Origin of the sequence: Nocardia sp. NPDC059228 (assembly GCF_042754245.1) — a bacterium.
Classification (GTDB): domain Bacteria; phylum Actinomycetota; class Actinomycetes; order Mycobacteriales; family Mycobacteriaceae; genus Nocardia.
Map to the genome: position 1 here is coordinate 172,360 of NZ_JBHZAL010000008.1, position 56,075 is coordinate 228,434.

57 protein-coding genes (2 of these 57 only partly in view) are annotated in these 56,075 nt (G+C 68.9%); 30 read left to right on the plus strand and 27 right to left on the minus strand.

The window, feature by feature from the left end; translation table 11 throughout:
- A protein-coding gene (gene kdpA / locus ACFXKA_RS15895; RefSeq protein ID WP_379427757.1) for a potassium-transporting ATPase subunit KdpA crosses the window boundary here: on the minus strand, window positions 1–105 show its beginning. The gene continues 1,572 nt to the left of window position 1, outside the view; only the first 105 of its 1,677 coding nucleotides appear in the window; the start codon lies at window positions 103–105; its stop codon lies off the left edge, out of view.
- 125 nt (window positions 106–230) lie between these two features.
- On the opposite strand from kdpA, the gene ACFXKA_RS15900 reads away from it, so the two are divergent.
- Window positions 231–1,484 (plus strand): RNA-guided endonuclease InsQ/TnpB family protein, encoded by a 1,254-nt coding sequence (locus ACFXKA_RS15900; protein WP_379427758.1) that lies wholly within the window; start codon window positions 231–233, stop codon window positions 1,482–1,484.
- On the opposite strand, the gene kdpF is transcribed toward ACFXKA_RS15900, so the two are convergent.
- The 3 genes from kdpF to ACFXKA_RS15915 all read right to left on the minus strand — a co-directional run bounded on the left by kdpF (window position 1,445) and on the right by ACFXKA_RS15915 (window position 4,682).
- Window positions 1,445–1,531 carry a K(+)-transporting ATPase subunit F gene (gene kdpF / locus ACFXKA_RS15905; RefSeq protein ID WP_364613994.1) on the minus strand — a complete coding sequence of 29 codons (87 nt, stop codon included), beginning with the start codon at window positions 1,529–1,531 and terminating at the stop codon, window positions 1,445–1,447. The two genes, ACFXKA_RS15900 and kdpF, sit on opposite strands and share 40 nt — an antisense overlap.
- A gap of 661 nt (window positions 1,532–2,192) precedes the next feature.
- Entirely contained in the window at window positions 2,193–3,938 is a 1,746-nt protein-coding gene (locus ACFXKA_RS15910) for a protein kinase (RefSeq protein WP_379427759.1), read from the minus strand.
- 78 nt (window positions 3,939–4,016) lie between these two features.
- Window positions 4,017–4,682 (minus strand): hypothetical protein, encoded by a 666-nt coding sequence (locus tag ACFXKA_RS15915; RefSeq protein WP_379427760.1) that lies wholly within the window; start codon window positions 4,680–4,682, stop codon window positions 4,017–4,019.
- A 445-nt stretch (window positions 4,683–5,127) separates the two neighbouring features.
- Between ACFXKA_RS15915 and ACFXKA_RS15920 the strand changes: the two genes are divergently transcribed.
- The 3 genes from ACFXKA_RS15920 to ACFXKA_RS15930 are packed head-to-tail and all read left to right on the plus strand — an operon-like array spanning window position 5,128 to window position 8,491.
- Window positions 5,128–5,280 carry a hypothetical protein gene (locus tag ACFXKA_RS15920; RefSeq protein WP_379427761.1) on the plus strand — a complete coding sequence of 51 codons (153 nt, stop codon included), beginning with the start codon at window positions 5,128–5,130 and terminating at the stop codon, window positions 5,278–5,280.
- Window positions 5,277–7,793, plus strand: a complete 2,517-nt coding sequence (locus ACFXKA_RS15925; RefSeq protein WP_379427762.1) for an ATP-binding protein — start codon at window positions 5,277–5,279, stop codon at window positions 7,791–7,793. The genes ACFXKA_RS15920 and ACFXKA_RS15925 overlap by 4 nt, the downstream gene beginning before the upstream one ends.
- A complete protein-coding gene (locus ACFXKA_RS15930) occupies window positions 7,790–8,491 on the plus strand; it encodes a response regulator (protein WP_354837780.1) in 702 nt (233 codons plus the stop codon). The genes ACFXKA_RS15925 and ACFXKA_RS15930 overlap by 4 nt, the downstream gene beginning before the upstream one ends.
- 88 nt (window positions 8,492–8,579) lie before the next feature.
- Here ACFXKA_RS15930 and ACFXKA_RS15935 read toward each other — a convergent pair whose 3' ends face one another.
- Together ACFXKA_RS15935 and ACFXKA_RS15940 are read right to left on the minus strand one after the other, a co-directional pair.
- Window positions 8,580–10,199 carry an alkaline phosphatase family protein gene (locus tag ACFXKA_RS15935; protein WP_379427763.1) on the minus strand — a complete coding sequence of 540 codons (1,620 nt, stop codon included), beginning with the start codon at window positions 10,197–10,199 and terminating at the stop codon, window positions 8,580–8,582.
- 105 nt (window positions 10,200–10,304) lie between these two features.
- Entirely contained in the window at window positions 10,305–11,498 is a 1,194-nt protein-coding gene (locus tag ACFXKA_RS15940; RefSeq protein ID WP_379427764.1) for a cytochrome P450, read from the minus strand.
- 163 nt (window positions 11,499–11,661) lie between these two features.
- On the opposite strand from ACFXKA_RS15940, the gene ACFXKA_RS15945 reads away from it, so the two are divergent.
- The 6 genes from ACFXKA_RS15945 (at window position 11,662) to ACFXKA_RS15970 (ending at window position 16,118) form a co-directional block, all read left to right on the plus strand.
- Entirely contained in the window at window positions 11,662–12,318 is a 657-nt protein-coding gene (locus ACFXKA_RS15945) for an HAD family hydrolase (protein ID WP_379427765.1), read from the plus strand.
- A 70-nt stretch (window positions 12,319–12,388) separates the two neighbouring features.
- On the plus strand, window positions 12,389–12,853 hold the full coding sequence (locus ACFXKA_RS15950) for an OsmC family protein (RefSeq protein WP_354837788.1): 465 nt from the start codon (window positions 12,389–12,391) through the stop codon (window positions 12,851–12,853).
- The gene (locus ACFXKA_RS15955; protein WP_354837790.1) at window positions 12,850–13,131 is read left to right on the plus strand and encodes an acylphosphatase; all 282 of its coding nucleotides are present in this window, start codon (window positions 12,850–12,852) and stop codon (window positions 13,129–13,131) included. Before ACFXKA_RS15950 ends, ACFXKA_RS15955 begins: the two co-directional genes overlap by 4 nt.
- Before the next feature lie 27 nt (window positions 13,132–13,158).
- Window positions 13,159–14,448, plus strand: coding sequence for a hypothetical protein (locus tag ACFXKA_RS15960; protein WP_379427766.1), 1,290 nt, complete (start codon window positions 13,159–13,161; stop codon window positions 14,446–14,448).
- Complete coding sequence (locus tag ACFXKA_RS15965; RefSeq protein WP_379427767.1) at window positions 14,448–15,611, plus strand: glutathionylspermidine synthase family protein; 1,164 nt, start codon at window positions 14,448–14,450, stop codon at window positions 15,609–15,611. The genes ACFXKA_RS15960 and ACFXKA_RS15965 overlap by 1 nt, the downstream gene beginning before the upstream one ends.
- Window positions 15,612–15,665: 54 nt before the next feature.
- The gene (locus ACFXKA_RS15970) at window positions 15,666–16,118 is read left to right on the plus strand and encodes a DUF350 domain-containing protein (RefSeq protein WP_379427768.1); all 453 of its coding nucleotides are present in this window, start codon (window positions 15,666–15,668) and stop codon (window positions 16,116–16,118) included.
- Window positions 16,119–16,125: 7 nt separating this feature from the next.
- On the opposite strand, the gene ACFXKA_RS15975 is transcribed toward ACFXKA_RS15970, so the two are convergent.
- Window positions 16,126–16,716, minus strand: coding sequence for a hypothetical protein (locus ACFXKA_RS15975; protein ID WP_379427769.1), 591 nt, complete (start codon window positions 16,714–16,716; stop codon window positions 16,126–16,128).
- A gap of 186 nt (window positions 16,717–16,902) precedes the next feature.
- Here ACFXKA_RS15975 and ACFXKA_RS15980 point away from each other — a divergent pair, with 186 nt between their 5' ends.
- A complete protein-coding gene (locus ACFXKA_RS15980) occupies window positions 16,903–18,291 on the plus strand; it encodes a sensor histidine kinase (protein ID WP_379427770.1) in 1,389 nt (462 codons plus the stop codon).
- Window positions 18,288–18,926, plus strand: a complete 639-nt coding sequence (locus ACFXKA_RS15985; protein WP_379427771.1) for a response regulator — start codon at window positions 18,288–18,290, stop codon at window positions 18,924–18,926. Before ACFXKA_RS15980 ends, ACFXKA_RS15985 begins: the two co-directional genes overlap by 4 nt.
- Window positions 18,927–18,932: 6 nt before the next feature.
- On the opposite strand, the gene ACFXKA_RS15990 is transcribed toward ACFXKA_RS15985, so the two are convergent.
- The 6 genes from ACFXKA_RS15990 to ACFXKA_RS16015 form a co-directional block, all read right to left on the minus strand.
- On the minus strand, window positions 18,933–19,514 hold the full coding sequence (locus ACFXKA_RS15990) for a dihydrofolate reductase family protein (RefSeq protein ID WP_354837804.1): 582 nt from the start codon (window positions 19,512–19,514) through the stop codon (window positions 18,933–18,935).
- Between the two features lie 117 nt (window positions 19,515–19,631).
- A complete protein-coding gene (gene mutM / locus ACFXKA_RS15995; RefSeq protein ID WP_379427772.1) occupies window positions 19,632–20,489 on the minus strand; it encodes a bifunctional DNA-formamidopyrimidine glycosylase/DNA-(apurinic or apyrimidinic site) lyase in 858 nt (285 codons plus the stop codon).
- Window positions 20,490–21,260: a ribonuclease III gene (gene rnc / locus ACFXKA_RS16000; protein WP_379427773.1), complete on the minus strand. Its 771-nt coding sequence runs from the start codon at window positions 21,258–21,260 to the stop codon at window positions 20,490–20,492.
- A 16-nt stretch (window positions 21,261–21,276) separates the two neighbouring features.
- Entirely contained in the window at window positions 21,277–21,459 is a 183-nt protein-coding gene (rpmF, locus tag ACFXKA_RS16005) for a 50S ribosomal protein L32 (protein WP_040859971.1), read from the minus strand.
- A 2-nt stretch (window positions 21,460–21,461) separates the two neighbouring features.
- Complete coding sequence (locus ACFXKA_RS16010; RefSeq protein ID WP_379427774.1) at window positions 21,462–22,142, minus strand: YceD family protein; 681 nt, start codon at window positions 22,140–22,142, stop codon at window positions 21,462–21,464.
- Window positions 22,143–22,247: 105 nt separating this feature from the next.
- Complete coding sequence (locus ACFXKA_RS16015) at window positions 22,248–22,994, minus strand: DivIVA domain-containing protein (protein ID WP_364613692.1); 747 nt, start codon at window positions 22,992–22,994, stop codon at window positions 22,248–22,250.
- A gap of 251 nt (window positions 22,995–23,245) precedes the next feature.
- Between ACFXKA_RS16015 and ACFXKA_RS16020 the strand changes: the two genes are divergently transcribed.
- Both ACFXKA_RS16020 and ACFXKA_RS16025 read left to right on the plus strand, forming a co-directional pair.
- Window positions 23,246–23,815: a GtrA family protein gene (locus ACFXKA_RS16020; RefSeq protein WP_379427775.1), complete on the plus strand. Its 570-nt coding sequence runs from the start codon at window positions 23,246–23,248 to the stop codon at window positions 23,813–23,815.
- Window positions 23,816–24,037: 222 nt separating this feature from the next.
- A complete protein-coding gene (locus ACFXKA_RS16025; RefSeq protein ID WP_379427776.1) occupies window positions 24,038–25,111 on the plus strand; it encodes a hypothetical protein in 1,074 nt (357 codons plus the stop codon).
- A gap of 74 nt (window positions 25,112–25,185) precedes the next feature.
- Here ACFXKA_RS16025 and coaD read toward each other — a convergent pair whose 3' ends face one another.
- Window positions 25,186–25,671 carry a pantetheine-phosphate adenylyltransferase gene (coaD, locus tag ACFXKA_RS16030; RefSeq protein WP_354837819.1) on the minus strand — a complete coding sequence of 162 codons (486 nt, stop codon included), beginning with the start codon at window positions 25,669–25,671 and terminating at the stop codon, window positions 25,186–25,188.
- A gap of 245 nt (window positions 25,672–25,916) precedes the next feature.
- On the opposite strand from coaD, the gene ACFXKA_RS16035 reads away from it, so the two are divergent.
- On the plus strand, window positions 25,917–27,080 hold the full coding sequence (locus ACFXKA_RS16035) for an alkaline phosphatase family protein (RefSeq protein WP_379427777.1): 1,164 nt from the start codon (window positions 25,917–25,919) through the stop codon (window positions 27,078–27,080).
- A 93-nt stretch (window positions 27,081–27,173) separates the two neighbouring features.
- On the opposite strand, the gene ACFXKA_RS16040 is transcribed toward ACFXKA_RS16035, so the two are convergent.
- The 4 genes from ACFXKA_RS16040 to ACFXKA_RS16055 all read right to left on the minus strand — a co-directional run bounded on the left by ACFXKA_RS16040 (window position 27,174) and on the right by ACFXKA_RS16055 (window position 33,141).
- Window positions 27,174–28,172 carry a sigma-70 family RNA polymerase sigma factor gene (locus ACFXKA_RS16040; protein ID WP_379427818.1) on the minus strand — a complete coding sequence of 333 codons (999 nt, stop codon included), beginning with the start codon at window positions 28,170–28,172 and terminating at the stop codon, window positions 27,174–27,176.
- Window positions 28,173–28,217: 45 nt separating this feature from the next.
- Entirely contained in the window at window positions 28,218–28,958 is a 741-nt protein-coding gene (locus ACFXKA_RS16045; protein ID WP_379427778.1) for an SDR family oxidoreductase, read from the minus strand.
- A 224-nt stretch (window positions 28,959–29,182) separates the two neighbouring features.
- On the minus strand, window positions 29,183–29,740 hold the full coding sequence (rsmD, locus tag ACFXKA_RS16050) for a 16S rRNA (guanine(966)-N(2))-methyltransferase RsmD (RefSeq protein ID WP_354837829.1): 558 nt from the start codon (window positions 29,738–29,740) through the stop codon (window positions 29,183–29,185).
- A complete protein-coding gene (locus tag ACFXKA_RS16055) occupies window positions 29,737–33,141 on the minus strand; it encodes a pyruvate carboxylase (RefSeq protein ID WP_379427779.1) in 3,405 nt (1,134 codons plus the stop codon). The genes rsmD and ACFXKA_RS16055 overlap by 4 nt, the downstream gene beginning before the upstream one ends.
- A gap of 320 nt (window positions 33,142–33,461) precedes the next feature.
- Between ACFXKA_RS16055 and ACFXKA_RS16060 the strand changes: the two genes are divergently transcribed.
- The 6 genes from ACFXKA_RS16060 to ACFXKA_RS16085 all read left to right on the plus strand — a co-directional run bounded on the left by ACFXKA_RS16060 (window position 33,462) and on the right by ACFXKA_RS16085 (window position 39,597).
- A complete protein-coding gene (locus ACFXKA_RS16060) occupies window positions 33,462–34,661 on the plus strand; it encodes a hypothetical protein (RefSeq protein WP_379427780.1) in 1,200 nt (399 codons plus the stop codon).
- Window positions 34,662–34,665: 4 nt separating this feature from the next.
- A complete protein-coding gene (locus tag ACFXKA_RS16065) occupies window positions 34,666–35,910 on the plus strand; it encodes a hypothetical protein (protein ID WP_379427781.1) in 1,245 nt (414 codons plus the stop codon).
- Window positions 35,907–37,106, plus strand: coding sequence for a hypothetical protein (locus tag ACFXKA_RS16070; protein ID WP_379427782.1), 1,200 nt, complete (start codon window positions 35,907–35,909; stop codon window positions 37,104–37,106). The genes ACFXKA_RS16065 and ACFXKA_RS16070 overlap by 4 nt, the downstream gene beginning before the upstream one ends.
- Before the next feature lie 74 nt (window positions 37,107–37,180).
- Window positions 37,181–38,713, plus strand: a complete 1,533-nt coding sequence (locus ACFXKA_RS16075; RefSeq protein WP_379427783.1) for a serine/threonine-protein kinase — start codon at window positions 37,181–37,183, stop codon at window positions 38,711–38,713.
- Between the two features lie 271 nt (window positions 38,714–38,984).
- Window positions 38,985–39,380: a hypothetical protein gene (locus ACFXKA_RS16080; protein ID WP_379427784.1), complete on the plus strand. Its 396-nt coding sequence runs from the start codon at window positions 38,985–38,987 to the stop codon at window positions 39,378–39,380.
- Between the two features lie 40 nt (window positions 39,381–39,420).
- Entirely contained in the window at window positions 39,421–39,597 is a 177-nt protein-coding gene (locus tag ACFXKA_RS16085; protein ID WP_354837843.1) for a DUF1737 domain-containing protein, read from the plus strand.
- On the opposite strand, the gene ACFXKA_RS16090 is transcribed toward ACFXKA_RS16085, so the two are convergent.
- Window positions 39,560–40,477, minus strand: a complete 918-nt coding sequence (locus ACFXKA_RS16090) for a helix-turn-helix domain-containing protein (protein ID WP_379427785.1) — start codon at window positions 40,475–40,477, stop codon at window positions 39,560–39,562. The two genes, ACFXKA_RS16085 and ACFXKA_RS16090, sit on opposite strands and share 38 nt — an antisense overlap.
- Before the next feature lie 98 nt (window positions 40,478–40,575).
- On the opposite strand from ACFXKA_RS16090, the gene ACFXKA_RS16095 reads away from it, so the two are divergent.
- The 5 genes from ACFXKA_RS16095 to ACFXKA_RS16115 all read left to right on the plus strand — a co-directional run bounded on the left by ACFXKA_RS16095 (window position 40,576) and on the right by ACFXKA_RS16115 (window position 45,080).
- Window positions 40,576–41,790, plus strand: a complete 1,215-nt coding sequence (locus tag ACFXKA_RS16095) for a DUF445 domain-containing protein (protein ID WP_379427786.1) — start codon at window positions 40,576–40,578, stop codon at window positions 41,788–41,790.
- 217 nt (window positions 41,791–42,007) lie between these two features.
- Window positions 42,008–43,429, plus strand: a complete 1,422-nt coding sequence (locus ACFXKA_RS16100; RefSeq protein WP_379386811.1) for a short-chain fatty acyl-CoA regulator family protein — start codon at window positions 42,008–42,010, stop codon at window positions 43,427–43,429.
- Window positions 43,430–43,577: 148 nt separating this feature from the next.
- Window positions 43,578–43,712 (plus strand): hypothetical protein, encoded by a 135-nt coding sequence (locus ACFXKA_RS16105; protein WP_379427787.1) that lies wholly within the window; start codon window positions 43,578–43,580, stop codon window positions 43,710–43,712.
- A gap of 323 nt (window positions 43,713–44,035) precedes the next feature.
- On the plus strand, window positions 44,036–44,257 hold the full coding sequence (locus ACFXKA_RS16110; protein WP_354837851.1) for a DUF397 domain-containing protein: 222 nt from the start codon (window positions 44,036–44,038) through the stop codon (window positions 44,255–44,257).
- 97 nt (window positions 44,258–44,354) lie between these two features.
- A complete protein-coding gene (locus ACFXKA_RS16115; RefSeq protein ID WP_379427788.1) occupies window positions 44,355–45,080 on the plus strand; it encodes a hypothetical protein in 726 nt (241 codons plus the stop codon).
- A gap of 4 nt (window positions 45,081–45,084) precedes the next feature.
- Here ACFXKA_RS16115 and recG read toward each other — a convergent pair whose 3' ends face one another.
- Complete coding sequence (gene recG / locus ACFXKA_RS16120; RefSeq protein ID WP_379427789.1) at window positions 45,085–47,355, minus strand: ATP-dependent DNA helicase RecG; 2,271 nt, start codon at window positions 47,353–47,355, stop codon at window positions 45,085–45,087.
- Window positions 47,356–49,134 (minus strand): DAK2 domain-containing protein, encoded by a 1,779-nt coding sequence (locus ACFXKA_RS16125; protein ID WP_379427819.1) that lies wholly within the window; start codon window positions 49,132–49,134, stop codon window positions 47,356–47,358.
- A gap of 340 nt (window positions 49,135–49,474) precedes the next feature.
- On the opposite strand from ACFXKA_RS16125, the gene rpmB reads away from it, so the two are divergent.
- Entirely contained in the window at window positions 49,475–49,666 is a 192-nt protein-coding gene (rpmB, locus tag ACFXKA_RS16130; RefSeq protein ID WP_011210730.1) for a 50S ribosomal protein L28, read from the plus strand.
- Window positions 49,667–49,739: 73 nt separating this feature from the next.
- On the plus strand, window positions 49,740–50,276 hold the full coding sequence (locus ACFXKA_RS16135) for a GNAT family N-acetyltransferase (protein WP_354837862.1): 537 nt from the start codon (window positions 49,740–49,742) through the stop codon (window positions 50,274–50,276).
- Here ACFXKA_RS16135 and ACFXKA_RS16140 read toward each other — a convergent pair.
- Genes ACFXKA_RS16140 through ACFXKA_RS16150 form a run of 3 tightly spaced genes read right to left on the minus strand, consistent with a single transcriptional unit; the run spans window position 50,260 to window position 52,214 of the window.
- Window positions 50,260–50,520, minus strand: a complete 261-nt coding sequence (locus ACFXKA_RS16140; RefSeq protein ID WP_354837864.1) for a hypothetical protein — start codon at window positions 50,518–50,520, stop codon at window positions 50,260–50,262. The genes ACFXKA_RS16135 and ACFXKA_RS16140 overlap by 17 nt on opposite strands.
- A gap of 33 nt (window positions 50,521–50,553) precedes the next feature.
- Window positions 50,554–51,231: a uracil-DNA glycosylase gene (locus tag ACFXKA_RS16145; RefSeq protein WP_354837984.1), complete on the minus strand. Its 678-nt coding sequence runs from the start codon at window positions 51,229–51,231 to the stop codon at window positions 50,554–50,556.
- Window positions 51,232–51,278: 47 nt separating this feature from the next.
- The gene (locus ACFXKA_RS16150) at window positions 51,279–52,214 is read right to left on the minus strand and encodes a thiamine-phosphate kinase (protein WP_379427790.1); all 936 of its coding nucleotides are present in this window, start codon (window positions 52,212–52,214) and stop codon (window positions 51,279–51,281) included.
- Between the two features lie 171 nt (window positions 52,215–52,385).
- Between ACFXKA_RS16150 and ACFXKA_RS16155 the strand changes: the two genes are divergently transcribed.
- The gene (locus ACFXKA_RS16155; RefSeq protein ID WP_379427791.1) at window positions 52,386–53,177 is read left to right on the plus strand and encodes a DUF3515 domain-containing protein; all 792 of its coding nucleotides are present in this window, start codon (window positions 52,386–52,388) and stop codon (window positions 53,175–53,177) included.
- A 46-nt stretch (window positions 53,178–53,223) separates the two neighbouring features.
- Here ACFXKA_RS16155 and ACFXKA_RS16160 read toward each other — a convergent pair whose 3' ends face one another.
- From ACFXKA_RS16160 to ACFXKA_RS16170, 3 genes are all read right to left on the minus strand, one after another.
- On the minus strand, window positions 53,224–53,523 hold the full coding sequence (locus ACFXKA_RS16160; protein ID WP_354837870.1) for a DUF6191 domain-containing protein: 300 nt from the start codon (window positions 53,521–53,523) through the stop codon (window positions 53,224–53,226).
- Between the two features lie 107 nt (window positions 53,524–53,630).
- Complete coding sequence (locus ACFXKA_RS16165; protein WP_354837872.1) at window positions 53,631–54,728, minus strand: D-alanine--D-alanine ligase family protein; 1,098 nt, start codon at window positions 54,726–54,728, stop codon at window positions 53,631–53,633.
- 64 nt (window positions 54,729–54,792) lie between these two features.
- Window positions 54,793–55,788 carry an NAD(P)H-dependent glycerol-3-phosphate dehydrogenase gene (locus ACFXKA_RS16170; protein WP_379427792.1) on the minus strand — a complete coding sequence of 332 codons (996 nt, stop codon included), beginning with the start codon at window positions 55,786–55,788 and terminating at the stop codon, window positions 54,793–54,795.
- Window positions 55,789–55,923: 135 nt separating this feature from the next.
- Between ACFXKA_RS16170 and cofC the strand changes: the two genes are divergently transcribed.
- Window positions 55,924–56,075, plus strand: the 5' portion of a protein-coding gene (gene cofC, locus ACFXKA_RS16175; protein WP_354837876.1) for a 2-phospho-L-lactate guanylyltransferase. 550 nt of this gene lie beyond the right edge of the window; the window shows 152 of its 702 coding nt (coding positions 1–152); its start codon is at window positions 55,924–55,926; its stop codon lies beyond the right edge, outside the window.

The following is a 56,075-nucleotide window of genomic DNA, read 5'->3' on the forward strand; positions in this document are numbered from 1 at the left end:
GCTGCTGTAAACCCGATACATGTAGTCGCCCAAGGGCACATGCACCGCGGCCAGCGCGATGATCAGGGATATGACGAAGAGCAGCCCTGCGGTCGTCGTGCTCACTCGGCAGCCCTCGGGGCACTCGGAACCTCGGACACGAATGAGATTTGGCGTGTCGCCACTGCGGCACGCGGACAAATTGGATTATTGCCTGTCACAGGCATGCCTTTCGAAATAGACTTGCGATCGTGCGTACGGCCTACCGATGCCGGGCTTATCCGACCGACGAACAGGCGGCAAACCTCAGCCGCACGTTCGGCTGCGCGCGCAAAGTATGGAACCTTGTTTTGGACTGGCGTACCGAGCGATACAGGATGAGCAAAATCCAGACGAACTACGCCGAATCCGACAGATATCTCACAGAACTGAAGAAGCAGCCAGAATTCGCATACTTGAATGAAGTATCCTCGGTTCCACTGCAACAAGTCTTGCGCCATCAGCACCGGGCGCTGACGAGCTTCTTCGCCCGTCGTACCAAGTACCCGCGTTTCAAATCGCGCACTACTAGACAGAGCATCAATTACACCAAGAGCGCATTCCGCTGGCGAGGAGGGAGTTTGATCCTCGCCAAACAAACCGCGCCGATTGAATATGTCTGGTCCTGGCCCGAAATCGGCCCTGCGAGCCTGGATCCGTCCCTCATAACCGTCAGCAGGGAAGCGGATGGCAGCTGGTATCTGACCATTCAACTGGAGGCTGATAGACCACCTCCACTGCCCTTGACAGGGGTATCGACCGGTCTTGATATCGGGATCAGCTCCTTTGTATCGACCAGCGACGGAGACAAAGTCGACAACCCACGCCACCTGGCCCGCAAGGCTGCCAGGCTTGCCCGCTACCAGCGACGGATGGCCCGCTGCCAGCAAGGCTCGAAGAACCGGAAGAAGGCTGCTCTCAGGGTTGCCCGAGCCCACGGAAGAATCCGGCGCGCTCGCGAGAACTTCCTCCACGTCACCAGCACCCGACTGGTTCGCCAGTACGACATCATTGCGATTGAGGATCTCAACGTTCGCGGCATGCTTCGCAACCGCAAGCTCGCAGGTGCGATCAGCGACTGCGGGTGGTCGAGCTTCCGAAACATGCTCGCCTACAAGTGCGACAAGTGGGGAAGACAACTCGTAGTCGTCGGTCGCTACTTTCCCAGCAGCAAGATCTGCTCCGCATGCGGATACCAGCTGCCCGAGCTGCGCCTCGAGATTCGGACGTGGCAATGCCCGTCCTGCCGCACCCGCCACGATCGGGATGTGAACGCGGCCAAGAACATTCTGGCCGAAGGACTTTCGGCGACGGCCTGTGGAGCTGACGTAAGACTGCAAAGGGCATCCTTTCAGCAGTCGGCGACGAAACAGGAAGCCCCGCTCGTGAGGGCGGGATCTCCTCCCACTTGGGAGGGGGAAGTCAATCAGAACCTCTCCGGAAACAGCAGTGCAGCAATCAGATAAATGGCGATGCCGATGGCCAGGAGCAGACCGATGATGTTCTGCGTCACAGCCGTTCCGCCCCGCGCTGGATCAAGCCGAACAGGGCGAAGATCGCCACCGTCAGCACCGTGAACACGACGACGAGCATGTCTCGAAACCTCTCTGCTTACGGGCGCGCCCCAAGACGCGCCGGAGTGAGTCAAGCGCCCGAAAAGCCCAACTTCGAGGTCCTTTACGCCTTCTTAGCGTCCCAGAGAGCCTCATTGACGCTCCGCTTACAGCGTCGCCCCGTGTGTCGCACGAATGTCGTCGACATCCTGCCAAAATCCATCAAGGAACCATCAGGACCGGGTATTTCAAGGAAACACGGACGCAGCAAAGCCCTGGAGAGCGATGCTCGCCAGGGCCTTGGCAAACTGGAGCGGCCAGCCCGGGCGTCCGCCGTCTCCTGCGTCAGGCCGCCTTCCACCAGGGTCTGACAGGTCTGACCCTGGATTCTCTTCGGGCCGACCGGAATTCGACCGCGCCACCCTCGACACCATCTCCATCACGGCCGAGGACGAGGCCGACGATCGGGACGAGAACGGGTGCCGCATGTGCGGGACCCGCGTTTCGCGGTCGGGGATCGGGTGGCGGGCTCGCTACTGCGCCCCGGGCTGTCGCCAGAAGGCGCATCGGGAACGGAACCGGGTGGCCGGGCCGGCCTCGACCGTGGCCTGAACGGCGGGGTTACTTGCGGGGGTAGGTCCTGACGATGGTGCCGTCGAGGCCGGCTGCCAGGTAGGCGCCGCCGTAGTCGTCGGAGAGGTAGACGAGCAGGCTGGGCTGGTCGTCGTTGAAGGTCCAGGCGGGGTTGACGATGATGTAGCGGCTGGTGGGTTTGGGGACGTTGAGTTGCTGGGCGGCGGCGGTGAGGAGGGTGGGGAGGAGATCCCAGTTGATGGAGCCGAGGTCGATGGTGGGGTCGGTCAGCTGGCTGCCGGCGCCGTCGCGTTTGGCGGTGCCGTTGCGGTAGGAGAACTGGTCGTAGAGTTTGGGCTGGCCCTGGACGGGGGCGCCCGTGCTGATGTAGGTCGGGTAGATCGTGGTTTCGGTGAATTGTTTGCCGCCCGTGACCTTTTCGAGGGCGGCGACGGCCTTGCGGACGCCGTCGGGGGTGAGCAGATCGGTGGTGGCGTCGCCCTTGGCGGTGGTGGGGGCGATGACGGTGGGCGGGATGATGCCGCTCAGGGGGATGCCCGTGGGTTGGGTGGGGATGTTCGGCTGACCCGATTGGCCTTGGCCGCCGCCGGAGGAGGAGGGCCACAAGGCGATGGCCGCGACCGCGGCGACCGCCAGGAGGACACCGACGCCGGCGAGGATCAAGGCGCGCGAATTGCGTTGCGGCGCAGGGTGGACAGGGTTCGGCGAGCCAGGTGGAAACGGCTGGGATGCGGTGAATCCGTGGGGCTGCTGGACTGTCGGGTATCCCGTCGGCGGTGGCGCGGTCGGGAAGCCCTGCTGCTGCGGTGCGGTCGAAAACCCTTGGGGCGGGGGCATTGCCGGGAAGCCCTGCGACGGCGGCGCGTCCTGGGGTCCGGACGCCGTCGTGAATCCCTGGAAATGGGGCGGCGGCGTGAGGTCCCGCGGCGACGGCTGGAAGCCCTGGGACGGCGGCGTGAAGTCCTGGGTGACCTGGGCGAGCATCTGGTCGACCTGGTCGGCCGGCGGGCGGTGGCCGGGGTTGGGGACCAGGAGGGCCTGCAGGACCGGGGTCAGCTGACCCGCCTGGCGTGGGGGCGGGACCGCGCCCATCAGGACGGCGGCGAGGGTGGCGACGTCGGTGTCGCGGCGCATGGGCTGATAGCCCTCGACGGCGGCGAAGAGGACCAGGCCGAGCGACCAGAGGTCGGAGGCGGGGTTGCCCTCGTGGCCCTGGAGGCGTTCGGGGGCGACGTACGGGAGGGAGCCGACGACGCTGCCGGTGGAGGTGAGACCGGTGACGTCGTTCACCGCGGCGATGCCGAAGTCGGTGAGGACGGGCGAACCATCGGTGCGCAGCAACACGTTCGGGGGTTTCACATCGCGGTGCAGGACGCCCACCGCGTGCGCGGCGCGGAGGCCGGCCAGGATGCCGCGACCGATCCAGGCGGCCTGCCCCGGCGACATCGGCCCCTCGTCCAGCCGGTCCGCGAGCGAGCCGCCCGCGACCAGTTCCATCACGATCCACGGATGTTTCTCGGCGGGTGTGTCCACGATGTGGTGGATGGCGACCACATTCGGGTGCGTGATGCGCGCCAGCGCGCGTGCCTCGCGCAGCACCCGTTCCCGCTGCACCTCCGCGGAGCCCGCGTCGCCTTCGGCCCGCACCTCTTTCAACGCCACCTCGCGGTGCAGCGCGATGTCGTAGGCGCGCCACACCGTGCCCATGCCGCCACTGCCGAGTGGTTCGATCAACTCGAAACGCCCGTCGACCATTGCCCGCCCGGAATTCACGGACGACAGCTTAGGGTTCCCACACTGCCCGCGCGAGATCTCGTACCGTTCAGTCTTTTCGAGCGTGGTGAATTCCGGCTAGGTGCCCTGCATACCGTTGCCCTGCCCGGTGGCTGCGCCGAGCTCGTAACCGACGGCTGCGCCCACGACACCAGCGGAAACACCGCCCAATAGCCCGCCGGCCACAGCACCCACCACACCACCGACGCCGGCCCCCGCGAGGGCGCCGCCTGCGACCCCCAAGGGCGCACCCATTCCCATGGTCGGGACGGCCATGACGACGCCGCCCGCGATCGCGCCGGCAATCGCACCGAACGCAGCCCCGATAATGGCTCCCGGCACCGCCCCGACCACCGCGCCCGGCACACCCGCCACGACCGTGCCGATGATGAGACCGGCGGTGCCGCTATTCACATTCAGCCTGGTGACCCTGTCCGAGAAGTTGTCGTCGACCGAGTGCAGGCCGCCGCCGACGGCGGCATTGGCAGCGGCTGCAGCGTTTTTCGCCTGATCGAGCACGGTGTCGGGGACACTCTGCGGCACCGGGATGCCGAACACAGCGGGCTGTACCGGGCTCGTCCAGAGCTGCTCGACAGCAGCGGGAGCCGGGACGCTGGGCTGCGCCGCGGCGTCGCCCGCGGCGATGGAGCAGGTCACCGCGACAGCCAGCGGTATCGCGCCGACGACCGGCAGCAGGGCGCGTCGCGACGCGCTGGTCTTGGATTCTCCATACCGACGAGTCATGCGACCGCCCTCTCGCTGGATTCGACTTGGAACAGCTCCCCTGACCACTGGTTATCGGACACGTGCATCAAGAATGATAGCTACACAGTAACTGTGTCATGCAGGAAAGTGTGGCGTAAACCACATTATTTGCCCATAAGTCGCATCGAGCCGCAAGCGACTCACGCATCACACGAATAGCCTCGCCATCGGTGCAGCACGATGTTTGCCACTTTGTTGCTATCCGTGCGGTGGTTCACGGAGCGACTCCCGGATGCCGACATCCAGCTTGATCTCGTACCGGTGGGTCTTTCCGAACCCGCTCGGATCCTGTCAACAACGCGAGACACCACCGTAAAGAAACCGTCAGGATCAGCGACCTGACCAGCATCGGAGGTATGAAGTGGGAACCCGCACTGGCGCACGCGCGCCCGGGCGCACACCCCCGATAGGTAAAGGAGAAGCCGTGCCGCACATCGCCGTCACCCTGATGGTGATCTTCGGGTTCCTCGGTTGCGCGCTGATATTGCGCGTCCTGGCCACCGCCGAAGGCACTCGCGAATCCATCCACACGGCACAGCAGGGCTTCCGCGCACACCGCGCGATGATGGACGAGTGAAACGCGGGCAACTACGGATCTACCTCGGCGCGGCCCCCGGCGTAGGCAAGACCTTCTCGATGCTCGCCGAAGCGCATCGGCGGCTCGAGCGTGGGCGCGATGTGGTAGCCGCCGTCGTCGAGACCCACGGCCGCAACAAGACCGCCGAGTTGCTCGCCGGAATCGAGCGCATACCGCCGAAGATGATCGAGTACCGGGGCACCACCATGCCCGAACTGGATGTGGACGCCGTACTGCGGCGGCATCCGGCGGTGGTGCTGGTCGACGAGCTGGCGCACACCAACGTGCCGGGCAGCAAGCACGAGAAGCGCTGGCAGGACGTCCAGGACCTGCTGAACGCGGGCATCGACGTGGTGTCCACGGTGAATGTGCAGCATCTGGAGAGCCTCAACGACGTGGTCGAGCAGATCACGGGCGTGGTGCAGCGGGAAACCGTGCCGGACTGGGTGGTTCGCTCCGCCGACCAGGTGGAGCTGGTGGACATCACGCCGGAAGCCTTGCGCCGCCGCATGTCCCACGGCAATGTCTATGCCGCCGAGAAGGTCGACGCGGCGCTGCGCAACTACTTCCGCCCGGGCAATCTGACCGCGCTGCGCGAGCTGGCGCTGCTGTGGCTGGCCGATCAGGTCGATGCCGCGCTCGCCAAATACCGTGCCGACCACAAGATCACCACCACCTGGGAGGCGCGCGAACGCGTCGTGGTGGCCGTGACCGGCGGCCCGGAATCGGAGACCATCGTGCGGCGCGCCAGCCGCATCGCCGCCAAATCCAGCGCCGAGCTGATCGTGGTGCACATCGTGCGCGGTGACGGCCTGGCCGGGGTCTCGACGCAACGGCTGAACCGCCTGCGCGACCTGGCCACCAGCCTCGACGCCAGCCTGCACACCGTCACCGGCGAGGACGTGCCCACGGCGCTGCTGGATTTCGCGCGGCAGGTCAATGCGACCCAGCTGGTGCTGGGCACTTCCCGCCGCTCACGCTGGGCGCGCATGCTCGACGAGGGTATCGGCGCCACCGTGGTGCAGGAGTCGGGCAAGATCGACGTACACATGGTGACCCACGAGGAATCCAACAAGGGCGGCTTCCGCTGGTCCTCACTGACCCGGCGCGAGCGCAAGGTCGGCTCCTGGTCGGCCGCGTTCATCGTGCCCTCGGTGATCTGCGCGGTCATCTACTTCTGGCTCGATCGCCTGCTGGACCTCAGCGGTGAGAGCGCCCTGTTCTTCATCGGCGTCATCGCGGTCGCGCTGCTCGGCGGTGTGGCCCCCGCGGCGCTGTCGGCGCTCTTGTCGGGTGTCCTGCTGAACTGGTTCTTCACCGAACCCCGCTACAGCCTCACCATCGACCAGCTCGACAACTTCCTCACCATCGTGGTGCTGCTGTTCGTGGCGGTCGCGGTCGCGGCGCTGGTGGATGTGGCCGCCAAGCGAACCCTGGAGGCGCGCAAGGCCTCTCGCCAGGCCGAGCTGCTGACGCTGTTCGCGGGCTCGGTGCTGCACGGCGCGGATCTCCCGGATCTGCTCGAACGCGCCCGCGAGACCTACGGCCAGGACGCCGTCAGCCTGGTCACCGACGACGAGGTCATCGCGTCGGTGGGCGAGCGCCCGCCGATGATGGTCAGCGACGCCGAAACCGCCCTGGAGGCAGGCGATGACATGCACTGGCTGCTGTTGCGAGGACGTCCCGTGACCTCCGGGGACCGCCTGGTGCTGGGCGCGGTCGCGAATCAGGCTGCGGGACTGGTGCAGCAGAAGCAGCTGCAGGAGGAGGCCAGCGCCGCGCAGGCGGTCATGGAGGCCGACAAGCTGCGCCGCGCCCTGCTCTCGGCGGTCAGCCACGATCTGCGCACCCCGCTGGCCGCGGCCAAGGCGGCGGTGTCCAGCCTGCGCAGCGACGATGTGGAGTTCTCCCCCGAGGACACCGCCGAACTGCTGGAGACCATCGAGGAATCCGTGGATCAGCTCACCGCGCTGGTCGGCAACCTGCTGGACTCCTCGCGCCTGGCGGTCGGCGTGATCAAGCCGCAGGTGCGCAAGGTCTACCTCGACGAGGTGGTGCATCACGCGCTCATGGGTATGGGGACCCGCGGCATGCGCCGCACCACCATGGACCGGGTGAAGGTGGACGTCGACACCGTCTCGGTGCGCGCCGATCCCGGTCTGCTGGAACGGGTCCTGGCCAATCTGATCGACAATGCCGCCCGCTACTCCCCCAGGGATTCGATGGTGCGGGTGGCGGCAGAGCAGGTCGGGAAGCGGGTGGCCGTTACGGTGGTCGATACCGGTCCGGGCGTACCGACCGGCCTGGAGGACCAGCTGTTCGAGCCCTTCCAGCGACTCGGCGACCGCGACACCTCCACCGGCGTGGGCCTGGGCCTGTCGGTGGTGCGCGGTTTCGTGGACGCCATGGGTGGCACCGTGCACGCGGAGCCCACCCCGGGCGGCGGTTTGACCATGGTGATCGATCTGCCCGCGGGGGACGACCCCGCGAACACCGAAGAGGAGGTCGGGTGACGAACGCGGCGGCAGCGCCGATCAAAGTGCTCGTGGTCGACGACGAACCACAGATCCTGCGCGCCCTGCGCATCAATCTGTCGGTCCGCGGCTACGAGGTGACCACCGCGTCCAATGGGGCCGCGGCCCTGCGCGCGGCCGCCGAGAAGCACCCGGACGTCATAATTCTCGACCTCGGCCTGCCCGATATGGACGGCATCGAGGTGCTGGCCGGACTGCGCGGCTGGTCCACCGCCCCGGTCATCGTGCTCTCCGCCCGCACCGACTCCTCCGACAAGGTGGAGGCCCTCGACGCCGGCGCCGACGACTACGTCACCAAGCCCTTCGGCATGGACGAACTGCTGGCCCGGCTGCGCGCCGCCGTCCGCCGCTCGGCCAGTACCGCCGACACCGCCGAGCCGGTCATCGAAACCGCTTCCTTCACCGTCGATCTCGCGGCCAAGAAGGTGACCCGCCACGGCCACGACGTGCACCTGACTCCCACCGAGTGGGGCGTGCTGGAGATGCTGGTCCGTAATCGCGGCAAGCTCGTCGGCCGCCGTGAGCTGCTGCGCGAGGTCTGGGGCCCGTCCTATGCGACCGAAACCCATTACCTGCGTGTCTATCTCGCTCAGCTGCGCCGCAAACTCGAGGACGACCCCTCCCAGCCCAAACACCTGCTCACCGAGGCGGGCATGGGCTACCGCTTCCAGTCGTGAATCCCCCTGGACAGCGATCAGGGAGCCCTCACCACGCGGTATCGGACAGAATTCCGCGTTGAGAGCTCCCTGATCTGGTATGGACCCCCTAGCTCGGCAGGGTCGCCGTGTGTTCGGATTTCACGGCGTCGAGTTTGCGGGGGTCCAGGCCGAGGCGAGCCAGGATGGTCGGAGCGACCTGGGTGAGGGAAACCTGGTCGGGGACATCGTGCTTCGAGATGCCCGAGCCCACGACCACCAGTGGGACGTGGCGGTCGTCGGTGCTGGTGCCACCGTGCTCGGCGATCTTGGACTTGCCGGCTGTGTAGACCGTGCCGTTGGTGCCGGCGAAGAGGTCGGGCACGCGGGTGTCATCAGCGTCCGCGCCGAAGTACTTCACGGCGTCCGCGCCCGCGTACACCTGGCCGGTGTCCACGCCCGACGCGGTGAACGGCTTCGGGTTGCCATTGATGTCGGTGCCGGTTCCGCTGGCCTCCAGCAGCTTTCGCTTCGCGAAGGCGGTGGCCTCGGGCGAACGGTCGGCCAGCCACCACAGGATGGCGGCGTCGTCGATCGAGTGCGCGATCAGCTTCGGCGTCTCGGGGTGGGTGGCCGCCCACTCCTTGTTCACCGCATCGATGATCGGCTTGTCGTCGACCCGGGTCAGCGCGTTCGGATCGATCGGCGACTGCCCGTGCTTGGCGGTCAGCACGATGGTGGTGCTGCCGGCCAGGCCCGCCCGGTCCAGGGCGGTGACGAAACGGCCGATCTGCTGGTCCACGAAATCCAGCGAAGCCGACAGCAGCGCACCGGGTTTCCCGTCGGCGGAGTAGCCCTTGGACGCGGGCAGCTTCTGGGTGACCGACACCGCCTGGAAGTTCATGCCGAACACCGCGGGCACGCCGGCCTGCTGGACGCCGGAGTGGTCCTTGCCGTTGATCTCGTTGACGATCGCGTCGGCCTTGTAGGTGTCGTAACGCCTGATCTGGTCCGGGTCCTTGGTCCAGGCATCACCTTTCGGCGACTTGCTGTCGATCTCCGGGGTGAACAGGTCGTCGATCGAGCGGCCGCCCTTGCCGTTCATGATCTGGTACGCCGGGTGCTTGTCCGACCAGGCGGTGCGCTGCCCGGCGTCGTGCACCACCGAGAAGACGGTGTTCACCTTCAGATAGTCCGACGGCGAAATCGGCTTGCAGGTAGCCGGATCCACCGGCAGCTTGGCCGGATCCAGCACCGAGCTCGGATCTCCGGTCATGGCCGCGATGCCGTCCGGCAGACCGGTCAGGCCCTGGCCGCCGTCGAGCTCGTCGGTGTTCTTGTCGATCTCTTCGGTCAGCGGGACCTGCGCACCCTTCTTTGCGGTGGCGCAGTCCTTGGTGCCGGCGGGGAGCAGGTCCCGGGCCCAGGTGTCGTCGTAGTAGACGCCGGTGGTCCTGGGGCTGCCGCCGGTGATCATCGCGATGGTGCCCGGGAAGGAGTCGGCCGGCGCCAGGACCTGCGCGCCGGTGTACTGTGCGCCGCGCGCGACCAGCTTGGCCAGCGCCGAATCCTGGTGCGCCGCCACATAGCCGGCGAGATCCGACTGGTGCATGCCGTCGATCGACAGCAGCAGCACATGCTGATCGTGCGCCGCCGAATCCCCGCTGCTCCCGCACCCGGCGGCCAGCCCGAGCATCCCGCAGGCCCCGGCCGCTGCCAGCCGGTAGCCCAGTCTCCGCGCCTGACTCAATTCCGTCTCCTCACCTCCGGCCCCCCGGACGGGTGCGCCGAGATCTCGACAGAGTCGCGGGTGCGGGTAACGGCCGGGCGTCGCCGCGGTGATGGACGCGCGAACTTACCGCGTCAGGCGGAGCGGCAATGTCTTGAGGCCGTTGTTCAGATTCGAACGGATCCGGCGGGATTCGCCGGTCTGCTCTATTGCGGAAAAGCGGGTCAGCAGCTCCTCGAAGAACACCCGGCCCTCCAGCCGGGCCAGGTGCACGCCCAGGCAGAAATGCTGGGCCAGCCCGAAGGACAGGTGCGGGTTGGGGTTTCGCCGGATGTCGAAGCGCTGGGCGTCGTCGAAGACGTCCTCGTCCCGATTGGCCGAGGTGTACCACATGGCCACCTTGTCCCCGGCCTTGATGGGGACCCCGCGGATCTCGGTGTCGGCGGTGGCGGTGCGCCGGAAGTAGTGCAGCGGGTTGGCGTATCGCAGGATCTCCTCCACCGCACCGGGAATCAGCGCCGGATCCGCGCGCAGTGCCGCGAGTTGCTCGGGATGCCGCAGCAGCAGTTCCAGACCCGAGGACAGCATGGTCTTGGTGGTGTCGTTGCCCGCGGTCACCAGCTGGGTGAAGAAGCTGCCGAACTCCAGGTCCGACATGGGTTTTCCACCGTAGGACCCGCCCAGGATGAGCGAGGTCAGATCCGCCTGCGGCGGCTCGGCCCGCCGCGCCATGGCGAACTGGATGGCGTAGATGGCCATATTGGTGAGCTCGGCCGTCACGTCGAAATCGCCGACCAGGTCCGGATCCTGCTGGCTGGTGGACTGTTCGGCCCAGCGCCGGATGCTCGGCCAGTCCGCGACCGGAATCCCGAACAGACCGCCCACCACCTGGCTGGGCAGCACGCCCGCCACGTCGTGCACGAATTCGACGTCGCCGTCGACGCTTTCGAGCAGATTCCGGGTCAGCTCCCGGACCCGGTCCTCCAGTTCGCCGATGACCCGGGCCTTGAAGTGCTCGGCCAGCGGCCTGCGGTAGTCGGTGTGCCGCGGCGGATCCATCATGAGCAGCATGTTGCGGGTCTGCTCGAGGCGTTCGGGCGGCTGGTTCTCCAGGATCACGCCCTCCCGCTCGGCGGAGAACAGTTCCGGATTGCGGGCCACGTGCGCCACATCCGCGTGTTTGAGGATCGCCCAGTAGCCGGGTTCGCCCGGCATCTCCTGCCAGTGCACCGGGTCCGTGCGCCGCAGATCGGCGAAGATCTCGTGGAATGGCCCGGACACATAGAGCTCCGGATCGTAGATGTCCATGACCGTGCCCACGGCCCACCTCGGTATTCGCTTGCGGGTATGCGTCTTTCGCTTCGGACGCTAACTCCGCCCGCGAGCGCGCGGCGCGGTTCCGCACCGCGATCCCATTCAGTGGACGCGCCGCACGCGCCCCCGATGCCGGGTACCCGGACGGTGATGAACCACCATGGAGGACATGCCTGTTGCGATCGTGTTCGACATGGACGGCGTGCTCATCGACACCGAACCCATCTGGGAGGAGGTGCGGCGCGCGTACGTCGAGGAGATGCGCGGGCGCTGGCTGCCCGACACCCAGGAGCGGCTCATGGGAATGAGCACGGCCGAATGGTCGCGGTACCTGAGCGAGGATCTGCTCGACGGCCGCCGCGCACCCGGCGAGGTCGCCGAGGACGTCATCACCCGGATGGCCGCCCGCTACGGCGACCACCTGCCGCTCATGCCGGACGCGGTCGACACCGTGCGCCGGCTGGCCGGGATCCACACCCTCGGGCTGGCCAGCTCGTCCCCGCGCCGGCTGATCGACGTGGTGCTCGATCGCATGGGCGTCACCGACCTGTTCGCCGCCACCGTGTCGACCGAGGAGGTGGCGCGCGGCAAGCCCGCACCCGACGGCTACCTCGAGGCCGCCGCACGGCTGGGCATCGACCCCGACGCGTGTGTGGCCATCGAGGATTCCAGCAACGGCCTGCGCGCCGCCCACGCCGCGGGTATGACGGTCATCGCCGTTCCGCACCCCAAGTACCCGCTCACCGTGGACGCCCTCGCGCTGGCGGCGTACGTCGCGGACAGTTTGAAAGAGATCACCCCGGAGCTGATGGCGGAATTCGGCTGACGACCTCGGCGTTCCGAACGAGCGGCAACCAGATGGTTGCCCCGGGTGACCCAATGGGAGGATCTTCCTTATGTCCGAACAGACCGCCGCACCGCAGACCGCCACCACCGACCCGGCCGCCGAGCCGGTCAAGCTGTGGGCCGAACGCACCGGCACCCGCGCCTACACCGGCCGCAACAACCGCGGTGGCGAGGTGCTCATCGCGTCCGCGGGCGTGCCGGGCGCGTTCACCCCGGGTGAGCTGCTGAAGATCGCGCTGGCGGGCTGCACCGGCCTGAGCGCCGACTTCACCCTCGCGCGCCGGCTGGGCGACACGTTCGACGCCACCGTGCACGTCGCCGGCGACGCCGACCGCGAGAACGAGGTGTACCCGGAGCTCAACGAGGAGTTCGAGCTCGACCTCAGCGAACTCGACGCCGAAACCCGCGACCGCCTGCTGGTCGCCGCGCAGCGCGCCGTCGACAAGGTCTGCACGGTCGGCCGCACCCTCAAGGCGGGCACCACCGTCAACCTGACCTTCCGCGTAGACGAATGAGCGGTGAACCGGTCCGGCTCAGCGCCTGGGTCCACGGCCTGGTCCAGGGAGTCGGCTTCCGCTGGTGGACGCGCTCGCGCGCCCTGGAACTGGGCCTGACCGGCTATGCCCGCAATCACAGCGACGGCCGCGTGCACGTCGTGGCCGAAGGGCCCCGCGATCGCTGCGAAACCCTGCTCGACCTGCTACGTTCCGGTACTACACCGGGTCGGGTAAACCTGGTGGTGGAAGACTGGAATGCCGCCGCGGGCGACATGACAGGATTCGAAGAACGCTAGCGAGCGGCGAGCCCACGGAGTCGACCAATGTCCACAGACCGTCCCGGTAGTCCGGAAAACCCGGACCGCCCCACCCCCGACCCCGCACACCCCGCCGAATCCCATACCGCCCCAGCCGATCCCGCCCACCCGGGCCACGAGCACTACCCGCTCCCCAGCGATCCGGACGACGAGACCTTCGCGCCGATCGGCCGCACCGACCCGACCGTCCGATTCACACCGGAGACCGCGCGAGGTTCGGGCTCCGCACCTGGTTCGACCGGAGCACCCGCACCAGGTCAACCACGCGGCCAGGAGCCAACTCTCGCGCCGCCCGCCGAATCCGGTGCAGAAGATGGGGGCGGCACGTCCGGACAATCCGGCCCGCCGGGCCCGGGTCGCCGGGGCGGCAACGAACCGACGCTCGCGCTGCCGAACGAATCCGGATCCGGTGAATCTCAGAGCGGCGCAGGCGGTTTCGGCGAGCCCGGTGCGGATCGACCGGCGGGACACCAGCCGACGCTGCCGATGCCGGCGGATTTCGGGGCGGAGCACGGCGGCGAGCAGCACGGGCCGCATCATCTCGCGGGGGAATTCCATGGTGGGCCCGGAGCTTTCGGGCGGCCGGGGGCCGGTGGCCCGACCGCCGCGCCGGGGCCGCTGCTGGGCAACGCCGGATTCGTCCTGCCCGGGCCGGTGCTGGAGCCGGCGGAACCGGCCTTGCCGGCGCCTATGGTCGAGCCGGCCGCGCCGCCGCGACGTGGCACCATCACCACGCAGGAGGCGGGGATCACCCAGCCGCGGCCGCCCACGGTCGCGGAGGCGCGGGCACGCGAGAAGGCCCGGAAGCGGGCCGAGGAGCAGGAGCGGGCCGAGGCGGAGGCCGCGGAAGCCAAGCAGCGCAAGAAGAAGCGGCTACTCATCGGCGGTGCGGCGGTGGTGGGGATCGCGGCGCTGGTCGGCGGCGGGTACCTGGTGGCGTCGGCCTGGAACGGACCCGAGGTGACCGCCTATTGCACGGTGGTGGCCAACAAGGGTGAGACCGTGCCCACCGGGCAGGGGCAGAGTGTCACTGCGACACAGGACAATCAGGAGATCGTCGTTCCGGACAACTACTGCTCGGATGCGACGGACCACGGGGACAGCGGGATTCACCCGGGCTTCTTCCTCCTGGCGGGGCACTCGTATCGCTACTACTACGGCGGCACCGGCACCATCGGGCACGCGCCGAGCGGCGGTAGCACATCGGCGCCCAGCGGTGCGACGGTGAAGACCAAGAGCGGCAGCACGATTCAACGCGGCGGACTCGGCGCGAAGATCCACGGTGGAGGTTCCTAGTGCGGCGGGTACGCAGCACTCCGCGGCCGGGCTGGCAGCGGATCATCGAGAGTCAGGGTCTGGTCTACGGCTCGCCGGGGCAATACCCGAACGGGCAACCCCGGCCCTACTGGGACGAGTCGGTGCACTACGAGTTCGACATGGACGAGATCCTGGCCATGGAGGCGCAGGTCGAGGTGCTGCACTCCATGTGCCTGCACGCCGTCGAACAGGTGGTGCTGACCGAGCGATTCGCCGATTTCGGGCTGCCGCAGTGGAGTTGGGAACCGATCACCAAGTCATGGCATCGCTCCGACCCGCACATCTACGGCCGCTTCGACATGCGCTACGACGGCCGCGGCCCGGCGAAACTGCTGGAGTACAACGCCGATACGCCCACCTCCCTGCTGGAGGCGGCAATCGTGCAGTGGCACTGGCTCACCGACACCCACCCGGACGACGACCAGTGGAATTCGCTGCACGAGAAGCTGGTCGAGCGCTGGGGTGAGATGCGCGAGACGCTGCCGGGCTCGCAGCTGCACTTCAGCTGGTCGGGCGCGGACTCCTCCGGCGAGGACAATGTCACCACCGCCTACATGCAGGAGACCGCCGCCGAGGCCGGATTCGACACCGTCGCCCTGCCCATCGAGGACGTCGGATTCGACACGGAGCTGCACCGTTTCGTGGATCTTGCCGAGGCTCCCATCGAGGCCATCTTCAAGCTCTACCCGTGGGAATGGGCCCTCGACGACGATTTCGGCCGCCGCGTGGTGGAGTCCCTGCCGGAAACCATGTGGATCGAACCGCTCTGGAAGTCCCTGCTCTCCAACAAGGCGATCCTGGCGGTGCTGTGGGAGATGTACCCCGGCCACCCCAACCTGCTGCCCGCCTACCTCGACGACCCGCACGAGCTGACCGAGTACATCCGCAAGCCGAAGCTGGGCCGCGAGGGCGCGAACATGACCATCGTCGGGGCGGGCATGGAAACCGCCACCGGCGGCGTCTACGGCGCGGAGGGGTACGTCTACCAGATGCTGGACCCGCTCCCCGAATTCGACGGCATGCGACCGGTGCTGGGTGCTTGGATCGTGGGCGACACCTCCGCGGGACTGGGTATCCGGGAGACCGTCGGCCTGATCACCGACGACAGCTCCACCTTCGTCCCGCACCGCATACCGCAGTAGCAGCCACACACCGCAGTAGCCACCGCCCGATTCACCCCGATCCGGAGGATCCCGATGACCACCGCTCTCGCACTCGAAGCCGGGTACTGGCACTCCCTGGGCCGCGGCGTCGGCGCGATCCTGTGCTACGCCCTGCTGGGCCTGGTGCTGCTGCTCATCGGCTTCCAGGCCGTGGACTGGACCACCCCGGGCCCCCTGCGCGCCATGGTGGCGCGCGGGCTGCCGAACGCCGTGATCGTCAGCTCCGCGGCCATGCTCAGTACGGCGTTCATCGTGGTACTGGCCATCTACGCGCAGGCGGGCAAGCTCGCCGAGGGCCTGATCGCCACCACGATCTACGGACTGGTCGGCATCGTGGCCCAGGTGATCGCGATGCGCAGCCTGGAATTCGTGCTCGGCATCGATATCGGTGCGGTGCTGAAGAATCCGGAGTTCAGCAGCGAGTCCGTGGTGGTGTCCGCCGCGCACATCGCCATCGGCCTGGTGGTGGCGGTCGCGATCCTCTGAGGCCCGGCTAGCTGTATTGCGGCAGCCGGTCGGCGGCGCGCCCGGCCGCCGCACGCAGCCACGTGGCCAGCCAGATCATGCCGGCGCCCACGAACACATGGCCCACCCGCACGATCGGCGCGGGCAGCAGGAACGTCAGCGACAGCGCCGTCAGTCCGGCGGCATAGCACCCGACGGCGAAGGGCGGGACCACGCGCGCACGCCACAGTGCCGCCGAGAACAGCCAGGTCCCCAGCAGGGTGAGCGCCGCTGTGGCGAGAAACGCCCAGCGCGCGGGCCCGTCGAGCAGGTGGCCGACCACGGCCGAATCCAGATGCACCAGGACGAAGTTCATGGTGAACGCGATGCCCGCGAAGTATCCGAAGCTCAGGAAGTGCACCGCGAACGCCCACCCGCCGAACCGCCCCATCCGCTCGTACTGCGCCAGGTAGAGCCCCGCCGCGAACGCGATCCCGAACGGCACCGCCCCGCCATTGAGCACCTCGGTGACCGGAAACTTCTGCCCGGCAATGGTTTCCAGGACACCAGCGAGTGCGGTGGCCGCACCGCACACCACACCGGCGACGGCGGCGAGCCGGAACAACGATCGACCGTTCATTACGCAATTCCCTTCCGGGGCAGACGAAGTCGTACCTCCCGAACGCTACGAACCGGCACCCCCGGCCGATAAGTGCCGCGCGGCCGATGACCCGCGGCACGGTGACCGGTGACGAAACCATGACCTTCGACCTATTTCCGCGCCGGTCCCTCGCCCCGCCCGCACCGCGTCCCTACGCTCGATCCCATGTCCCGGCCGCGCGCACTCACCTGGGTAACGTGCTTCACCTACGCCTCGGTCCTGTGCGCCGCCTGGTTCGCGACCCTCTCCGCCACCATCCCTGCCACTCCCCTGCGCCTCACCACCCTCACCCTCGCCCTGCTCGCACTCACCGCGCTGGACCTCCGCTCCGGCCGGTCCACCCAGGTCGCCGGCCGGATCGCGGCCACCTCCCGGCACCCTGCCGACGACCCGGAGTCGCCCACGCTGCACCGTCGCCGATGGCCTCCCGATTCGAACCCGGGCATCACGCCGCGCCCGCCAGACGAGCCGCACCGGCGCGACGACAGAGCCGCGGCCGAATCAGCCTGCGCGGCGGTTGCTTCCGGGGCGCCGGGTGTGGCCGCAGCGCCGGAGCCGTGGCGGGCCGGGTGGATCATGGCGGTGGCGGCGGTCGGCGGACATGCGGTGCTGTTCGCGGTGGCAGCGGCTGCCGATGTTTCGGGCAATGCCAAGGTCTTGTTCGTGCTGTTGCCGTTCGAAGCCTTTGTGACGCTGGGCCGCCGGGCCGCGATCGCAGTGGCGGCGACGATCCTCGGCGTGGTGGCCACCGCCGTCGCGCTGCACGCACCCGACCGCACCGGCACCGCGCGGCCGGCCGAGTTCGTGATGTTCTCGATCGGGGTGGTGTTCGCCGTGGCTCTCGGGGCGCTGACGGTGCGGGCCGAGAACGGCCAGCGGCGGGCCGAACGGTTGCTGGCGGAGTTGTCGGAATCGCATGCGCGCCTGCGCGAATACGCCGATCAGGCGGCGTCGCTGGCCGCGGCCGCCGAGCGCGCGCGGGTGGCGCGCGATATCCACGACACCGCAGGACACCATTTGGCGGTGGTCGCGATCCAGCTGGAAAAAGCGGCCGCGTACCGGAGCCGGGATGCCGCCGCCGCGGATCAGGCCCTCGCCGACGCGCGCGATTCCGCACGTGCCGCACTGGATCAGGTACGCACCGCCGTGGGAACCCTGCGCGCCGACACCGGCGGCTTCACGCTCGCCGCCGCACTGACAACACTGGCGAACCGCTTGGACGGCAGTGGATTTCCGGTGCGGATCGACATCGACGGCGCCGACGAGCCCGGCGAATCCGCGGCGTTCGCCCTGTATCTGGCCGCGCAGGAGGGTCTCACCAACGCGTTCCGCCATTCCGGGGCGCCGACCGCCACGGTTCGCGTGGAGCACCGGACCGCGCACAGTCTCCTCGAAATCTCCGACGGTGGAAGGGGTTTCGATCCCGGCGCGGTGGCGGGTCACGGCCTGACCGGCATGCGCGAACGGCTCGCACTCCTGGGCGGAGAACTCCGGGTGGACACCGGGCCGGCCGGCACCCGGCTGCGAGCGCGACTCCCCCGGGGTTCACGATGACCACCGCGACCACCGTCCTCATCGCCGACGATCAACCACTGGTTCGCGAGGGCATCGCCTCCCTGCTCACGCTCCAGGCCGGGGTGCGAGTAGTCGGCACCGCTGAGAACGGTTCGGCCGCAGTCGATCTCGCCCTCGAACGGAAACCCGACGTGGTACTGATGGACGTCCGGATGCCGGTCCTGGACGGCCTGGCCGCGGCGGCGGCACTACGCGATCGCACGAAGGTCCTCATGCTCACCACCTTCGACGACGACGAGTACGTCATCCGGGCCCTGCGGGCGGGCGCGCGCGGATACCTGCTCAAGGATCTCCCGGCGGCCGACCTCGCCGCGGCGGTCCGGCTCGTGCACGCCGGTGTCGATCAGTACTCGGCGACCGTGTCCGCCCGCGTGCTCGGCATGCTGCGCGACCCGGGCCGCGGCACCGGCCCGCAGCCCGCCGCCGACCTGACCAAACGGGAATCGGAGATCCTGCGCCTGCTGGCGACCGGCGCGTCCAACCGGGAGATCGCTCGCGCCCTGTATGTCAGCGAGGGCACGGTGAAGAACCATGTCTCGAACATCCTGACGCGGCTGGGTGTCCGGGATCGGACCCAGGCCGCGATCTACGCGCTCGACCACGACCTGGCATAGCGGCGGTCAGCGCACCCGGCTGTACTTGATGAAGGCCACGCCGTCCTCGAAGACGCGGCTGGTGAGCACCCGGAACCGGGCGGGTTCGGGCAGGTGACCGGCCGTGCCGAACAGCGGGCGGCCGTGGCCCAGCACCATCGGGTAGAGCTTCAGGAACACCTGGTCGATCTCGGGCAGCAGGGTCTGGGCGAGTTCACCGCCGCCGCACAGCCAGATGCCGAGCCCCTTCTCGCGCTTGAGCTCGCGCACCCGCTCGGTCGGGTTCCCGGCGATCAACTCCACATCGGGGGCCGGATTCTCCGGCAGCGTGGTGGACACCACGAACTGCCGCAGATGGGCGTACGGGCTGGAAGTGCCGGTCCGGACACCGAAATCGTGCGTCTTGCGGCCCATGATCACGGTGTCGAAGTTCTGGCAGGTTTTGTCGACGCCCAGCACCTGACGAACCTTGGTCGGGAGAGTCTCGGGATACTGCGCGATGATCGCGGGCCCGTGGTCACCCCCGACCGGGAAGAAGTCGACCGAGCCCGCATCGGTGGCGATGAATCCGTCGATGGTGGCCGCGACGTAGTAGGTCAGCTTGCGCATTGTTTCCTCCAGCCGGCACAACACATGCCGCTAGTGAAAAAGGTAGCGCCTCGACAGACAGGATAGGGAGGCTCGGCCACACTGGAATGACCTTGAAGCGAAGAATACCCGCTGGTCTCAGCCGCGCGGGCGGGGTTGGCAACGGGGGCATGAGAAAGACGAACGGTTCATGAACTTCTCCCGGCGCATGATCGCACCACAGCGCCGGCACGGCTCATCCTCGCGCCCATAGGCATTGAGCGACCGCTCGAAGTACCCGGACTGGCCGTTGACGTTCACGTAGAGCGCGTCGAAGGAGGTGCCGCCGGCCCGCAGCGCCGCGTCCATGACGTTCCGCGTCTCGCCGATCAGCGCGTGCAGCGCGGGCCCGGTCAGCTTGGCCGCCGAGCGCTCACCGTGGATCTTGGCCCGCCACAGCGCCTCGTCGGCATAGATATTGCCGACACCGGACACCACGGTCTGATCCAGCAGCAGCCGCTTGATCTCGGACTGCTTGCCGCGCAGGGTCTTCACCACGGCATCGGCGTCGAAGAGCGGATCCAGCGGGTCGCGCGCGATGTGCGCGGCGGACTCCGGCACCCAGGTCCCGTCCACCTCGACCAGATCAGAGAGCATCCAGCCGCCGAAGGTGCGCTGGTCCACGAACCGCAGTTCGTTTCCGTCGTCGAGGGCGGCGATGATGTGCGCGTGCTTCTCCAGCGGCGCGGTCGCGGGCTGCACCAGCATCTGCCCGGACATGCCGAGATGCACGACCAGAGATGTGTCCGGCTCATCGAAGGTGAGCCACAGGAATTTGCCCCGCCGCTGCGCGTTCTCGACGCGCAGACCGGTCAATCGGGCGGCGAGATCGTCCCCGCCCAGCTCGTGCCGGCGCACCGAACGCGGATGCTTGACCGTCACCCGGTCCAGGACGCGGCCCACCACATGCTCGGTGAGCCCGCGCCGGACGACTTCGACCTCGGGAAGTTCGGGCATCTAGCTCTTCGAGCCGTCGGCCGAACCCTCGGGCGCGTTCTCGGCGTGCAACGCCTTGTAGGCCGCGCCCGCGGCCTTCTGTTCCGCTTCCTTCTTGGAGCGGCCCACCCCCTGGCCATAACCCTGACCACCGATCACCGCGGTGGCGGTGAACTCTTTGTCGTGGTCGGGCCCGGTGGAGGTGATCTCGTAACTGGGCACGCCGATACCGCGCTCGGCGGTCAGCTCCTGCAGGCTGGTCTTCCAGTCGAGCCCGGCCCCCATGCGGGGACCGCGCTCGAGCAGTTCGGCGAACAGCCGCAACACGACGGTGCGTGCCACATCGATGCCGTGCTGCAGGTGCACCGCACCCAGCAGCGACTCCATGCCGTCGGCCAGGATGCTCGGCTTGTCGCGGCCACCGGTGAGCTCCTCGCCCTTACCGAGCAGGAGATGGCGGCCGAGACCGCCCTCACCGAGGCAGCGGGCCACCTCGGCCAGCGCGTGCATGTTCACCACGCTCGCGCGCAGCTTCGCCAGCTCACCCTCGGACTTGTCCGGGTGCTCCAGATAGAGGCGCTCGGTAATGCTCAGGCCGAGCACCGAATCGCCCAGGAACTCCAGGCGCTCGTTGGTCGGCAAGCCACCGTTCTCGTAGGCATACGACCGGTGCGTCAGCGCTAGGCGCAGAAGCTCCGGTTGTACGTCCACGCCGAGTGCCTCGAGCAGACTGGCATGGTCGGCTGCATCACCTACGGCGGGAATATCCGCCGCATCCTTGCTGGCGGTCACGGTCGGCTGAAGCGAATCAGATCGCGGAGGTGACCTGACGGCCCTTGTAGGTGCCGCAGCTCGGGCACGCGATGTGCGGCAGGGTCTTCTGGCCGCAGGCGCGGTTCGGGCAGGTGATCAGGGTCGGCGCGGCGGCCTTCCACTGGCTGCGACGCGCGTGGGTGTTGGCACGGGACATCCGGCGCTTCGGAACGGCCACGACTAGCTCTCCTCTGTCTTCTTACTTGCGGCACCGTTGTGTCCCGCAAGGGTGGAATCGGTTGATGGGTCCGACACGGTCTCCGCGTCGGTGGACTCAGCGTTGCTGTGTTCTTTGGCAGAGAACTTGGCGAGTCCGGCCCAGCGAGGGTCAAGTATCTCATGACCGTGGCCGGAACCCGCAATCGCCATCTTGACGCCGCATTCCGGGCACAATCCGGCACAGTCCGGCTCGCACAGCGGCTGCAGCGGCAGCTCCAGGCCGACGGCGTCGATGATCACCGGTTCCAGGTCGATGAAATCGTCGACCAGGCGCGGGATCTCGTCTTCCTCGGTGGTCTGCTCGGTGGCGCTGTCCGGGTAGGCGAACAGCTCGGTGAGCTGCAATTCGATCTCGTCGGTGAACGATTCGAGGCAGCGCGAGCATTCGCCCTCGATGGGAGCCGACACCGTGCCGGTGACGAGCACACCTTCGGAGACCGACTGCAGCGTGAGATCCAGCTCGACCTGCGCACCGGCCGGGATGCCGATCAGATCGAGGCCGATCTTCTCGGCGGTCGTCAGGGTGCGCTGCAGTGCGCGCATGGAACCGGGGGCGCGTCCGAGACTGCGTACGTCCAGCACGAAGCCCGCGTCGGTCGTCTTGTGACGATGACGCGAACCATGACCGGAATCGGCGGACATCTCTGAACTCACTCACGCTAGGTGTGGAATGGGCAACCACCCAACAATACCGAAGGGCCCGCTTGCGACCCAAATGGGACGAAAGCGGGCAATCCAACCGGAAATTCAGCGGCGGAACTCGGAGGCGTAGTCGGGGACGGAACCGCCCGGGCGGACCTGGTGGCGGCCGCGGCCGAGGATGCGCAGCGTGTTGTGCAGGGTTTCCTCGAAGTCGGCGAGCTTGCCGTCGACGTAGTCGTCGCATTCCTGGCGGAGGCGGTCCGAGTCGGCCTGGGCGGTGTCGATGAGCCGGGCGGATTCGGCATGGGCGGCGCGGACCACCTCGGTCTGCGAGACCAGACGGTCCTGCTCGGCCTTGCCCTCGGCGACCGAGCGGTCGTAGGAGGCCTGTCCGGCGACGGCCAGGCGGTCGGCCTCGGCGCGGGCCCGGCCGGTGAGGGTGTCGTATTCCTTCTGGCCGTCGGCGACGGTGCGCTCGGCCTCCTCCTCCGCCGAGCCGACCAGGTGCTCGGCGTGGGCGCGGGCCTCGGCGACCATGCGATCGGCGTGCGCCTTGGCGTCGGCGAGGATGCGGTCGGCCTCGTCGCGCGCGGAGGTAACCGTGTGGTGCGCTTGCTCATTGGCGGTCTTGACCGTGGTCTCGGCGCCGGTGCGGGCGTCGGTGACGATCTTGTCGCGGTGATCGAGCACGTCCTGGGCGTCGTCGAGTTCGCCGGGCAGGGCCTCGCGGACATCATCCAGAAGTTCCAGCACCTCACCGCGCGGCACGATGCAGTTGCGGGTCGGCGGGATGCCGCGGGCCTCTTCGATGATGGCCACCAGTTCGTCGAGCGCTTCGAATACCCGGTACATGTGCTACCCCACTCTCCTGCCAGGACTCACGGCGAGACTCTCCGCTTCCGCCAGTCTGCCAATCTCAGCGCTGTCAACAAGGTCCGACACGGCGTGTCGCTGGTTTTCCGGAACATGGCCTGTTTCACAGACCACAAAAACAAGTGGAGGAATCCACTCCACTTGGTGTTACCGTGGAAGGGCGAGAACGTGTCGGCCACTGGCTGGCCCGGAAGAACTCCGGACCGCCCGGCCGACACCGATGTGTTCGGATGGGGAAGACGATGGCTGTCCACGAGATTCCGGAACGGGCGACGATGCCCGTGACCGGGCTGGTGAACACCTATACCTACGGCACCGAGGCCCTGGCCTACGGCACCGAGGCCCTCGCCCACGGCACCGAAGCCCTGCACGCGACGGGCTCGCGCTGGCTTGGCCGGCTCGGGGTATGGCTCCGCGGCGACGCGGTCTTCGCGCAGTTGATTCGCTTCGCCCTGGTGGGCGGCCTCAGCAATGTCGGCTACATCCTGCTGTTCCTCGCGCTCTACGGCGGCGGCCCGCAGCTGGCCAATCTGGCCGGCTCCATCGTGAGCACCGCGCTGGCCAACGAAATGCACCGGCGGCTCACCTTCCAGGCGGCCGACCGGGTGCGCTGGTACACAGCGCAATTGGAAGGCGGCGCGCTCGCGCTGGCCGGACTGGCCATCACTTCGGGTGGGCTGGCCATTCTCGAGGTCACCGAGCCGGGCATCGGCGGCCTCACCGAAGCCATTGCGGTGCTGGGCATCACCGCCGCGGTCGGCACCATGCGCTTCCTCACCCTGCGGCTCTGGGTGTTCTGAGCCTCATCCCCTCGGTGTTCTCCGCATGTGCGGGAACCCTTTTCGGCCGGTCGGCGTCCAAGACAGCATCGACGACGAAAGGAGTTCCGACATGGACCGTTGGCGCGGATGCCTTGGGGGACGGCGGGATACGGCCGGGCCGCGACCACAGCGGCCGACGGGGCGGGTCTGCGGGTCGTGCGTGCGGCACCGGCGCCCGCAGCAGCCCCGCCGGGAGGGCGAGTGACAGCCCGGACCACGGCGGCCGCCGCGGCGATGGGCGCGACGGCCGAGACGATCGCCACCGGTGCCAGGGGGACGGCCGCGAGTGGCGGACGGCGGTGCGGGACAAGCGGATCCCGGCAGGCGCTGCTCGAGGGGTGCGGCGCACAGCGGAGCCACGGACAGCAGCGGGGGCACGGGCAACAGCGGAGCCACGGGCAACAGCGCGGACGTGGGCAGCACGGGCTCGCGCCGGCTCTGGACCGGCGGGAACAGCATCGGCGGTTGATCCGGGCCGTGCTGCCGGACATGGCGGCGGGCACCGTGGTGAGTCACCAGTCGGCGGCCGTGCTCTACGGCACCACGCTGTGGCGCGCGCCCCTGGACCGCGTGTGCGTCACCCGCAACCGCCGTGGTGGCGGCCGGACCAGGCCCTGCACGAAAATCCATGGTTCACCGGTGGATTCGGCCGCGGAGCTCGACGGGCTGCTGGTCACCACCCCGGCGCGGACGGTGGTGGATCTGGCCCTGACCCTGCCGTTCGACGCGGCCGTCGTGGCGGGCGACGCGCTGGCCGGCATGTTCGGACTGGGAGCGGCCGAACTGGGTGAGGAGCTCGCCCGCGCCAAGGGCCGCTACGGGATCGGGCAGGCGAAGCAGGTGATCGCGATGCTCGACGGCCGCAGTCAGAGCATCGGCGAGTCCCTGAGCCGCACCATGATCCAGCAGCACGCGCTACCGCTGCCCCGATCGCAGGGCAATGTGCTGACTCCGGACGGCCGGTTCGTCGGCCGGGTCGACTTCTACTACGAATCCGCCGGTGTCCTCTGCGAATTCGACGGGCCCACCGAGTACGGCCGGCTGTTGCGGCCGGGTCAGGACCTCGCGGCCGCCGTGCAGCGCGAGCGGACCCGTGAAACCTATCTGCGCGCCCTCGGTTTCGACGTGGTCCGCTGGACCTGGGACGACCTGGTCAGGGGGCGGCCGGCCCGGCACCTGCGGTCCGCCCTGGCCACCCGCCGACGCCGCCCGGACGGCCGGATCGAGCCGGCCCCGGCGCCCGAACCGCGCGGCCTGACGGTCCGCGCACTGTGATTATCGCCGTCCGCGCACTCCGAACCGGGCCGGATTCCGCAGGGGCGGAAGAGGTTGCGCCCCTGCGGTGGCGATCAGCCCCGGCGTTCGGCGATGCGGGCGAGCAGGCGCTTGTGGACGATCGGCGGGAGCAGGTCGGCGACGTCACCGCCGTAGGCGGCGACCTCCTTGACCAGGGAGCTGGAGACGAAGCCGTAGGCCGGGTTGGTGGCGATGAAGTAGGTGTCGACACCGGTGAGCTTGCGGTTCATCTGAGCCATCTGGAGCTCGTAGCCGAAGTCGGTGGCATCGCGCAGGCCCTTGACGATGGCGGTGATGCCCTGCTGTTTGGCGAAGTCGACCAGCAGGCCGCGCCAGGATTCCACCCGCACATTGGGCAGGTGGGCGGTGACCTCGCGGATCAGGTCCATCCGCTCCTCGACGGTGAACATGCCCTGTTTGTTGGGGTTCACCACGACGGTCACGACGACCTCGTCGAATTGCCCGGCGGCGCGGGCGATCACGTCGAGATGTCCATTGGTCACGGGGTCGAACGACCCAGGGCACAGTGCTCCAGCCATGGCCGAACGCTACCGCATGGCGGGGTGCCGACCGGCGTCGCCCCAAACTTCGCAAATCGGTCATGCCTGGTCAGCTATGGTTTTGCAACCCAGAATCTGGCCTTCCCGCGTTCGCGTACTGTTCGGTTTGCTCGCGTTGATCGTTTGCTCGGCCAATTGCGAAGCTGCATCGGCAATTACGCTCGATGAGGAAGTAGTACACGCATATGGCAAGGGCATCGTTGGGTCGGAAGATCGCAGTCACCGTGGCTGCGACTGTGAGCGCGTTCAGCGGCCTGGTGGGCGCGACCGCGTCCGCCGATCCGGGTAACGGCCAGGGGGCGGCCCCGGAGCACATCTTCTACATCATGATGGAGAACCAGGGGGACGACGACATCCTCGGCAACACCGCCGACGCGCCGTTCATCAACCAGCTGGCCAACGACAACGGCGTGTCCACCGGTTTCCACGGCGTGACCCACCCGAGTCTGCCGAACTATCTCTCCATGTTCTCGGGCGACTTCCAGGGCATCTGGGACGACTGCAAGGCCGGCGCCGACTCCACCTGCGCCCCCGAGGAATTCGTCCCGAACTCCGGCGACGGCACCTCCGGCGCCGCGCTGACCCCGGCGCAGATCGCCAGCGCGACCGCCAAGCCGCACATGTTCGCCGGCAAGAACCTGGTCGACGAGCTCGAGGGCAAGGGCAAGTCCTGGAAGGCCTACATGGGCGGAATGCCGTCGGCCGGCTTCCAGGGCGAGTTCGCGCCGGGCAATGTCAACGGCACCACGGTCAAGCTGTACGCCCAGAAGCACAACCCGTTCATGTACTTCTCGGACGTCAACTCCCCCGGCAACGCCCGCCTGCAGAAGGTCGTGCCGTTCGAGAACAACTTCGACGCCGACTTGAAGAGCGGCAACGTGCCGGCCTTCACCTGGATCAGCCCCGATCAGTGCTCGGACATGCACGGCCTCTCCCACGCGGCCGCGACGCTGATCAACAAGCCGACCTGTGAGGAGCCGGCTTCCGGTGTGGCGCACGGCCCGATCCACCTGGGTGACGACTATCTGAAGGACACCGTCACCAAGATCACGAACTCGGACGTCTGGAAGAAGACCCGCTCCAGCATCGTGATCGCCTGGGACGAGAACGACTACTCCGGCTTCTCCGGCGGCCCGGGCAGCCCGGTCGGCGCCAACGGCGCCGTGCTCGGTGGCGGCGACGCCCCGCTGCTGGTGATCAACTCCGACAAGGTGCACAAGGAGCAGGGCGAGCAGGGCAAGCCCCAGCCGCACCACAAGGTGTCGACCGAGGTCTCGGACCACTACTCGGTGCTGTCGGCCATCGAGCAGCTGTGGGACCTGGGCTGTCTGGCCAACACCTGCCAGTACAAGGCCCCGCAGTCGGTGAAGGACCTGTTCCAGAACTGACGTTCGCGAAACTTCGTGACGATGCCCGCCGTGTTCGCGCACGGCGGGCATCGCCGTATCCTCCACTCCCGCTTCGGATCTCGACGGCGGGCCTCAGAGTTCGAGCATGGCCGCCGCGCCGAAGGTGCGGACCAGGGCCGGGTCGTTGAACGCGGTGATGCGCCCGATCCTGGTCCCGATCAGCGTCAGGACGTGAATCCCGTAGGCCTCGTAGTGGTGGTCGTCGACGCGTTTGTGAACGATGAAGGCGGGCTGGCCATTCGCGCGGGTCGGCGTGAAACGCCACAGGCCCGGCCGCAGGATACGGCTGCGCAGGAATCCGAGGACCGCCTCGCGTCCGGTGAACCACGTTGGCGTGGGAGGCATTTCCATCTCCACGTCGGCACGCAGGAGTTCGAGCAGCGCGGCATGGTCGGCGCGGGTGAACGCGTCGACATAGCCGTCGAGCAGCCGCCGCTGCGCGAGTTCGTCCGGCTCGGCCAGGTCCGCCTCCACCGGCCCGGCCTGCGCCAATCGGCTCCGCGCCCGCCGCAGCGCACTGTCCACGGCGGTCGGCGTGGTGTCCAGCATGGCGGCGACCTCCGCGGTCCGGAAGGCCAGCACGTCGCGCAGCGTCAGCACCGCGCGCTGCCGGGCGGGCAGAAGTTGCAGTGCCGCAATGAAGGCCAGCCGTACCCCCGTCCGCCCGGCCACGATGGCGGCCGGATCGTCGAACCCGAACACCGAGTCCGGCGCGGGCTGCAACCACGCCACCCCGGGCTCCCGGGCCGCCATCGCCACCCGGTGATCGTCCTCCGGCGCGCCCAGCCCCGACGGCAGCGGCCGGCGCGAGCGCCCTTCCAGCGCGGTCAGGCAGGCCATGGTGGCGATCCTGTAGAGCCAGTGCCGCAGCGACGACCGGCCCTCGAACCCGCCGAACCCCCGCCAGGCCCGCAGGTAGGTCTCCTGCACCAGGTCCTCGGCATCGTGCACCGACCCCAGCATGCGATAGCAGTGCGCGAGCAGCTCCGGCCGGAATCGCTGTGTGAGAGCGGCGAATTCGCGCTCGGTGGGCGGTGCGGTGACCGCGGGCCGTTCGGTGTCGGAGGGCATGGCCGCTACTCCCGGAGGTGCGCTGGTCGTCATGGTCGCGACCCCTCAGCCGATCTGCTTCAGCCCGGCGCCGCTCACCAAGTATTCCGCCGCGCTGCCGGCATCGTCGGCGAGTTCGACCACCGCCTTGCCGACCTGTTCGGGCGTGAGCACCGGTGCCATCCCGGCGAGATAGGTTTCCACGTCGATGCCCTGCCGGGCGGCATACCCCGCGACCGCCTGCTGGCCGAGCCCGGTGGCCGGTGTCAGCCGGGGCAGCAGGGCCACGAACCGGATGCCGAGCCCCGCGCGGTCCGATTCCTCGGCGGCGTAGGCCCGGATGAACCGGATGGTGGACTTGGCTCCCGCGTATCCGCCGCTGAGCGGCGACCCGGCCAGCGCGGCCCCGCTCGACATGGCGATCACCGCGCTCCCCGGGGGCAGCGGCTCCCGCAGGGCTGCCCCGATCCAGACGAACGCCTGCTTGGTATCGGTCTCCCAGTTGCGGCTGAAGGTCTCCCAGGTCTGCTCGTGCACGGGGGCCAGGGGTGGAGTGGCCCCGGCATTGAGCACCAGCAATTCCGGCCGGTACACGCGAATCACCTTCTGCGCCACGGCTTCCTCGGTAGCGTCGGCCGCAACCGGCACGAACCTCTCCCCGAGCTCCACACGGACGTCCTGCAGTGCCTGCTCGTCCCGCGCCACGCCGATCACCCGCGCGCCCGACGCGACGAGTGAGGCGGCGATCGCCCGCCCGAATCCCCGGCTCGCACCGGTGACCACGGCGGTCCGTATCGAATCCGACATCACGTACTCCCTACTCCGGTCTGTTCCTGTCGGTATTCAGACCAGTGGCAGTCCGAGAATCCGTCGGCCCTCGCTCCGCGTTCTTCGTAGTCGCGAAGAATGAGCCACGCAAAGCGAGGAATTCCGCGACCCGCGGGCGCCGAGGAGCTCGCCGCTGCGGCAGCCGCGGGCGAACTCATCTTCGGCGCGACTCAGGACGCCGACGCCGTACTGCCGCGGACCACTCAGCCCTCGAATTCGGCGAGGTCGATGCGGGTTTCGCCGTAGGTGCGGGACTTCAGAGGTGCGTAGCCGTCGGGCCAGGACACCTCGGGCGAGCGGGTGGAGCGTTCGACGACGATGAGGGCGTCGTCGTGGAGCCAGCCGTTGGCGGCGAGGGCGCGGAGGTCGGCCTGCACGTCGGCGACGTCGAGGTCGTAGGGCGGGTCGGAGAAGACCAGGTCGTAGCGTTCCGGCGGCGCACCGGACAGGACGCTGGTGACCGAGTTCTGGCGCAGCTCCGCGCCCGGCAGCCCGAGGTCGCCGATATTGCCGCGAATGATGGCGGCGGCCTTGCGGTCCGCTTCGATGAGCAGCGCGTGCGAGGCGCCGCGGGACAGCGCCTCCAGGGCCAGCGCCCCCGAACCCGCGTAGAGGTCGAGGACGTGCAGGCCGTCGAAATCCATGCGGGCGTGCAGAAGGCTGAACAGGGCCTCGCGCACCCGGTCGGAGGTGGGGCGGGTGCCCGCCGGGGGGACGCGGAGGCGGCGGCCCCCGGCGGTACCCGCCACGATGCGGGTCATTCGGCGGCGGCCTCGGTGAGGCTCACGTCGACGAGCAGGTCGCCGCCCTCCACCTGCTGCACCTTGGTGATGGCCACGCGGCGGACCACGCCGGCGCGCGGGGCGGTGATGGCGGCCTCCATCTTCATGGCCTCGATGGTGCCGATGGTGTCGCCCGCCGCGACCGAATCGCCTTCGGAGACGGCCAGGGTCACCACGCCGGCGAAGGGCGCCGCGATGTGGCCGGCATTGGTCTTGTCGGCCTTCTCGGCGGCGGGGATCTCGCTGGCGATGGATCGGTCGCGCACCGTGATGGGGCGCAGCTGCCCGTTGAGGATGCACATGACCGTGCGCATGCCGCGCTCGTCGGGCTCGGAGATGGCCTCCAGGCCGATGAGCAGGGTGACTCCCTTGTCGAGCTGGACGTGATGTTCTTCATCGTGGCGCAGGCCGTAGAAGAACTGGTTGGCCGACAGCCCGGTGGTGTCGCCGAACTTCTCGCGGTGGGCGACGAATTCGGCGGTGGGGCCGGGGAACAGCAGGCGGTTGAGGGTGGCCCGGCGCTCCGCCGAGGTCCCGTTCAGCCCGGCTTCGTCGGCCGCGGTCAGCTGGGTCTCCGGCTTGGCGGGGCCGCGGCCGGCGAGGGCGCGGCTGCGGAAGGGTTCGGGCCAGCCGCCGGCCGGGGTGCCGAGTTCGCCGCGCAGGAACCCGATGACCGAGTCCGGGATGTCGTAGCGGCCCGGGTCGGCGGCGAAGTCCTCGACGTCGACGCCGGTGCCGACCAGTGCCAGCGCCAGATCGCCGACCACCTTGGAGGACGGGGTGACCTTGACCAGCCGGCCCAGCATCCGGTCGGCCGCGGCGTATTTGGCCTCGACCTGCTCGAACTGGTCGCCCAGGCCGAGCGCGATGGCCTGCTGGCGCAGGTTCGACAGCTGGCCGCCGGGAATCTCGTGGTGGTAGACGCGGCCGGTCGGCCCCGGCAGCCCGGATTCGAAGGGCGCGTACACCTTTCGCAGCGCCTCCCAGTACGGCTCGAGGTCGCATACGTTCTGCAGGTTCAGCCCGGTGTCGTGGGGCGAATTCGCCGCTGCCGCAACGATGGCCGAGAGCGCGGGCTGAGACGTGGTGCCCGCCATGGGCGCCGACGCGCCGTCGACGGCGTCCGCACCGGCCTGCCAGGCCGCCAGGTAGGTGGCCAGCTGGCCGCCCGGGGTGTCGTGGGTGTGCACGTGCACGGGCAGGTCGAACTCCCGGCGCAGCGCGGTGACCAGGGTGTGCGCGGCGGGCGCGCGCAGCAGTCCGGCCATGTCCTTGATGCCGATGACGTGCGCCCCGGCCTCGACGATCTGCTCGGCGAGCTTGAGGTAGTAGTCGAGGGTGTAGAGGTCCTCGCTCGGGTTCGACAGGTCGCCGGTGTAGCTGAGCGCGACTTCGGCCAGGGCGGTGCCGGTTTCGCGGACGGCGTCGATGGCCGGGCGCATCTGGTCGACATTGTTGAGCGCGTCGAAGATGCGGAAGATGTCGATGCCGGTGGCGGTGGCCTCGGAAACGAAAGCGCGCGTGACTTTTTCGGGGTACGGCGTGTAGCCGACGGTGTTGCGGCCGCGCAGCAGCATCTGCAGGTTGATGTTCGGCACCGCCTCGCGCAGCGCCGCGAGCCGCTCCCACGGGTCCTCGTAGAGGAAGCGCAGCGCCACGTCGTAGGTTGCGCCGCCCCAGCATTCGATGGACAGCAGCTCGGGCGTCATGCGCGCGACGTGTCCGGCCACATCGAGCAGGCCGTTGGTGCGGACCCGGGTGGCCAGCAGCGACTGGTGCGCGTCGCGGAAGGTGGTGTCGGTGACGGCCACCCCCTCGCGGTTGCGCAGCCACTGCGCGAAGCCCTCCGGTCCCAGCTCGAGCAGCCGCTGCCGGGAGCCGGGCGGGGGCGGCACGGTCATGTCGAGGGCGGGCAGCTTGTCGTGCGGGTACACCTTGGTCGGCCGCGAGCCGTGCGGCTTGTTCACGGTGACGTCGGCCAGGTACTGCAGGATCTTGGTACCGCGGTCGGCCGAGCTCTTGAGGGTGAGCAGCTGCGGCCGCTCGTCGATGAACGAGGTGGTCACCCGGCCCGCGCGGAAGTCCGGATCGTCCAGCACCGCGAGCAGGAACGGGATGTTGGTCGTCACGCCGCGGATGCGGAATTCGGCGACCGCGCGCCGGGCGCGCGCCACCGCGGTGGCGAAATCGCGCCCGCGGCAGGTGAGCTTGACCAGCATGGAGTCGAAGTAGGCCCCGACCTCCGCGCCGACATTCGCGCCGCCGTCCAGGCGCACGCCGGCGCCGCCGGGCGAGCGGTAGCCGGTGATGCGGCCGGTGTCGGGCCGGAAGCCGTTGGCCGGGTCCTCGGTGGTGATGCGGCACTGCAGCGCCGCGCCCCGGATCTGGATGCCGTCCTGGTTCAGGCCCAGATCCGCCAGCGTCTCCCCGGCGGCGATGCGCAGCTGCGACTGCACCAGGTCGACATCGGTGATCTCCTCGGTCACCGTGTGCTCCACCTGGATTCGCGGGTTCATCTCGATGAACACGTGATTGCCGCGCTCGTCGAGCAGGAATTCCACGGTGCCCGCGCAGGAGTAACCGATCTGGCGGGCGAAGGCCACCGCGTCGGCGCAAATGCGGTCGCGGAGTTCGGGATCCAGATTCGGGGCGGGGGCGAGCTCGATCACCTTCTGGTGGCGGCGCTGCAGCGAGCAGTCGCGCTCGAAGAGGTGGATGACATTGCCCTGCTGGTCGGCCAGGATCTGCACCTCGATGTGGCGGGGGTTGACCACGGCCTGCTCGAGGAACACGGTCGCGTCGCCGAAGGCGGATTCGGCCTCGCGCGCGGCGGCCTCGATGGATTCGCGCAGCTGGGCCGGATCGGTGACCCGCCGCATGCCGCGCCCGCCGCCGCCGGCCACGGCCTTGACGAACAGCGGGAACTCCATGGACTCCGCGGCCGTCATGAGCGCGTCCACATCGGCGGACGGTTCGCTCGAGCGCAGCACCGGCAGTCCGGCGGCCTTGGCGGCGGCGATGGCGCGCGCCTTGTTACCGGTCAGTTCGAGCACCTGCGCGGACGGGCCGATGAAGGTGATGCCCTCGCGGGCGCAGGCGGCGGCCAGGTCCGGGTTCTCCGACAGGAAGCCGTAGCCCGGGTAGATGGCGTCCGCACCGGCGCTCTTGGCGGCCTTGATGATCTCCTCGATCGACAGGTACGCCCGCACGGGGTGACCGGGCTCACCGATCTGGTAGGCCTCGTCGGCCTTGAGCCGGTGCACGGAGTTGCGGTCCTCGTACGGAAAAACCGCGACGGTACCGATGCCGAGCTCGTAGGCCGCGCGGAAGGCGCGAATGGCGATCTCGCCGCGGTTGGCGACCAGGACTTTGGAGAACATGGGTAGAAGGTACCCGCCCGGGGATACGGATCGGGCATCGAAGTCCCGTTCGGTGCAATCTTCACAGGACGGACCTGTCGGTTGCGAATTTGTGTTAATCACCGCGATACATCCCTGTCGGTGAGGGTTGCGACGCTCCGACCACGGAATTCGCCGTCATGCTAAGGATTGCGCCCCCGAGGCCCGCCGCGGCGCGGGCGCGCGCCGAGACATCCCGGTGCCCGGATCGCCGCGCGATCGTGTCCGAGACCACACCACCGGCGGCCAAAGCCGCGCGAGAAGACTTGCGCGCCGGTAACATCCGGCGCGAGGAGGGGACGGTGAGATCGTTCGCGTCGCGCGCGCCGCTGCTGTGCGGTGTCGCGGTCGTGCTCGCCGCCGCGACCGGCTGTACCACCAGCGTTTCCGGTCAACCGGTGCGGCAGCAGACCGATCCGGGCAGCCTCGAGGTCGGCAACTATCAGATCGCACCGCGCATGGTGGGAAATGCCAAGACCGACAAGCAATCCCGCATCCGCGAGTCACAGCGGCTGTCGGACTACGTGGCGCTGCCGTTCGAGGCCGACCGGGACTACGCCTACGAGTGCTCCAACGATGTCCGCCCGCACCTCGTCACCAATCACAAGGGCCTGGGCGACATCCTCATCAACGACACCTTCGACGAGGTCGCCCACGATCTGCGCGGCGGCTGGGTCGATACCTGGTGCACCGGATCCGATTCCGACGACAAGCACCGCAGGCTGAGCATCGCGGTGCTGGAGCTGCCGGACGCCGGGCGCGCCACGGCCGTCGGCCCCGCGCTCGAGCACGACGACTTCACCTACAACGTCGACAACCGGGCCGTCACCCTCCCGAAATACCCTGACAGCAAGGCGCATTGGCGGCCGAACGTAGCCTCGATCGGCTCCTGGACCGTGCACGATCGCTACGTCGTGTTCATCAAGGTGGTCGACGAGCTGGCCGCGGCACCGGATCTGCCCGACCTGACCGCCCGCACCGAGCGGATGCTGGACGTGGCGCTACCGCTGCTGGACCGGTTCCAGCCCACACCCGCGGACCGGTTCGAGCACCTGCCGCTCGATCCGGAGGGCATTCTCGGCCGCACCCTGCCGACGAATCCCGAAGAGCCCATGCGGCCGGATCCGGACGGGGTGTATACGGGCCGCGGCGCGCTGCAGAGCCTGACCGACAACGACCTCGATTTCCTGACGGTCGGCGACATCGACCTGGTCGGCTACGGAGACGCGCTGGTGTTCCACAGCCGGACCGGGACGGCGGCCCGGGCGCTGTGGGACCGGTGGAATCCGGCCACGGACACCTCCGGCGATCGCCGGAGCATCGCCCCGCCGCCGGGTTTCCCCGGCGACATCGGCTGTTTCGCGGTGCTGGACCACGGACATGCGGTCGCCAACCAGTGCAACTTCCACGTGGACCGGTACACCGTGCAGGTCGGCGCCATGAACGTGCCGGAGCTGTATCAGAAGACCTCGGCCGAGTACGTGCTGGTGACGAGCAGGTGACGGCGTGAGGCGAATCCGAGAATTCCGCAGGCCACGAACGGCTTTGGTGGTCGTGACGGTGGTGACGACGGTCCTGGCGTTCGGCATCGCGATGGCGTCGTCGACGGTTCCGGGTCGCCCGATCCCCGGCATGACACCGGCCGACGTCTCGAAACTCATTGTCGGACCGTATCCTTCGGCCCCGATCGAATACGCCCCGACGTACTCGGTCGCCACCGACGCATACCAGATCGAATCGCGCCGCATGATGACCTATCTGGTCGGCCCGGACGAAATCGATCCCGACGTCACGTATCTGGGCGGGGCCCGGGTGCTGGACACCTCCGACGCGAACTTCGACGACACCGACGGCCCCTTCCCCAAGGCCTGGCAGGCGGTCGCCCAGCACAATCGCATGATCGCGGGCGCGTACATCTGGCGCAACAACAACAGTGTCCGGGCGCGCAAGCACATCACGCTGGCGGTCATGCGGTTTCCGACCGAGCCGGCCGCCCGGGCCGCGATCGACGGGTTCGCCGATGCGCTGGCCGCCCCTGGGCTGCACCCGATTCCGATCGTCGGCGTCGACGCGCGGGCCTCGTCCATCACCGATGCCAAGGGCCAGGTCTTCGCGGTGCACGGCGTGTACGCGATCGTCGGCCACGCCGTGATCCCGCGGGCCGATCCGGCCGCGCTGGAGGTGCGACTGCGGGCCATGGTGCAGGCCCAGCTCGCCCGGATGGCCGATCTGACGCCGACGCCGCTGGAGGACCTCCCCGATCTGCCGATCAACCCCGACAACATCCTGGGATTGACGCTGCCGAACAAGTACGACACCTCCGATGCCGACCAGTTCGAATGGAATTACGGCGGTATCTACACCCCGGCGGGCGCCCTGCACTACGAGCGCGACGGCGCCGCCGCCCGCAAGGCATTCGCCGCGGCCGGGGTGGATCTGGTCGCCCGCAATGCCGCGACCGTCTACCGCACCCGGGACCTGGCGGCCGCCTTCGGTTTACAGGCCGCGCTGACCACCCTGGGCCGCGACGACGACGAATTCCCCAATCCGCCCGGCATCACCGACGCGCACTGCATCCAGCTCGATGAACCCGAGCCGATTCGCCAGTACACCTACCTCTGCGTGGTCGTGTACGGCCGGTATGTCGCGGTGATCGGGGCGGAGGCACGGTTCAGCGGCGGCGCACCGGCCTCGTTCCCGCAACGGGTGTCGGCGCAGTATTCGATGCTGGCCAAGAGCGGACAGTCATGACCACCGCGCGCACCAGCACCCTGCCCGGCCGCCTGGTCCTGCTGGCGTTGGCGGCCGTCCTCGCGGCGTCGTGCGGCGCGGACCATCGTGATCCCGCGACCCCCGCCTCGAAGGCCGCGATCGTCGACGCCTCCCAACTGGATCCGGGCAACTATCCGGTCGTACCGCGCACGATCACCAGCCAGAAGCCCGACATCACAGTGGGCGATCTGCTGCAGGAGTCGATCCGGATGGCCGAGCACGTACCGCTGGCGCTGGATATCGACAACCGCCTGGTGTTCAACAATTCCGCACACGCGATCACGGCGGACTACCCGCCGATCAGCATCGACAATTTCAATGACAAAGCGCCAGGCCTGATCTCGGGCTGGGAGTCGGGCGGGCGGCATCGGTCCGACACCACACTCGGACTGAACGTGGACATCACGGTGCTGCGGTTCGCGAAGCCCGAGCAGGCCGCGGCGGCCGGCAATTTCCTTGTCGGACTGGCCAGTCCGGATTATCCGGACAAGGCGCCGCTGCAGATTCCCGGATACCCCACCGCCAGGGCGGCGCTGACCTCGCTCGAATGGGTGAAGGCCACCTACGCGCGGGACGACTACCTCTACTGGCTCTACATCGAGGACGACCTCACGGTGCCCGACGGTCCGGGGGCTCTGCTGGACACGGCGAAACTGGTGCTGGACAAGACGATCGAGGCCATGCGGGACTACCGGCCCACCCCGCTCGATCAGCTCGCCGGGCTGGCCGCCGATCCCGAGGATCTACTCGGCCGCACCCTGCCGCCGGGCAAGGGCCAGATCTGGGCGACCGAGGGACTGTACGGTCCGCACGCCGCCCTGACCCTCGACGATCGGCCGGCGGCCACCCGGCGCGCCTTCGACGAGGCCGGAGTGGACCTGGTGGCGCACGCGCTCTCCGGCGTGTACCGGGCCCGGGACGCGGCCGGCGCGCAACGGCTCACCGGCGCCTTCGTGGACGAGCTGGGCGACCGGTACACATCCATCGACCCGCCGCCCGGCCTGGCGACCGCCCGGTGCCTGCAGCTGAAGGACGAGAAGAACGCCGCCGGAGCGAAATTCCTGTGCTATCTGCCCTACGACCACTTTGTCGCCGAGGTGTTCGCCGACCAGTCCCAGGATCTGCGCCAACGACTTTCGGCACAGTACGAGCTACTGGCATACGGGCACATCTGATGCCGGGCCGGGTGTGACGATCGTTGCTACATTCGAAAGGGTCGGGATCCCGGCAGTGCTGAGGGAGGATGTCCATGCCGTTGCGGCCCGGCACGATCGTGGGCGGCCACCGGGTGATCCGAGTGCTCGGCAGTGGCGGGATGGGCACCGTGTATCTGGTGCAGGATCCGATGTTCCCGCGGCGGCTCGACGCGCTGAAGGTGCTCAGCGCCGATCTGTCCCACGACGAGCACTACCGGGCGCGGTTCGAGCGCGAGGCGAATCTCGCGGCGGAACTGGATCATCCGAACATCGTCACGGTCTACGCGCGCGGCGAGGAGGACGGCCGGCTGTGGATCGCCATGCAGTACGTGCCCGGCACCGACGCCGCCGTGGAATTGAAGAAGAACCCCACCGGCCTGACGCCGCGGCGGGCGCTGCGCATCATCACCGAGGTCGGCAAGGCCCTCGACCACGCGCACCGGCGCGGGCTGCTGCACCGGGATGTGAAGCCCGCGAACTTCCTGCTCTCGCCGGGTGAACCGGACGGCGAGCCCGGCGGCGAGGAGCGGGTGCTGCTCACCGATTTCGGTGTGGCCAAATCGATTACCGACGGCCGCGAGCTCACCGCCACCGACAGCCTGATGGCGACGCTGGCCTACGCGCCGCCCGAACGCCTGGTCGCCGGGCCGCTCGACCATCGCGGCGACATCTACAGCCTGGGCTGCGCGTTCGTGAAGCTGCTCACCGGCCGCACCCCGTTCCCGGTGACCTCCCTGGCCCAGGCCACCCTGGGTCACCTTCAGGAGCCGCCGCCCGCGCTGAGCCCGCTGCGCCCGGATCTGCCGCCGGCGCTGGACGCGGTCATCGCCAAGGTGCTGGCCAAGGATCCGGACCACCGCTACGCCACCTGCCACGACTTCACCCGCGACGCGGAGCTGGCCTTGCAGGGCCGGATGCCTTCCGCCGCACCGATTGTCCCCGCGCCACCGGTCGCCGCCCGCCCGGTTCTCGAGGACGAACCGCCGACCGTGCGGATCGACCCGCAACGACCGCCCGCGCCGTACCGGCGGGTGTGGCTCGCTCCGGTCATCGCGGCGATCATCGTGCTGCTCGGTGTTTCGGGCGTCGCCGCCTACCTGGTCACCAACCACGACTCCGGCGGCTCGACCACCGTGACCACCACCGTGCACACCGATGCGCTGGATCAGGTGCGCTCCGCCCACCCCACCTTCCAGAACAAGACCGTCGCCGCGTTCAACTTCGGCGACGGCAGCCTCTCCGCCGACCTGGACACCAGCGATCAGGCGAAGTTCCTGGTGGACATCGGCTTTCGCTACAGCACCGACTACCGCGCCCAGCCCGGTGAGGCGTCGCCGCGCCCACTGTCCCCCTCCGACGTCTCGGTCCCCGACGTCGACATCGTGATCGTCGTGCGCACCGACCGGCAGGCGGGCAACGGCGGCCTGCGCGGCCTGCCCAGCAGCTTCCTCTCCTCCAGCCTCTCCCACGCCAGGCTGGTGATCGTCGACGATCCCGCCACCGTCCAGTCCTTCCAGACCTGGACCGACCGCTCCTCCGACGTCCTGGTCCAGAAGGTCGTGCCCGCCATCGTGAAGGTGCTCTGACCGAGCCCGGTCGACGTCCTCCGCATCGAGAGTTGTTGTGGCGCTTGGTGGTCGGCCCGGCGCAGTTGCGCCACCGTGGTTGGCCGGACCCGCCGGTCCTGTTACGCTGCGGCCCGGACAGGAGGTCGAGGTGATCGGAAAGCGGTGGGGGGTCCGGTGCCTGCCGGTTGTGGCCGTGCTGGCGCTGGCGGGATGCGGATCGTCCCCGGCAACCCAAATCAGTCCCGGTGCAACGACTTCCGCGCATTCGAACCGAGATCTGTGCACGCGGATGATCGACTTCTTCCACAACACGCTCGGCGTTCCCGAGGTGCAGGTGGCCGAACTCAGCCAGGGCACGATCGACGCTTCGATCGACACCAACGGATCCTGCTACCTGAACCTGCAGCGCCGCGCCCCCTACGTGGCGTGGCTGACGGTCCGCAATATGCGCAAGCCGGACCACACCGACCCGATCGGCGCCCGCTACCAGCGACTGGACGGTTTCGGTGAGGACGTCTGGCGCACCCCGGACGACAGCTATCTGACCCGGGTCGGCACCTGGGAAGGGATGCTGGCGATCGATGACAAGATCGCCGCGACGAGCTCGGTCCCACTGCGGATGACGGACCAGAAGGTGCAGGACACCATCCAATTCCTCATCGCGACCACCCGCGAGATGCAGTAGCGCCCGCCCCTCCGGAATCCGCCGTCCCTAGGCTGGCGTCATGACCGAGCAACCGCGACTGCGCTATCGACTGATCACCGGGCCCGACGACGCGACCTTCTGCGAGCGGATCAGCGCACTGCTGGACGAGGGGTATCGATTGCACGGATCACCGGCGGTGACATTCAACGGCACCGCGGTCATCGCCGCGCAGGCGGTGGTGTGGGGCGAGGACTGACGGGCTCGAGCCCGTCGCCGATGCGGCGGGCGGCCGCGGACAATTCCGTGAGGTAGTGGCGGCGTTCGGTGCGGGTGACATCCTCGCGCAGGGGGCCGATCTGTAATTCCATGACCGCGTGGCCGCCGCCGTCGAAAACCGGGGCACTCATATAACTGAGCGGCAGTGTCGCGTCGCTGTCGAACGTCTGCTGGTCGTAGGCGCTGCCGCCGAAGGTCGCCAGCTGTGCCAGCACCTTGCCCTGCAGCTCCGTGTTTCCCGGATGTTCGGCGAGGTGGTCGGCGACCTCGGAGAGCACCCGGACTCCGGGGAGGCTGTCGCGTTCCAGCCGCCACGCACAGTAGCCTGCGGTGCGCAGGGTATCGAGGACGGCGCGATATTCGTCACGCCGCTCGGCCCCGCGTGGGTCGATCCAATCCCGTTGGCGGGCAGCGCCGGTGTGGGCGATGATCGCGGCTCCGGCCGGAGCGAGCAGCGGAATCCGTACGCCGGACTCCATTCCCACGGTGAGGCGGTCGCGGGTGACGGCCACGAACTTCAGGTGGCCGCCGCTGAGCGCGGTCAGCGCCGCACCACAGTCGACGCGATCGGCCAGCCGCGCCAATTCCCGGTCCAGCCAGGCGCGATCGCGCTGCCCCAGCGCGGCGCGCGCCCCGACCGCGGCGAGCCGCTCGCCGAGTTCATAGCGCAGATCGGGCCGCCGGCGCACCCAGCCACCGTCGGCGAGCGCGGCCAGGATCGCTCCGGTGGTGGAGCGGTTCAGGTCCAGGGTGTCGGCGATCTCGGCGGAGGTGAGCGAGTCGTCCTGGGCGGCCAGCAGTTCCACGATGGCGATCACGCGCTGCGTGGGCGGTGAGCTCTCGGTCTTGCCAGTGGGCACGCAGGTCTCCTAGCCTGAGCCGCGGCACAAATAGCCGCACGGCTGAATACGAATAATTGCACCGAGGAGCAGGGCATGGCAACCACCGGGGTGAAGGGTTGATCGCGGATTTCGCCGACCACTGGCTGCTGTACTGCTCCATCCCGCTCGTCGCCGCCCTCATCGGCTGGGTGACCAAGATCGTCGCCGTGCAGATGCTGATGTATCCGCTCGAATTCAAGGGCATCCCACCGTGGCTGGGCTGGCAGGGCGTCATTCCACGCTCCGCGCCGCGTATGGCGACCATCGCGGTGGATCTCATGTTCGGCAAGCTCATCGATCCGCAGGACGTCATCGCCCGCATCGATGTCGCCGAGCTGACCACGCGGCTGCGCGAACCCCTCGACGCCGGTGTCGATTACATGGTCCGCGCCATGATGATGAAGCATCAGCCCCGGCTCTGGGTGAACATGCCCGACGCCGCCCAGCGCGCGATCATCGAACGCGCGCAACGGGATCTGCCGCAGCTGATCGAGGACATCGTCTACGACCTGCGCACCAATCTCGACCAGGTGATGGATCTGCGCGGCATGGCCATCAGCGCGCTGGTGGACGACAAGTCGCTGCTGGTGGAGATGGTGCGCCGGGTGGGCCGCAACGAGCTGCGCTTCATCGTGCGCTCGGGCCTGATCTTCGGCACGGTGCTGGGCTTCGTGCAGATGATCACCTGGGCGCTCACCCACTCCCCGCTGCTCATGCCCGCTTTCGGTGGTTTCACCGGATTGATCACCGACTGGCTGGCGTTGCAGATGATCTTCCGTCCGATCCGCCCGATCGGTATCGGACCGTTCAAGTGGCAGGGCCTGTTCCACAAGCGCCGGGAGCAGGTCTGCACCGACTACGGCGATCTCATCGCCACCGAGATCCTCACCCCCGCACGAATTCTCGAGGCCGTCCTCAATGGCGAGCGTGCCGACCGGTTGGCCTCTCTCCTGAGCCGGCACGCCAGCGAGTTCCTCGAACTGCAGACCGGCCCGGCCCGCCCGCTCATGATGATGGTCGCGCGCGACAGCTACACCGCCCTGGAACGCGATGCGGTCACCTTCGTGCTCGATCACGTCAAGGCCGCCGCGCACTCCGGTTTCGATCAGCACGCCATCGAGGCCCTGGATGTGCGCAACCTCGTCATCGAGAAGACGAAGCAACTCACCGACGACGAGTACGAGGGCCTGCTGCGCCCGGCGTTCAAACAGGACGAATGGAAGCTGGTGGCCATCGGCGCGGTGCTCGGGTTCCTGGTCGGCGAACTCCAGGTTCACTTGATTCTGGGGTGAACCCGCGGATTTCGGCATACATTCCGGACCTCGTTCCCCCTCGGCGGCGTCGGGTTGGTCGTACGATGGGGACTCGCGCGCAAAACCGCTCGTAGCATCGAATTCGCATGCTACGCAGGCCGTCCGCCATGGCGAAGTGCCACGCAGGGTCGGCGAAGTTGCGGCGAGTCTCCTCAAATTGCGATGTTTGCGAAGCCGAATCGGTACCATCCTGCACGTGCGCAAGATGTATGCGGGCGCCCGACTACGGCGGTTGCGCGAGGAACGGCGGATGACCCAGGCGGCCTTGGCCAAATCCCTGGACCTGTCCCCCAGCTACCTCAACCAGCTCGAACGTGATCAGCGGCCGCTCACCATTCCCGTGCTGCTGAAACTGAATTCCACCTTCGACCTCGATGTGCAGTTCTTCGCCGCGGACTCCGACGCGCGGCTGGTCTCGGACCTGCACGAGATCCTGGTGGAGGCCGCGGGTGGCAATGCCGCGCCGGTGGCCGAGGTCGAGGACCTGGCCACCCGCATGCCCGAGGTCGCGAAAATCGTTGTGGCCATGCACCGCCGACTACGTGCCGCGACCGACCAGTTGGATCTCTTGTCCTCCAAGGTGGCCACCCCCACCGGCGCACCCGGCGTCCCCATGCCCTACGAGGACGTGCGCGACTTCTTCTACGATCACCATAATCACATCGCCCAGCTGGATCTCGCGGCCGAGCGGCTGTTCGAGGAGAGCGGACTCACCATCGGCTCCCTCGACCGGCAGCTGGCCCGGGTCGCGGAGGAACGCGCCGGGGTCACCGTCCTGGTCCGCGGCGACGGCGCCGATCCGAACATCCCCAAGCGCCACTACGAGCCCGAGACCCGCACCCTCACCCTGGCCCGGCGGCTGCGGCCCGGGCAGCGGGCCTTCCAGATCGCCACCACCCTGGCCTTCCTGCTGCACGGCGGCCTGCTCGACGAGGTTCTCGACGAAAGTCCCGCGCTCACCGGCGAATCCCGCACCCTGGCCCGGATCGGGCTGGCCAACTACTTCGCCGGCGCGCTCGTCCTGCCGTACAGCAAGTTCCTGCGCTCGGCCGAGGAGCTGCACTACGACATCGACCTGCTGAGCCTGCGCTTCGAGGTCGGCTTCGAGACCGTCTGCCATCGGCTCAGCACCCTGCAGCGGCAGGGCCAGCGCGGGGTGCCGTTCTTCCTGATCCGCACCGATCGCGCGGGCAATATCTCGAAACGCCAGTCCGCCACCGCCTTCCACTTCTCCCGGGTGGGTGGCAGCTGCCCGCTGTGGGTGGTGCACGAGGCGTTCAATCATCCCGGCCGCATGCTGTCCCAGATCGCCGCCATGCCCGACGGACGGCGCTACCTGTGGGTGGCCCGCACCACCGCGCCCACCCCGACCGGATTCGGCACGGCCGGAAAGGAATTCGCGATCGGACTGGGCTGCGACATCGAATACGCCGACCGGCTGGTGTATTCGCGCAGCCTGGAGCTGGACGATCCGGCCGCGGCCGCGCCCATCGGCGCGGGCTGCAAGGTGTGCGAGCGCCCCGGCTGCGCCCAGCGCGCCTTCCCGCAGATCGGGCGGCCGCTGGCGATCAGCGAGCACACCAGTTCGGATCTGCCGTATCCCCGTCTGCCCCGCTGAGATTCCCGCATAACGCGCCGAGCGCCCACCCGGCTACCGCCGAGTTCCCCGGTAGCACCGCACCTTCCGACGCCCTCGGCGGGCCGACGTCCGCCGAGCACCCATCGTCGCCGGTGAAAGCCCCGAGCTGAAGTCGCTGCGGGATCGGGTGCCGCAGCTGACGGGCACACTCGTGGCGTCCACCGATGGGCTGCTCATCGCGCACGATCTGCCCGCGCACATCGGGCCCGCGGGCATGGCCCGCCACCGCCTCGAGGGCATCGAGGAGGACCTCGAAGTGTGAGAATCCGCCCGGCGGCATCCCTGTTCGCCCGTACGGACGGCATCGCCGAATTCCGTATGGGCGAACGTGTCTGTACCCGTGGCGAGCCGTCGATCTTGAATCCTCATGACGGGTCACCGATTTGCAATCGATCGGGCGCGCACCCAGCGGCTACCCGGTAGTGTGAACCCGTCGAACAATCGGTCATCCGGCCGTCTCCGGACCCCGTGTTCGCATTCGTTCAGCCGATGCCAGACGGCGCTGTCCCGCATCGTGGACCCCGGCTGCTCTTCCTACGCCTCGCGTCCGACCCGACCCGTGAAAGGACGAAAGGAACCGCCCCCATGATCACCCAGGCAGATCTGCCCGCCGAACTCCAACTGCGGACGAGCGCGGCCGGCGGCCCCCATGGCAGCTGCGTCCAGGTCGGCTACTGGCCCGGCCGCGGCATCGTGGTCGCGCACAGCAAGGAAGGCAGCAACGGCGCGGTGCTGCTCTTCACGGTCCGGGAGTGGGAAGCCTTCATCCAGGGCGTGAAGGCCGACGAATTCCCCGCCGCCGGCTGACTTTCCGGGCGCGCCGCACCCACCCGTCCACCCTCGGTACCCGAGACCGGCCGGTCCCGCGGAATGCGACGGCGGGGGTGGGAACGGGTTAGGTTCGGTGGCTGTGGCGTTCGAATACCGGGTTGGCGACATCCTCGAGCTGTCCTGTCCGTTCACCGCGGCGCGAGTGACCGAGGTGACGGCGAACGACGTCTTCGTCGAATGGCCGTGGTGGGCCGTGGATCCGGCGAGCGACGGAGTGCGGTGGAACGGTGTGGTGGCGGTGGCGGCCGGGCCGGACACGCCCGGATGGGAACGGGAAGTGTTCCGGATCCAGCCCGCCGCCGGGGAACTCGCTGCCGAGGCCGACTGCCGCATCGGGATTCCGCCGACCGTCGTCCACGTCGTCGCCGTACGGCACTTCGATCCGCCGCGCGTGACGGGGTGGCTGCCGCGGCCGCGGCGGGAGGTCGTCTACCTGTGCGCGGGACAATCCTTCGATCCGGAGCTCGACGATCAGGGCGCCGCGTTCGACCCCGACGACGACATCCCCCGGCGCGTCGAATTACGCTTCCGCCCATACGCCTTCCTGGAGATCGGCGACGAGGTCGCCGACGCCGGCGGGCGCGCGTGGCGCTTCGGCGGACCCTGGACCTGGCAGCCGTTCGACGGGTCCGAACCCGGCCGGCCCACCTGGCCGCTGCTGTTGCTCACCCGCGACGGCGACAGCGATGACGCGGCCGCGGTCGATGTCACCGAGGCCACGCTCACGGGTTCGCACGACGAGGAACTCGCCCGGTGGAACGAACTGGCGCAGCTGACCCCGGAGCCCACGGACGGCTGAGCCGTCAGGACTTGGCCAGATACTCCAGGCGTTCGCCGTCCACGGCCGCGCGCATCATGCTCGCCAGGCCGGGATGGTTCCGCAGGCCCGGATCGGACTCGACGATCTCGCGCGCCAGCTGCTGTGCGGCCGTGATGACTTCGAGGTCGTCGAGCAGCGACAGCAGCCGCAGGCTGCGGGCCGTGCCCGACTGCGCCGAGCCCAGCACATCGCCCTCGCGGCGCTGCCGTAGATCCAGTACCGCCAGTTCGAAGCCGTCGGTGGTGCCCGCGACCGCCTCCAACCGGGCCATGGCCGTTCCCATCGGATTGGTCTCGGTGATGAGCAGGCACAGGCCCGCATGCTTGCCCCGGCCGACGCGGCCGCGCAGCTGATGCAGCTGGCTCACGCCGAAACGATCCGCGTCCACGATCACCATGACCGTGGCATTCGGGACGTCGACACCGACCTCGACCACCGTGGTGCACACCAGCACATCGATCTCGGCGTCATTGAAGGCCCGCATGACGCGGTCCTTCTCATCGGACGGCAGCCGACCGTGCAGCAGGCCCACCCGCAGCTCCTTGAAGGCCCCGGAGCCGAGCATCTCGTACATGTCGACCGCCGAGTGGGTGGTGGGCCCCTCCTTCTCCTCCTCGGCTTTCGCCTTACGGCCCTTGCCCTTTCCGTTCTCCTCCTCGTCGCCGATGCGCGAGCACACCACATAGGCCTGACGCCCCTGCGCCACCTCCTCGCCGATGCGCTCCCACGCCCGATCCACCCACGCCGGTTTCACCTTGGCGGGAACGACTTTCGAGGTGATCGGGGAGCGGCCGCGCGGAAGCTGGGTCAGCACCGAGGTTTCCAGATCGCCCAGCGTGGTCATGGCGATGGTGCGCGGAATCGGGGTGGCCGTCATGACCAGCAGGTGCGGGCTGGCGGCGTTCTTGGCCTTGGCGCGCAGGGCATCCCGCTGTTCCACGCCGAAACGATGCTGCTCGTCGACCACCACCATGCCCAGATCGAAGAACTCCACATTGTCCTGGATCAGGGCGTGCGTGCCGATCACCAGGCCCGCCTCACCGGTGACCGCGTCCAGCAGGGCCGCCTTCTTCTGGCCCGCCGACATGGAGCCGGTCACCAGCACCACCTTGGTGGCCTGGTCGGCCGCGCCCAGCTCACCCGCGTTCCCGAGATCGCCGAGCATCTTCGTCAAGGACCGATAGTGCTGCGCCGCAAGGACTTCCGTCGGTGCGAGCAGTGCGCACTGCTGGCCGTTGTCCACCACCTGCAGCATGGCGTGCAGGGCCACGATGGTCTTGCCCGAACCCACCTCACCCTGGAGCAGCCGGTGCATGGGATGGCTGCGCGACAGGTCGGCGGAGATCTCGTCGATGACCGTGCGCTGCCCCTCGGTCAGCTCGAACGGCAGCCGCTTGTCGAAGGCGGCCGCGATGCCGTCGGTGCGCGGCGGGCACGACTTGGCCGCCCGGCCCTCCACCTGATGGCGGCGCTCGGCCAGCACCAGCTGCAGGGCCATGGCCTCGTCGAAACGCAAACGGCCGCGGGCGGCTTCGATATCGGCCTTGTGCTCGGGTAGGTGGATCAGGCGCAGCGCGTCGGAGACCGGCAACAGCGCGTGCTCGGTCCGCAGCGCTTCCGGCAGCGGATCGTCGATGGGGTCGAGCTGGTCGAGCACCTGGCGGATGCAGCGCAGCAGATCCCAGCTCTGCACCTTGGCGGTCGACGGGTACACCGGGATGAATTCGCGCTCGAAGAACGAGACATCCACTCCCCCCGCACCTTTCGCGCTCTGCGCCAAGCCGCGCAGCGCGCCGCCGCCGCGCACGGTGGTGAGGCTCTCGATCGACCCGTCACCCTTTTCCGGCAGGATCAGATAGTCCGGGTGCGACAGGTTCCAGCGGTCGGGCCGCCACCAGTGCACGGTGCCCGACATCATCGCCCGCACACCCTCTTTCACCAGATAGCGCACCTTGTCGCCGTTGAAGAAGGTGATCTCCACCGGGCGGGCGCCGCCGGTGTCCAGGTTCACCTTGAGCAGGCTGCCGCGCCGGTTCTTCATGGGCCGCAGCTCGGTCTTGGTGACCCGGCCCATCACCGTGATGTGCTGGCCCTCCTCGGGCGCTTCCTCGGTGAGCGGCTGCCCCTGGGTGGCGTAGCGCAGCGGATAGTGCCGCAGCAGGTCCTCCACCGTCTGCATGTCGAAGTGCTCCTGCAGCCCCTCGGCCGCCTTCACCCCGAGCACGTGGTCGAGCCGATCCGCCAGTGTCGCCATCTATTCCACCCCGATCTGCACCAGGTCACCGGCCTGCCCGCCCGGGTACACCACCACTTCCACACCCGGGAAACCCGCGGCCACGTGCCCGGCCAGATCAGCGGAAAGCCATTCCGGCGCATCGCATCCGATGAGCATGGTCACCAATTCCCCACCCAGCCCGAGCATCCGGTCCAGCAGCGTGCGCCCCGCCGCCCGCACATCCGGATCGATCACCACCACGTCGTGGCCCACCAGGCCGAGCCCGTCCCCCGCCTCGCACATCCCCACCATGGTCAGCGCCCGCTCCGGCGCCACTCGCAAAGCCCCCCACCGTGTCCCGGCCGCCGCCTCCGACATGGCGAAGGCGTCGTCCGCCGCGGCCCGCCCCGTATCGTGCATGGCCAGCGCCGCCAGCCCCTGCACCATCGACCCGCACGGCAGCATCAGTACCTCCCGCTGCCCGTCCCGCGCCGCCACGCTCACCGCCACCAGCTCGTGCGCGGGCAGCGCCCCGTTCGGCAGCACCAGTACCTCCCGCTGCCGGACCGCGCGAATCGCTTCGAGGAGCACGTCCGCCGTCACCTCGCCCTCCAGCACCACGGCGCCCGCGTCCTCGAACAGCCGCACCGCGCCCGCTCCGGCCGCCACCGCCAGAATCGCCCGATCCGTCCCGCCGGGGGCGTGGGTGGACACGGTCAGCGTCTCGATGCGAATCCCGCTCAGCGACCCCGTCTCGAGCCCGGCCTCGACCGCCGCCCCCGCATCGGCGCAGTGCACGTGCGCCGACCAGGTCTGCGACCCGTCACCCACGACGACCACCGAATCCCCCAGCGCGCCGAGCCGATCCCGCAGGGCGGCGATCCGCTCCTCGTCGGTTCCGCGCACCAGGAACATGACCTCGTAGTGCGGCGTGGCCACCGCCGCCCGGCCGAACGATCCGCTCGCAGCCGAATTCGCCACCGCGACAGGTGGATTCGACGCCGCCCCGGCAGCTGTCCCCGCCTTCGCGCCCGAAGCCTCGGCGTCGAGCTCGCCCGTGACACTCACCCGGTGCTGTTCCGGTGCGCCGCGCCGGTAAGCCGGTCGCGCCGGCGCGCTCCCACCGGCCGCCGCCACCAATTCGTCCAGCAGCACCAGCAATCCGCGCGCCCCGGCGTCCACCACCCCGGCCTCGCGCAGCACCCCCAGTTGGCTGGGCGTCTCCCCCAACGCCTTGGCCGCTCCATCGGCCGCCGCCAGCGCCACCGCGACCAGATCCCGCTCCGCACAGTCGGCAGCCCGCTCGGCAGCCCGCTCCAGCACCGTGAGCATGGTCCCCTCGACCGGCGAACTCAGCGCCTCCCGCACCAGCCGCGCGGCCTGCCGCAACGCCACCCGCAGCGCCTGCTCCGTCAGCGGCCCATCGGTCACCGCGTCCGCGATCCCGCGTAGCACCTGCGACAGGATGATCCCCGAATTCCCGCGCGCCCCGATGGTCGCCGCGCGCGCCATGGCAGCGCCGACTTCCCGGGCCCGGGGTCCGCTTCCCGGATTCGCATGCGCGGCGTCGGCCGCATCCCCGGGGGCGGGCGCGCCATCCTCGCCATTCGAGACGGCCGCGCCCGGTCCGATGCGCTGGTGCAGCGTGCCCGCTGCCGCCTCGGCACCGCTGACGGCTGCCCGCATGGTGCTGAGCAGATTGGTGCCGGTGTCGGAGTCGGCGACGGGGAAGACATTGAGGGCGTTGATCTCGTCCCGGTGGCGTTCCAGGGCGCTCAGGGCGAGCCGGCCCCACCTCAGCAGGGCAGTTCCATCCAGGCCCTCGTGACCGTCGAACGCGTCCGCTACCCCGGGCACCGTCACCGTCCTCTCGCGTCGTGGAATCCCGGCAGCCAGCCTAGTCGGGGCAACCGACACCACGCCGCCACCTGGCATTCGTACGCCGCATACGGAACCGTGCCCGGGGGGCTGATTGGACACGCCCGGGCAGGGTTGGCTACTCTTGTCCGGTTGCCTCACGCAGGCACGGTCCTGCCCTCTCAGGTATCGGCCCGCGTTCACCAGCGATTTGCTGGTAGGTACGTCCAAGACATTAGGCTTTCGGACACGCTGTACACCGTGCAGCGCGTCCCACTATGACATGAAGGAGCTCGCGACTATGGCTGCCGTCTGTGACGTCTGCGCCAAGGGCCCCGGCTTCGGTAAGTCGGTTTCGCACTCGCACCGGCGCACCAACCGTCGCTGGAACCCGAACATCCAGACCGTGCGCGCCCAGGTTGCCCCCGGCAACACCCGCCGCATGAACGTCTGCACCTCCTGCCTGAAGGCAGGCAAGGTCGTTCGCGGCTGAATCAGCTTTTCCACAAAAGCCCCGGCACCCAGAATTGGGTGATCCGGGGCTTTTGTCTGCAGTGGGAGGACGCATGAGCGAATGGCGGGTGGTCCCGCTCGGGGCCGAGCACGCCCACGGTCTCGGCGCCTGCCATGTCGCCTGCTGGCGTGAGGCGTATCAGGGCCTGATCCCGCAGCACGTGCTGGACGCCTTCGATGTCGATCAGCGCGCGGCGGCCTGGGACCGGGTCCGGGTGAAGTATCCGGGGCACGTGTGGGTCGCCGTCGTCGACGACACCGTCGTCGGATTCGCGGCCGCCGGCCCCGCGGCCGAGGAGAACTCGCCCACGCCACGGGAACTCAATGCCATGTACGTGCGTGCCGCCTACTACGGCACCGGCCTCGCCGACGAGCTGATGCGCACGGTGCTGCCGGACGACGCCGACACCTCACTCTGGGTGTTCGAGGAGAACCCCCGCGCGCAGGCCTTCTACAAGAAATACGGCTTCGAACTCGACGGGGAACGCCGAGTCGAAGCCTTCAGTCCCGCAATGCAGGTGCGGATGGTGCGCCGGGCGCCGCGCGACGAGGACCGGCGCCCGACGCCCGGCATCACGCCGCGCCGTTGATGCAGTCCACCTGCTGGCTGATCGACTGCACCACGCACGCCAGGCGCGAGGTCACGTTCGACGACAGGCCGCTCACGCTATTGGTGTCGAGCAGGCTGCCGACCGGGGTGACCGTGGTGGTCTTCACGTCGGGGACGTACGGGTCCAGCGTCAACGGCTCGGCGTTCGCGGCGGCCGGGGCCGCGGCCAGCGCCGCACCCGCGGCCAGCGCGACGAAAACACCACGGGCAGTCTTCTTCTGCATACACATGCTCCTGAATCAGGTAACGGATCCGCGCTACGGCAGACGCCAGTCCACCGGCGCGGCCCCTAGGGTACCCAGCAATTCGTTGGTTCGGGAGAAAGGCCGAGAACCGAAGAATCCTCGCGAAGCCGACAGCGGTGAGGGATGGGCGGATTCGATGTACGGAGTGCTGCCCAGCATGGGTTTCAATGTCGAGGCGTCGCGGCCCCACAGAATCGCCACCAGCGGCTGGTCCCGGGCCACGAGCGCGCGAATTGCCTGCTCGGTCACCGCTTCCCAGCCCTTGCCGCGATGCGAGGCCGGCTGGCCCGGCTGCACGGTCAGCACTCGGTTCAGCATCAGCACCCCCTGATCGCACCACGGCGACAGATCACCGTTGGACGGCGTCGGGAAGCCGAGATCCTTGGAGTACTCCGAGTAGATGTTCGACAGGCTGCGCGGAATGGGCGAAACATCCGGGGCCACCGAGAAACTCAGCCCCACCGGATGCCCCGGCGTCGGATACGGATCCTGGCCGACGATGAGGACCCGCACCTTGTCGAACGGCCGCTGGAAGGCGCGCAGCACGTTCTCCCCCTTCGGGAGATAGCCACGCCCCTCGGCGTTTTCGGTTCGCAGGAATTCACCCATCGCGGCAATGCGGTCGGTCACCGGCTCGAGGGCCTCGGCCCAGCCCGTATCGATGACTTCCGACAGTGGTTTCGCACCCATGTCGGGAAAACTTATCGTGTCGAGTTTCATCGCGGTACCGGACCCGGCTATGCGAAGGATTCCCAACCGGCCGGTCCGGACCGGAGGGTGCCGTCGACGGTGACGCCCGCGCCGGCGCGGACCTGTCCGATACGCACCCAGCCCTCCGGCACATCGCCCGAATCGGCGAAAGTCGCTGCGAATGCGTGGTCTTCGCCGCCCGACAGAATCCAGTCGAGGGGGTTGACGCCCAGCGCCTTCCCCACCGCCGCCAGTCCGGGATCGGCCAGTGTCGCCGCCGCCAGATCGATGGCCACACCGGAGGATTCGGCGATATGCCCGAGATCGGCGAGCAGCCCGTCCGACACGTCGGTCAGCGCGGTGATCTCCGCGGTGTCCGGCAGCTCCAGCACCGCCTCGTACGGCGGCCGCGGAACCCGGTGCGCGGCAATCGCGTCCGCGAACTCGGCGGCGTCGGCCCCGGCCGTCAGCACCGCCAGCCCCGCGGCCGACCAGCCCAGCCGCCCGGCCACCGCCACCACGTCGCCCGGCCGCGCCCCCGACAGCTTGATGGGCGCGCGGCGCGGATCGCCGAACGCCGTCACCGAAAGGATCAGCAGCGGACTGCGCACCATGTCGCCCCCCGCGATCGAGGCCCCGGCCCGCCCGGCCTCGGCCCACAGGCCGTCCGCCAGCGCGCGCACGAATTCGACCGGGGTGTCCGACGGGCAGCCCAGGCCCACCACGAAGGCGCTGGGCACCGCGCCCATGGCGACCACGTCCGCGGCGTTCTGCGCAATGGCCTTGCGGCCGATATCGTGCGCGCTCGACCAGTCGGTGCGGAAGTGCCGGTCCTGCACGAGCATGTCGGTGGTCACCACGAACCGGCCCTCGGGCGCGGCGATCACCGCCGCGTCGTCGCCCGGACCGAGCAGCACCCCCGGCGTCTGCGTCCGCCCCTGGTTCACCAGCGCGATGAGCCCGAATTCCCCGAGCTCGCCCACGGTGCGGGCGGCCGGAACGGACTGCGGCCTGCTGCTGGTGGTGATGGCGGTCTCCTTCGGGACGAGTGTGATGCGGACGCCTGATCGCTCGACGGTACCCTCGAACCCGCAATCGACGACCAGCAGCCGGGACGCGTGCCCGGCACGCCACGATCGGGGACCGACGACCGGATGAGCAACGACACCCGCGGCACCGAACCGGACACCACGCCGGAGCGCACCGACGCGACCGACGCCGACGCGACGAAGGCCGCCGACGCCACGGAGCAGGCCACGGACGCCACGGCGGCGGAGACCGCAGACGCCGCGAAGTCGGAGGACTCGGAGGTCGCGGAGTCGAAGGATTCCGACGCCGTTGAAGAGGCTGCCGCGAGCCAGGACTCGGACGAGGACTATGAGGTCCGCCGCTCGCCGGCGCTCATCGCCACCGCCGTCGCCCTCCCGGTCGCGCTGGTCGTCGGGCTGCTCGTCATGGGTGTGCTGGCCAATCGGCACCACAGCCGCGACCCGCTGGTGCTGGGCGCCGTGCCCGCGCCGACCGCGTCCGGCCCGGAGTGCACCGCCCTGATGCCCGCGCTGCCCGACAAGATCGGCGACTACACCACCTCCGAGCTGGTGCAGCCCGCGCCGCCCGCCACGCACGCCTGGCAGCTGCCGGACGGCGGCGACGCCATCGTGGTGCGCTGCGGCCTGGATCGGCCGCTGGAATTCGTCAAGTCCTCGAGCATGAACCAGATCCAGACCAGCAAAGCGGCCAATGGGGACTCGGGCGTCAACTGGTTCGAGGTGCGTGACCAGACCAGCGGTGTCACCTCCGGCACCTACTGGGCGGTGGACCGTGGCATCTATATCGCGCTGACCATGCCCGACAATGCCGGACCCGGTCCGTTGCAGGACATTTCGGCGGCCATCCAGCAGACGATCCCGCAGAAGCCGATCGACCCGAACCCGATCCCGAACTGACGGCAGCCGGTCCGGCGGATATATCTGCCGGTGCTCGCTCCATCCGTCAGAGCTTGCGGAGCGTGGCCTTCCCGGCCGTGAGGTCGATCTCCACGCCCTCGTCCCCGTCACCCGGGTTCTCCCGGTGCATCAGTACCGACTGCCGCTGCTCCATCTCGTGCCGCTTGGCCGAGTTGAACGCCGCGTCGAACTGCTCCAGGCCGATGGCCGCCGCGCTGCGGTCGCCATCCTCGGCCCGCATCCACGGCAGCGCGGTCCGCCCGGTCACCCTGCGGTAGGCCACATCGGCGAAGGCCACCGCGATGATCAGCAGGGCCAGGCCGGGAATCGTCAGAGCCACGATCACCTGATCGAGGCTACGCCCGGCCCGAGGCGGCTGCCGTCGCCCGCAGGTCGCATGCGAACGGCCCGGTCCCTCATCCGAATTGATGAACCGGGTCGCCGGAGATGCGGTCAGCGCAGGCCGGTGCCGCGCGCGCGAGCCGTCTCGATGAGGGTGCTCACCAGCGTCCGGTTGTCGATGCCGGTGGCCTCCCACATGCGCGGGTACATGGAGATGGCGGTGAACCCGGGCATGGTGTTGATCTCGTTGATGACCGGACCGTCGGCGGTCACGAAGAAGTCGACGCGGGCCAGGCCCTGGCAGTCCAGCGCCCGGAAGGCCTGCACCGCCAGCTCCCGGATCTGCTGGGACACATCGTCGTCCAGCTTGGCGGGGACGTCGAACTCGCAGACGTCGTCGAGGTACTTGGTGTCGAAATCGTAGAAGGCGGGCGCCTCGGCGTCGTCCTCGGGCATCCGGATCTCGGCCACCACACTGGCTTCCACCCGGCCGTCCGGGAATTCCAGTACGCCGCACTCGACTTCGCGGCCGACGATGCCGGCCTCCACGATCACCTTCGGGTCGTGGCGGCGCGCGGTCTCGATGGCGGCGTCGAGCTCGTCCCAGCTGTCCACCTTGGTGATGCCGATGGACGACCCGCCGCGGGCGGGCTTCACGAAGACCGGCAGCGCCAGGCGAGCCCGGTCGGCGTCGGCGACCGTCGTCACGCCGGGCCGCAGCACCACCTGCACGCCGATCGGAAGACCTTCGGCCGCAAGGAGTTTCTTGGTGAACTCCTTGTCCATCCCGGCCGCGCTGGCCAGCACGCCCGGACCCACATAGGGCAGCTCGGCCAGCTCCAGCAGACCCTGCAGGGTGCCGTCCTCACCGAAGGCGCCGTGCAGCACCGGGAACACCACGTCCACGACGCCCAGCACGGTGTCGGCGCCGTCCAGCGGCACCAGCGCGCCGCCGCGCGAGGGATCGGCGGTCAGCGCCAGCGCGGTGCCCTGTTCGTCGACCGCGGGTAGCGCCCGATCCTGCGCGGACAGCGCCCGCGGATCCGCGTCACCGAGCACCCAGGTGCCGTCGCGCGTGATGCCGATCGGAACCGCCTCGTACCGTTCGGGATCGAGGCTCGCCAGCACGGTGCGTGCCGAGACACACGACACCCCGTGCTCGTTGCTGCGGCCGCCGAACACCACCGCCACCCTGGTCCTGTTGGTCATGCCCCGAACCGTACCCGGTCGAATATGGCGGCAGTGTTACACGGTCGCCCCGACCAGGGACAGGTCATTCCGATTTCAGGCGGCGACCCTGCAACTGCCCGACCGCCTCGGCCGCCGACAGCCCCTCGTGGCACACCTGGTGCACGGCATTGGTGAGCGGCATTTCCACCCCGTGCGCCGCGGCCAGCGCCCGCACTGATGTGCAGGACTTCACACCCTCCACGACCTGGCCATGAGTGGCGTCCAGCGCGGTCTCCATGGTGCCGCCCGCACCCAGCGCGTGCCCGAAGGAGCGATTGCGCGACAGCGGCGAGGTGCAGGTGGCCACCAGATCGCCGACACCCGCCAGCCCCGCGAAGGTGACCGGCTCCGCGCCCACGGCCACCCCGAGCCGGATGATCTCGGCCAGCCCGCGGGTGATGAGGGTGGCGATCGAGTTGTCGCCCAACCCCATCCCCGAGGCGATGCCGCAGGCCAGGGCGATCACGTTCTTGCAGGCGCCGCCGATCTCGCAGCCGATCACATCGGAATTGGTGTACGGCCGGAAATAGCCGGTGGCGCAGGCGTGCTGGACCGCCTCGGCCCGCGCCACGTCCGGGCAGGCCACGACGGTCGCGGCGGGCTGGCCGGCCGCGATCTCGTGCGACAGGTTCGGGCCCGACAGCACCGCGATCCGGCTCGGATCCGCGCCGCTGACCTCCGCGACGACCTGGCTCATGCGCAGCAGGGTCCCGGTCTCGATGCCCTTGGCCAGGCTCAGCAGCGTGGCATCGGCCGGGATGAGGTCCTTCCAGGCCGCGAGATTGGTCCGCAGCGACTGTGAGGGCACCGCCAGCACCACGATGTCGGCACCGTCCAGCGCGACCACGGGATCATCGGTCGCGGCCAGGGGCGGCAACGCCACATCGGGCAGATACCAGGGATTGCGATGCTCGGCGGCAAGCACTTTGGCCACCTCCGGCCGTCGAGCCCACACGATGGTCTCGGTTCCCGCCTCCGCCAACACCTTCGCGAACGCGGTCCCCCACGACCCCGCGCCCAACACCGCTGCCCTTGCCATCTGCTCAATATATGCGTGTGTGATCGGAGCCATGCCGTTGTGGCATCTCCTGGAATTCGACGCCGCTCACACGGCCGTCATCTTGGAGTGGGAGGATTCGGGCATGCGCGCGGCCGGAGCGGAGCGGAGGGCACAGTGAACACAGCCGTGCACGCGGTGATCGCGGTCAAGAGTCTCGGACTGGCCAAGAGTCGGTTGTCCGATGGGCTGCCCGCGCATCAACGGCCGCGCCTGGTGCTGGCCATGCTGTCGGACACGGTGACCGCCGCGGCCGCCGCCCGCGGGGT

Bases quoted from the DNA above. Each gene is read 5' to 3' on its own strand.
- ACFXKA_RS16080 (WP_379427784.1), top strand. From the start codon at position 38,985: ATGATCGACTTCTTCCACAACACGCTCGGCGTTCCCGAGGTGCAGGTG.
- recG (WP_379427789.1), bottom strand. From the start codon at position 47,355: ATGGCGACACTGGCGGATCGGCTCGACCACGTGCTCGGGGTGAAGGCG.
- ACFXKA_RS16040 (WP_379427818.1), bottom strand. From the start codon at position 28,172: ATGCCCTCCGACACCGAACGGCCCGCGGTCACCGCACCGCCCACCGAG.
- ACFXKA_RS16015 (WP_364613692.1), bottom strand. From the start codon at position 22,994: ATGTACCGGGTATTCGAAGCGCTCGACGAACTGGTGGCCATCATCGAA.
- ACFXKA_RS16010 (WP_379427774.1), bottom strand. From the start codon at position 22,142: ATGTCCGCCGATTCCGGTCATGGTTCGCGTCATCGTCACAAGACGACC.
- ACFXKA_RS15970 (WP_379427768.1), top strand. From the start codon at position 15,666: ATGACCACCGCTCTCGCACTCGAAGCCGGGTACTGGCACTCCCTGGGC.
- mutM (WP_379427772.1), bottom strand. From the start codon at position 20,489: ATGCCCGAACTTCCCGAGGTCGAAGTCGTCCGGCGCGGGCTCACCGAG.
- coaD (WP_354837819.1), bottom strand. From the start codon at position 25,671: ATGGCTGGAGCACTGTGCCCTGGGTCGTTCGACCCCGTGACCAATGGA.
- rsmD (WP_354837829.1), bottom strand. From the start codon at position 29,740: ATGACCCGCATCGTGGCGGGTACCGCCGGGGGCCGCCGCCTCCGCGTC.
- ACFXKA_RS16070 (WP_379427782.1), top strand. From the start codon at position 35,907: ATGACCACCGCGCGCACCAGCACCCTGCCCGGCCGCCTGGTCCTGCTG.
- ACFXKA_RS15990 (WP_354837804.1), bottom strand. From the start codon at position 19,514: ATGCGCAAGCTGACCTACTACGTCGCGGCCACCATCGACGGATTCATC.
- ACFXKA_RS16165 (WP_354837872.1), bottom strand. From the start codon at position 54,728: ATGACCAACAGGACCAGGGTGGCGGTGGTGTTCGGCGGCCGCAGCAAC.
- ACFXKA_RS15950 (WP_354837788.1), top strand. From the start codon at position 12,389: ATGTCCGAACAGACCGCCGCACCGCAGACCGCCACCACCGACCCGGCC.
- ACFXKA_RS16020 (WP_379427775.1), top strand. From the start codon at position 23,246: ATGGGGAAGACGATGGCTGTCCACGAGATTCCGGAACGGGCGACGATG.
- ACFXKA_RS15955 (WP_354837790.1), top strand. From the start codon at position 12,850: ATGAGCGGTGAACCGGTCCGGCTCAGCGCCTGGGTCCACGGCCTGGTC.
- ACFXKA_RS16145 (WP_354837984.1), bottom strand. From the start codon at position 51,231: ATGGGTGCGAAACCACTGTCGGAAGTCATCGATACGGGCTGGGCCGAG.
- ACFXKA_RS16155 (WP_379427791.1), top strand. From the start codon at position 52,386: ATGAGCAACGACACCCGCGGCACCGAACCGGACACCACGCCGGAGCGC.
- ACFXKA_RS15960 (WP_379427766.1), top strand. From the start codon at position 13,159: ATGTCCACAGACCGTCCCGGTAGTCCGGAAAACCCGGACCGCCCCACC.
- ACFXKA_RS16075 (WP_379427783.1), top strand. From the start codon at position 37,181: ATGCCGTTGCGGCCCGGCACGATCGTGGGCGGCCACCGGGTGATCCGA.
- ACFXKA_RS15980 (WP_379427770.1), top strand. From the start codon at position 16,903: ATGTCCCGGCCGCGCGCACTCACCTGGGTAACGTGCTTCACCTACGCC.
- rpmB (WP_011210730.1), top strand. From the start codon at position 49,475: ATGGCTGCCGTCTGTGACGTCTGCGCCAAGGGCCCCGGCTTCGGTAAG.
- ACFXKA_RS16140 (WP_354837864.1), bottom strand. From the start codon at position 50,520: ATGCAGAAGAAGACTGCCCGTGGTGTTTTCGTCGCGCTGGCCGCGGGT.
- ACFXKA_RS16055 (WP_379427779.1), bottom strand. From the start codon at position 33,141: ATGTTCTCCAAAGTCCTGGTCGCCAACCGCGGCGAGATCGCCATTCGC.
- ACFXKA_RS16110 (WP_354837851.1), top strand. From the start codon at position 44,036: ATGATCACCCAGGCAGATCTGCCCGCCGAACTCCAACTGCGGACGAGC.
- ACFXKA_RS16045 (WP_379427778.1), bottom strand. From the start codon at position 28,958: ATGTCGGATTCGATACGGACCGCCGTGGTCACCGGTGCGAGCCGGGGA.
- ACFXKA_RS15985 (WP_379427771.1), top strand. From the start codon at position 18,288: ATGACCACCGCGACCACCGTCCTCATCGCCGACGATCAACCACTGGTT.
- ACFXKA_RS16085 (WP_354837843.1), top strand. From the start codon at position 39,421: ATGACCGAGCAACCGCGACTGCGCTATCGACTGATCACCGGGCCCGAC.
- ACFXKA_RS15975 (WP_379427769.1), bottom strand. From the start codon at position 16,716: ATGAACGGTCGATCGTTGTTCCGGCTCGCCGCCGTCGCCGGTGTGGTG.
- ACFXKA_RS15945 (WP_379427765.1), top strand. From the start codon at position 11,662: ATGCCTGTTGCGATCGTGTTCGACATGGACGGCGTGCTCATCGACACC.
- ACFXKA_RS16135 (WP_354837862.1), top strand. From the start codon at position 49,740: ATGAGCGAATGGCGGGTGGTCCCGCTCGGGGCCGAGCACGCCCACGGT.
- ACFXKA_RS15915 (WP_379427760.1), bottom strand. From the start codon at position 4,682: ATGACTCGTCGGTATGGAGAATCCAAGACCAGCGCGTCGCGACGCGCC.
- ACFXKA_RS16170 (WP_379427792.1), bottom strand. From the start codon at position 55,788: ATGGCAAGGGCAGCGGTGTTGGGCGCGGGGTCGTGGGGGACCGCGTTC.